The sequence below is a fragment of the Hominimerdicola intestinalis genome, from assembly GCF_054655215.1.
Window position 1 is genome coordinate 1 of sequence record NZ_BAAHNZ010000004.1, and the last position, 57,671, is coordinate 57,671.

At 42.6% G+C, this 57,671-nt stretch carries 52 protein-coding genes, 3 tRNA genes and 1 pseudogene (1 of these 56 running past the window's edge); 10 read left to right on the forward strand and 46 right to left on the reverse strand.

Annotated features, from left to right (window positions below; genetic code table 11):
• The 7 genes from ACYQ0H_RS05460 to ACYQ0H_RS05490 all read right to left on the reverse strand — a co-directional run.
• On the reverse strand, positions 1–886 hold an 886-nt coding region (locus tag ACYQ0H_RS05460; RefSeq protein WP_459811833.1), incomplete at its 3' end, for a hypothetical protein.
• 771 nt (positions 887–1,657) lie between these two features.
• A complete protein-coding gene (locus ACYQ0H_RS05465) occupies positions 1,658–2,536 on the reverse strand; it encodes a hypothetical protein (protein ID WP_459811834.1) in 879 nt (292 codons plus the stop codon).
• Between the two features lie 101 nt (positions 2,537–2,637).
• Positions 2,638–2,934 (reverse strand): hypothetical protein, encoded by a 297-nt coding sequence (locus ACYQ0H_RS05470; RefSeq protein WP_459811835.1) that lies wholly within the window; start codon positions 2,932–2,934, stop codon positions 2,638–2,640.
• Between the two features lie 311 nt (positions 2,935–3,245).
• A complete protein-coding gene (locus ACYQ0H_RS05475; protein ID WP_459811836.1) occupies positions 3,246–3,419 on the reverse strand; it encodes a hypothetical protein in 174 nt (57 codons plus the stop codon).
• 45 nt (positions 3,420–3,464) lie between these two features.
• Complete coding sequence (locus ACYQ0H_RS05480; RefSeq protein ID WP_459811837.1) at positions 3,465–3,716, reverse strand: hypothetical protein; 252 nt, start codon at positions 3,714–3,716, stop codon at positions 3,465–3,467.
• The gene (locus ACYQ0H_RS05485; protein ID WP_459811838.1) at positions 3,706–4,017 is read right to left on the reverse strand and encodes a hypothetical protein; all 312 of its coding nucleotides are present in this window, start codon (positions 4,015–4,017) and stop codon (positions 3,706–3,708) included. The genes ACYQ0H_RS05480 and ACYQ0H_RS05485 overlap by 11 nt, the downstream gene beginning before the upstream one ends.
• Before the next feature lie 103 nt (positions 4,018–4,120).
• Positions 4,121–4,205 (reverse strand) — tRNA-Leu (locus ACYQ0H_RS05490).
• 235 nt (positions 4,206–4,440) lie between these two features.
• Here ACYQ0H_RS05490 and ACYQ0H_RS05495 point away from each other — a divergent pair.
• Both ACYQ0H_RS05495 and ACYQ0H_RS05500 read left to right on the forward strand, forming a co-directional pair.
• Positions 4,441–4,531, forward strand: a tRNA-Ser gene (locus tag ACYQ0H_RS05495).
• A gap of 95 nt (positions 4,532–4,626) precedes the next feature.
• Positions 4,627–4,702 (forward strand) — tRNA-Ala (locus ACYQ0H_RS05500).
• Positions 4,703–4,844: 142 nt separating this feature from the next.
• On the opposite strand, the gene ftsH is transcribed toward ACYQ0H_RS05500, so the two are convergent.
• From ftsH to ACYQ0H_RS05540, 8 genes are all read right to left on the reverse strand, one after another.
• On the reverse strand, positions 4,845–6,800 hold the full coding sequence (ftsH, locus tag ACYQ0H_RS05505) for an ATP-dependent zinc metalloprotease FtsH (RefSeq protein WP_459811839.1): 1,956 nt from the start codon (positions 6,798–6,800) through the stop codon (positions 4,845–4,847).
• A gap of 90 nt (positions 6,801–6,890) precedes the next feature.
• Positions 6,891–7,418: a hypoxanthine phosphoribosyltransferase gene (gene hpt / locus ACYQ0H_RS05510; protein WP_459811840.1), complete on the reverse strand. Its 528-nt coding sequence runs from the start codon at positions 7,416–7,418 to the stop codon at positions 6,891–6,893.
• Positions 7,419–7,470: 52 nt separating this feature from the next.
• Positions 7,471–8,787, reverse strand: a complete 1,317-nt coding sequence (tilS, locus tag ACYQ0H_RS05515) for a tRNA lysidine(34) synthetase TilS (RefSeq protein WP_459811841.1) — start codon at positions 8,785–8,787, stop codon at positions 7,471–7,473.
• Between the two features lie 11 nt (positions 8,788–8,798).
• Positions 8,799–10,160, reverse strand: coding sequence for a replicative DNA helicase (dnaB, locus tag ACYQ0H_RS05520; RefSeq protein ID WP_459811842.1), 1,362 nt, complete (start codon positions 10,158–10,160; stop codon positions 8,799–8,801).
• A gap of 2 nt (positions 10,161–10,162) precedes the next feature.
• Positions 10,163–10,609 carry a 50S ribosomal protein L9 gene (gene rplI, locus ACYQ0H_RS05525; RefSeq protein ID WP_459811843.1) on the reverse strand — a complete coding sequence of 149 codons (447 nt, stop codon included), beginning with the start codon at positions 10,607–10,609 and terminating at the stop codon, positions 10,163–10,165.
• Between the two features lie 16 nt (positions 10,610–10,625).
• Positions 10,626–12,596, reverse strand: coding sequence for a DHH family phosphoesterase (locus tag ACYQ0H_RS05530; RefSeq protein WP_459811844.1), 1,971 nt, complete (start codon positions 12,594–12,596; stop codon positions 10,626–10,628).
• Between the two features lie 52 nt (positions 12,597–12,648).
• On the reverse strand, positions 12,649–14,571 hold the full coding sequence (locus ACYQ0H_RS05535; protein ID WP_459811845.1) for a ribonuclease J: 1,923 nt from the start codon (positions 14,569–14,571) through the stop codon (positions 12,649–12,651).
• A 307-nt stretch (positions 14,572–14,878) separates the two neighbouring features.
• Entirely contained in the window at positions 14,879–17,200 is a 2,322-nt protein-coding gene (locus tag ACYQ0H_RS05540) for a sugar phosphate nucleotidyltransferase (protein ID WP_459811846.1), read from the reverse strand.
• A gap of 232 nt (positions 17,201–17,432) precedes the next feature.
• Here ACYQ0H_RS05540 and ACYQ0H_RS05545 point away from each other — a divergent pair, with 232 nt between their 5' ends.
• Positions 17,433–19,796: an ATP-dependent helicase gene (locus ACYQ0H_RS05545; protein WP_459811847.1), complete on the forward strand. Its 2,364-nt coding sequence runs from the start codon at positions 17,433–17,435 to the stop codon at positions 19,794–19,796.
• Positions 19,797–20,321: 525 nt separating this feature from the next.
• On the opposite strand, the gene ACYQ0H_RS05550 is transcribed toward ACYQ0H_RS05545, so the two are convergent.
• Positions 20,322–21,203 carry a fibronectin type III domain-containing protein gene (locus tag ACYQ0H_RS05550; RefSeq protein ID WP_459811848.1) on the reverse strand — a complete coding sequence of 294 codons (882 nt, stop codon included), beginning with the start codon at positions 21,201–21,203 and terminating at the stop codon, positions 20,322–20,324.
• A 464-nt stretch (positions 21,204–21,667) separates the two neighbouring features.
• Between ACYQ0H_RS05550 and ACYQ0H_RS05555 the strand changes: the two genes are divergently transcribed.
• Entirely contained in the window at positions 21,668–22,588 is a 921-nt protein-coding gene (locus ACYQ0H_RS05555) for a S1 RNA-binding domain-containing protein (protein ID WP_459811849.1), read from the forward strand.
• A gap of 519 nt (positions 22,589–23,107) precedes the next feature.
• On the opposite strand, the gene ACYQ0H_RS05560 is transcribed toward ACYQ0H_RS05555, so the two are convergent.
• The 3 genes from ACYQ0H_RS05560 to ACYQ0H_RS05570 form a co-directional block, all read right to left on the reverse strand.
• Positions 23,108–23,257 carry a hypothetical protein gene (locus ACYQ0H_RS05560; protein ID WP_459811850.1) on the reverse strand — a complete coding sequence of 50 codons (150 nt, stop codon included), beginning with the start codon at positions 23,255–23,257 and terminating at the stop codon, positions 23,108–23,110.
• Positions 23,258–23,328: 71 nt separating this feature from the next.
• Positions 23,329–24,591, reverse strand: a complete 1,263-nt coding sequence (locus tag ACYQ0H_RS05565; protein WP_459811851.1) for a replication-associated recombination protein A — start codon at positions 24,589–24,591, stop codon at positions 23,329–23,331.
• 18 nt (positions 24,592–24,609) lie between these two features.
• Entirely contained in the window at positions 24,610–24,900 is a 291-nt protein-coding gene (locus tag ACYQ0H_RS05570; RefSeq protein ID WP_459811852.1) for a hypothetical protein, read from the reverse strand.
• A 107-nt stretch (positions 24,901–25,007) separates the two neighbouring features.
• Between ACYQ0H_RS05570 and ACYQ0H_RS05575 the strand changes: the two are divergent.
• Positions 25,008–25,109, forward strand: a pseudogene (locus ACYQ0H_RS05575) (helix-turn-helix domain-containing protein); the annotation flags it as partial.
• 65 nt (positions 25,110–25,174) lie between these two features.
• On the opposite strand, the gene gap reads toward ACYQ0H_RS05575, so the two are convergent.
• Positions 25,175–26,212: a type I glyceraldehyde-3-phosphate dehydrogenase gene (gap, locus tag ACYQ0H_RS05580; protein ID WP_459811853.1), complete on the reverse strand. Its 1,038-nt coding sequence runs from the start codon at positions 26,210–26,212 to the stop codon at positions 25,175–25,177.
• A 367-nt stretch (positions 26,213–26,579) separates the two neighbouring features.
• Here gap and ACYQ0H_RS05585 point away from each other — a divergent pair, with 367 nt between their 5' ends.
• Positions 26,580–27,641, forward strand: a complete 1,062-nt coding sequence (locus ACYQ0H_RS05585; protein ID WP_459811854.1) for a sensor histidine kinase — start codon at positions 26,580–26,582, stop codon at positions 27,639–27,641.
• 55 nt (positions 27,642–27,696) lie between these two features.
• Here ACYQ0H_RS05585 and gpmI read toward each other — a convergent pair whose 3' ends face one another.
• The 5 genes from gpmI to ACYQ0H_RS05610 all read right to left on the reverse strand — a co-directional run bounded on the left by gpmI (position 27,697) and on the right by ACYQ0H_RS05610 (position 32,879).
• A complete protein-coding gene (gene gpmI, locus ACYQ0H_RS05590) occupies positions 27,697–29,283 on the reverse strand; it encodes a 2,3-bisphosphoglycerate-independent phosphoglycerate mutase (protein WP_459811855.1) in 1,587 nt (528 codons plus the stop codon).
• Between the two features lie 88 nt (positions 29,284–29,371).
• Positions 29,372–30,073, reverse strand: coding sequence for a hypothetical protein (locus ACYQ0H_RS05595; protein WP_459811856.1), 702 nt, complete (start codon positions 30,071–30,073; stop codon positions 29,372–29,374).
• 71 nt (positions 30,074–30,144) lie between these two features.
• Positions 30,145–30,921 (reverse strand): triose-phosphate isomerase, encoded by a 777-nt coding sequence (tpiA, locus tag ACYQ0H_RS05600; protein ID WP_459811857.1) that lies wholly within the window; start codon positions 30,919–30,921, stop codon positions 30,145–30,147.
• A 39-nt stretch (positions 30,922–30,960) separates the two neighbouring features.
• Positions 30,961–31,575 carry a hypothetical protein gene (locus ACYQ0H_RS05605; RefSeq protein WP_459811858.1) on the reverse strand — a complete coding sequence of 205 codons (615 nt, stop codon included), beginning with the start codon at positions 31,573–31,575 and terminating at the stop codon, positions 30,961–30,963.
• Positions 31,576–31,661: 86 nt separating this feature from the next.
• On the reverse strand, positions 31,662–32,879 hold the full coding sequence (locus ACYQ0H_RS05610; RefSeq protein WP_459811859.1) for a phosphoglycerate kinase: 1,218 nt from the start codon (positions 32,877–32,879) through the stop codon (positions 31,662–31,664).
• Between the two features lie 343 nt (positions 32,880–33,222).
• On the opposite strand from ACYQ0H_RS05610, the gene ACYQ0H_RS05615 reads away from it, so the two are divergent.
• Positions 33,223–33,474 carry a hypothetical protein gene (locus tag ACYQ0H_RS05615; protein WP_459811860.1) on the forward strand — a complete coding sequence of 84 codons (252 nt, stop codon included), beginning with the start codon at positions 33,223–33,225 and terminating at the stop codon, positions 33,472–33,474.
• 61 nt (positions 33,475–33,535) lie between these two features.
• On the opposite strand, the gene ACYQ0H_RS05620 is transcribed toward ACYQ0H_RS05615, so the two are convergent.
• Positions 33,536–34,495, reverse strand: coding sequence for a hypothetical protein (locus ACYQ0H_RS05620; protein ID WP_459811861.1), 960 nt, complete (start codon positions 34,493–34,495; stop codon positions 33,536–33,538).
• Positions 34,496–34,659: 164 nt separating this feature from the next.
• Entirely contained in the window at positions 34,660–35,388 is a 729-nt protein-coding gene (gene ymfI / locus ACYQ0H_RS05625; protein ID WP_459811862.1) for an elongation factor P 5-aminopentanone reductase, read from the reverse strand.
• A 165-nt stretch (positions 35,389–35,553) separates the two neighbouring features.
• Here ymfI and ACYQ0H_RS05630 point away from each other — a divergent pair, with 165 nt between their 5' ends.
• Positions 35,554–36,105, forward strand: a complete 552-nt coding sequence (locus tag ACYQ0H_RS05630; protein WP_459811863.1) for a hypothetical protein — start codon at positions 35,554–35,556, stop codon at positions 36,103–36,105.
• Between the two features lie 39 nt (positions 36,106–36,144).
• Here the strand turns inward: ACYQ0H_RS05630 and ACYQ0H_RS05635 are convergent, their stop codons facing one another.
• The 17 genes from ACYQ0H_RS05635 to ACYQ0H_RS05715 form a co-directional block, all read right to left on the reverse strand.
• The gene (locus tag ACYQ0H_RS05635) at positions 36,145–36,351 is read right to left on the reverse strand and encodes a hypothetical protein (RefSeq protein WP_459811864.1); all 207 of its coding nucleotides are present in this window, start codon (positions 36,349–36,351) and stop codon (positions 36,145–36,147) included.
• 40 nt (positions 36,352–36,391) lie between these two features.
• Positions 36,392–36,961 (reverse strand): flavodoxin family protein, encoded by a 570-nt coding sequence (locus tag ACYQ0H_RS05640; RefSeq protein WP_459811865.1) that lies wholly within the window; start codon positions 36,959–36,961, stop codon positions 36,392–36,394.
• Between the two features lie 28 nt (positions 36,962–36,989).
• A complete protein-coding gene (ispF, locus tag ACYQ0H_RS05645; RefSeq protein ID WP_459811866.1) occupies positions 36,990–37,487 on the reverse strand; it encodes a 2-C-methyl-D-erythritol 2,4-cyclodiphosphate synthase in 498 nt (165 codons plus the stop codon).
• A 52-nt stretch (positions 37,488–37,539) separates the two neighbouring features.
• The gene (locus ACYQ0H_RS05650) at positions 37,540–38,655 is read right to left on the reverse strand and encodes a bifunctional chorismate mutase/prephenate dehydratase (protein ID WP_459811867.1); all 1,116 of its coding nucleotides are present in this window, start codon (positions 38,653–38,655) and stop codon (positions 37,540–37,542) included.
• A 14-nt stretch (positions 38,656–38,669) separates the two neighbouring features.
• Positions 38,670–39,413, reverse strand: a complete 744-nt coding sequence (locus tag ACYQ0H_RS05655; RefSeq protein ID WP_459811868.1) for an HAD family hydrolase — start codon at positions 39,411–39,413, stop codon at positions 38,670–38,672.
• A gap of 47 nt (positions 39,414–39,460) precedes the next feature.
• Entirely contained in the window at positions 39,461–40,633 is a 1,173-nt protein-coding gene (locus tag ACYQ0H_RS05660; RefSeq protein WP_459811869.1) for an NAD(P)-dependent malic enzyme, read from the reverse strand.
• A 29-nt stretch (positions 40,634–40,662) separates the two neighbouring features.
• Positions 40,663–41,619 carry an L-lactate dehydrogenase gene (locus ACYQ0H_RS05665; protein WP_459811870.1) on the reverse strand — a complete coding sequence of 319 codons (957 nt, stop codon included), beginning with the start codon at positions 41,617–41,619 and terminating at the stop codon, positions 40,663–40,665.
• A gap of 164 nt (positions 41,620–41,783) precedes the next feature.
• On the reverse strand, positions 41,784–42,467 hold the full coding sequence (locus ACYQ0H_RS05670; RefSeq protein ID WP_459811871.1) for a response regulator: 684 nt from the start codon (positions 42,465–42,467) through the stop codon (positions 41,784–41,786).
• Positions 42,442–43,914 carry a sensor histidine kinase gene (locus ACYQ0H_RS05675; protein WP_459811872.1) on the reverse strand — a complete coding sequence of 491 codons (1,473 nt, stop codon included), beginning with the start codon at positions 43,912–43,914 and terminating at the stop codon, positions 42,442–42,444. Before ACYQ0H_RS05675 ends, ACYQ0H_RS05670 begins: the two co-directional genes overlap by 26 nt.
• A 190-nt stretch (positions 43,915–44,104) precedes the next feature.
• Positions 44,105–44,773, reverse strand: a complete 669-nt coding sequence (locus ACYQ0H_RS05680) for a manganese catalase family protein (protein WP_459811873.1) — start codon at positions 44,771–44,773, stop codon at positions 44,105–44,107.
• 93 nt (positions 44,774–44,866) lie between these two features.
• Positions 44,867–46,189, reverse strand: coding sequence for a family 43 glycosylhydrolase (locus tag ACYQ0H_RS05685; protein WP_459811874.1), 1,323 nt, complete (start codon positions 46,187–46,189; stop codon positions 44,867–44,869).
• Between the two features lie 32 nt (positions 46,190–46,221).
• Positions 46,222–48,150, reverse strand: a complete 1,929-nt coding sequence (locus ACYQ0H_RS05690; RefSeq protein WP_459811875.1) for a glycoside hydrolase family 127 protein — start codon at positions 48,148–48,150, stop codon at positions 46,222–46,224.
• A gap of 167 nt (positions 48,151–48,317) precedes the next feature.
• Entirely contained in the window at positions 48,318–49,175 is an 858-nt protein-coding gene (locus ACYQ0H_RS05695; RefSeq protein ID WP_459811876.1) for an AraC family transcriptional regulator, read from the reverse strand.
• 83 nt (positions 49,176–49,258) lie between these two features.
• A complete protein-coding gene (locus ACYQ0H_RS05700; RefSeq protein WP_459811877.1) occupies positions 49,259–49,450 on the reverse strand; it encodes a hypothetical protein in 192 nt (63 codons plus the stop codon).
• Positions 49,451–49,583: 133 nt separating this feature from the next.
• Complete coding sequence (locus ACYQ0H_RS05705; RefSeq protein ID WP_459811962.1) at positions 49,584–51,488, reverse strand: ABC transporter ATP-binding protein; 1,905 nt, start codon at positions 51,486–51,488, stop codon at positions 49,584–49,586.
• Positions 51,489–51,511: 23 nt separating this feature from the next.
• A complete protein-coding gene (locus ACYQ0H_RS05710; RefSeq protein WP_459811878.1) occupies positions 51,512–53,248 on the reverse strand; it encodes an ABC transporter ATP-binding protein in 1,737 nt (578 codons plus the stop codon).
• On the reverse strand, positions 53,214–53,702 hold the full coding sequence (locus tag ACYQ0H_RS05715; RefSeq protein WP_459811879.1) for a MarR family winged helix-turn-helix transcriptional regulator: 489 nt from the start codon (positions 53,700–53,702) through the stop codon (positions 53,214–53,216). Before ACYQ0H_RS05715 ends, ACYQ0H_RS05710 begins: the two co-directional genes overlap by 35 nt.
• 170 nt (positions 53,703–53,872) lie before the next feature.
• Here ACYQ0H_RS05715 and ACYQ0H_RS05720 point away from each other — a divergent pair, with 170 nt between their 5' ends.
• Both ACYQ0H_RS05720 and ACYQ0H_RS05725 read left to right on the forward strand, forming a co-directional pair.
• Positions 53,873–54,760: a LysR family transcriptional regulator gene (locus tag ACYQ0H_RS05720; RefSeq protein WP_459811880.1), complete on the forward strand. Its 888-nt coding sequence runs from the start codon at positions 53,873–53,875 to the stop codon at positions 54,758–54,760.
• 122 nt (positions 54,761–54,882) lie between these two features.
• Positions 54,883–55,272, forward strand: coding sequence for an NINE protein (locus ACYQ0H_RS05725; RefSeq protein ID WP_459811881.1), 390 nt, complete (start codon positions 54,883–54,885; stop codon positions 55,270–55,272).
• 57 nt (positions 55,273–55,329) lie between these two features.
• Here ACYQ0H_RS05725 and hydF read toward each other — a convergent pair whose 3' ends face one another.
• Both hydF and hydG read right to left on the reverse strand, forming a co-directional pair.
• The gene (gene hydF / locus ACYQ0H_RS05730) at positions 55,330–56,538 is read right to left on the reverse strand and encodes a [FeFe] hydrogenase H-cluster maturation GTPase HydF (protein ID WP_459811882.1); all 1,209 of its coding nucleotides are present in this window, start codon (positions 56,536–56,538) and stop codon (positions 55,330–55,332) included.
• Positions 56,539–56,586: 48 nt separating this feature from the next.
• Positions 56,587–57,671, reverse strand: the 3' portion of a protein-coding gene (hydG, locus tag ACYQ0H_RS05735; RefSeq protein ID WP_459811883.1) for a [FeFe] hydrogenase H-cluster radical SAM maturase HydG. 364 nt of this gene lie beyond the right edge of the window; only the last 1,085 of its 1,449 coding nucleotides appear in the window; the start codon falls outside the window, past its right edge; its stop codon occupies positions 56,587–56,589.

Here is a 57,671-nt window from a genome sequence, read left to right on the forward strand (position 1 = left end):
CGATCTTGCTTGCGTACTTTGCTTTGGTCTTAGTCAGCGAAAGCACCTTATTTTCAACATTCTTTCTTCCTGCTTCGGTTGCGGAAACCTTAAGCTTTGAACCGCTTTTTGTAAAGGTCACTCCGCTGACAGACGGCAGCTTGAATTGTGATATTGAGCTGTCCATGCTGATCGTTGTTTCCCAGCGGCAGGTGGATTTGTTGTATTTGAGTGCATACGTTGTATTTTTACCTACAAAAAACTTATTGTTTACCGTTCCCTTTGGATAATTACCATGCTGTAAAACATCGGCTTTCATTTTCTTGTAGCAGTCAACCATATTTTGATGAGCTGCAGAATTCGGAGCCTTGATACAGTTAAGCAGCGTTTTCTCATTGCCTGACAAGCTTGTCGTTGAACTGTCGAAGTATTTTCCGCTTATTGACCACACAAGAGCCTGGGAAGCGACCAGCTCGACCTCTTTGCTGTAGCCGTATTTACATGTGCCTTTGTAGCCATAAATGGTAGCGTATCTTAGATAAGCACGTTGATTTTCATCAGGATAGTATTTTTCGGATTTCTCTAATTTAAGGCTTTCCATAGTAGTACCGTCAACATTAACCGTACCCAGCTGAACGCAGTAGCAATACTTTCCCTCGGCGTTCTTGAAGTAATAGAACTCGTTTGCCCACTGATACCTGAACTGATTATTGCTGTTTGATTGCGTTAACGGATCGTATGCGTTTGGAAGTCCTGAATTTCGGAAATCGTACCCCCAGCCTGACAGCGTATACGTTTTGTCCGTTGTCGCTGCCGCTAAGGCTGTTATTCCCTCCGACAGCATACATACCGTCATCACGATAGTTACTATCAGTATCCCCAGTCTTTTTAGATTTTTTGTCTGCATTTTTTCACTTTTCCTTTCGTCTTTGATTTTATCTATGTCAACCCCGAAGGGATAATTTTCATAAAAAAAACACCTTAACAGTAATAGTTAAAGTGTTTTCTCATTTTATTCGATCGTTTTCGACACTGTTCATACAGTTGAAGCTTGACATTGTTTTTTCGTATTCAGTTCTAATTTCATAATATATCTGCTTCTTTTTCAATTTTATACCCCTTTTTCTATGTCTTATGCCGTAGCTCTATTTTTTTCATAGCAATTTTAATTATTATACCATATCATTGACTTATTTGTCAACACCATACGACAATATTTTTCTTGTTTATCTTTTTTATTACAAATGTTCAGCAGCTGCAAAGGATTTAACACATATCTTGGCATTTGCTAGTTTTGTTATATAAGTATAAAAAAGCAGAGTAAAAAATTTATTCCGCTTGTTGACAAATATTTTATTGTGATGTATAATGTATATAGAAAAAGGTAAATCGTATAGACGGTTGCCCTTAAGTTTTAGTTAAAAAATAACCGCTGCTTTTGGACGAGGGCGGTTATTTTTTTATGCGTTTTATTAACTCTGTTAGAGCAATAATCAGCACGATAGTCAAGACGAAGTATACTAAGTCCATTCTATCACCTCCGTTTCCATATCCTATTTTGCCTGAGCCTTTCGACCGACAATATTCAGATTATGTACGTTTGGAGGACAACCGCCTACCGTATAGATTTACCTTTTCCGACATTAATTATATCATGTTAGTTTGAGTTTGTCAAATTTTATCTTAACATATATATTTTCCAGCAAAACTCTCCATTATAGTCAGTTGACTTTTCAGCATAGACTACTATATGAACATCGCCATGACGAGAGTATTGCCCGTCTAACGTATTGATAATAAACCCTTTTGCTTCTGAATAAGTATAGTCTGGATATAATTTTTCTGGACTATCCCACGAACTGTTGTTGGGCGTCATTTCTCTCTCCATTATAGACATTAATTCTTCAGCTGAAGAATATCCGCAATCAGCGTAAATACTGTCTATAAAGGGCTTTGACTTTTGTCGGGAATACTCCTGCATTTCCTTCACAAGCCTGTCAACATCCGACTGAGTAAGCTTAGCTTGCGCAGCTGTGGTTGTGGTCTGCTTCTTTGTGGTTGTCTTTTTCGCTGTAGTGGTTTTCTTTGCAGTTGTAGTTTTTCTGGCTGTTGTAGTATTTACATAACCGCCGTTGCCGCTGTTGCCATTATTACCGTTATTATCGCCGTTATTGTCCTGTCCGGGATCATAATCGTTATTGCCGTTATTATCTCCGCCGAAGTTGCCGTTATCTGTATTGCTGTTACCTCCGCTGTTCTGTTCCTTAGAAACGGTGGTTTTCTTTGTTGTGGTAGTCTTATCAGACTTGTTACTGTTTTTAGTTGTTGTAGTCTTTTTAGTAGTGCCGGAAGTCGTTGAAGCCGATGTTGCCGCAGAAGTCTGAGCAGAAGTTATAAGCTCAGGCCGCCATGTTCCTGCTGCCGATGTAGCAGCAGCTGTGGTTTTCTCGGCCGTTACCTTTACGTCTGAGGTATCGTCAACTGCTCCGCAGGCAGTAAGAGATGTAAGTATTGCCGCCGATAGCATTATTGCTGTCAGTCTTGATGTCATTTTCATTGGATTTCCTCCTATAATTTGTTTTCTTTTTCAACTTTATTATACTATATATTCTATTTGCTGTCAACATATATTTTCCAAATTGAGTACGATTTGACGGACTATAGTTTAACCTCTCTCCCTTCCTCCTCCATCATTGCCGCCCTCATGATCCTTTTGCGGTCAAAGGTCACAAGCTTCCTGTCATACAGCTTGTAATGGTGGATCCGATCAGTGTTTTTCCTGATAAAAGCCAGAGCTTTCATAAGGTTATCGGTCTGAAGCGCCACAGTATGGTCTGCCGCGTACCAGAAGTCGTGTTTTCTGTTCTCACAAGGATAAACGATATACCTTCCTGTATTCCATGTATCAGCTTCGTCAAAGGAGCGTATATCCGACTTAAATTCACTGCTGTTCAATGTAAAGCCTCCGTATCTGCAATATACATATATTGTATAATACAGAAGCAAACTTGTCAAAAAGTAGATAATTTTCAGCCGAAACAAATTATTAAAACGGCATTATTAATTTGTTGCTTATGGATAAAAGAGGAATGCGTTAATTGTATAATTTGACATGATTTTGATATTTTATCTGAAAGTCAAACGGCGCTTTTAATCTATTTACCGAAAATTTACAAAATAAAGCTCTTATTTCGTCTTCGTTTGTTGCTTAAAAATTTGTCAAAAGGGCGGTTCATTTTTAAGAATTTCGGGTTCTTTCATAGGACTTACATCACCGTTATAGTCACAATCGTCAAAAAACGTAATAAGACTATAACGTTTTTCAACAGTTTTTCCGGCTCGACGATAAGGGTAATATTAAATTCGTCGATTTGCAGATTAGCTCTGCTGCCTAATAAAAACAAATGCTTTTCAAGTTGTTGCCACTCATCATTTGTCATTGCAATCCTCCTTTACGCAAAATTAAAAGCCCCAAAATCGAGAGCTTAAATTTGAATTTGATTGTAAATTGTATCATATAGTGCTTCGAGTTGTCTACCAAAGTCTGTGATTTCTCCATTTGAACCAAAGCCATAGATATCCAACGCTGTACTTACCAACAATTGAAATAAATTCAGTTCCTTATTATTTATAAGAATAGTATGATCATTATCATTTACAAGAATATACTTCATATCTGAAATATCAATATACTTTTTAAACAAGTAATATTCCTTTGTGTTGAAATTAAATTTCATTATTTTTCCTCCTATTTGGATTGCATTGTATAAGGATACCAGTGCTTGGATTAATAGAAACCTCACATCTGCTTATATATAATTGCTGAGATATTTTATTCTGGCTTACTTTGGGCTTCAGATCTTTACCTTTATACAACGCTTCTTTTAGGTCTTCAAAAGATATTCCGCTTCGTGGTTTATGGTTTTTATCGCTTGGATTTGCCATCGTTCCGAAAAAACGTTCAAGAAAATGCTTTGACTGACCTTTTATTTCTATTCCGTTTACAGTTTTAGTTCCGACAATTTCCCTTTGAATCAAGTTATATATCCTTATACAAGCTGTATTTTACTTGTGGTGACATATACCGCCTTTGCACTTCATTGATAAAAAAAGAAAGCCCTTAATAAAGAACTTTCCGCTTTGGTGCGGGTGACAGGACTTGAACCTGCACACCTCTCGGCATTAGAACCTAAATCTAACGTGTCTGCCAGTTTCACCACACCCGCATATTTAATTGAATTGATCGCTTAAAATATATTATAGCATAATTCAGATATAATGTCAATATATCTGAACAAAAATTATATTATCTTTAATTGACATAACAGTTTATCAGAAGCGGAAGTATAATGCATTAGAATAGTATATGAATCTATGAAGATTAAAAATTTGATGTTTTTTTGAAAAAGTACTTGCTTTTTTTGAAATTCTGTTGTATAATATTATAGTAATTTTAAGTACGGAGATGTATCGAAGTGGTCATAACGAGAACGACTCGAAATCGTTTGAACGGTAACACGTTCCGTGGGTTCGAATCCCACCATCTCCGCCATACTTAGCGCATACAGTGCAGTATCCGTATTATCTATAAACAGCGGATACTGTATGCTTTTGCGTTGACGCATCATATTTTACTATATTTATTATGGGCCTGTAGCTCAGCTGGGAGAGCGCCGCGTTCGCAATGCGGAGGTCAAGGGTTCGATCCCCTCCAGGTCCACCAGTCTTAGCGCAGACGGCGCAACATCCGCTATCACCTTTGTGACAGCGGATATTTTTATTTTCTGCCTTATGCCCTTAAACAGAAAAAAGCCATCTGCCGTTTACACAGATGGCTTTTATAATTAAGTTTCAAAAAACAGAAATCATTCTTCAGCGTTCGATGTGCTGTCATCAGCTCCGGTAGTATCTGTACTGTCAGATACGTCTGAATTTTCCGTATCAGAGCTGTTTCCGACAAACTCAGCCTCAGTAAGCTCGCCCTTCATCAGCTTCTCAAAATCAACTCCGTCGATCTTCTCATGTATCATAAGATATTTAGCGATAAGATGAAGCTTATCCATATGCTCCTTAAGAAGATTCTCAGCTCTTTCAAACGCACCCTCAACTATGCTTCTGATCTCGTTATCGATCTCAGCGGCAACATTTTCGGAATAGCTTGGAGTATTTCCGTAATCCCTGCCGAGGAATACCTCATGCTCTCCCCGTCCGTAAACTACAGGACCGAGATTATCGCTGAATCCGTAGCGTGTGACCATATTTCTTGCAGTAGCCGTTGCACGTTCTAGGTCGTTTGAAGCTCCGGTGGAAATATCGTCGAGAATAAGCTTTTCGGCAACACGTCCTCCCAGCAGTACAACAATATTTTCAGCCATTTCGTTCTTGCTGACAAACGATTTATCCTTTTCCGGCAAACTCATGGTATAACCGCCCGCCTGACCTCTCGGAATAATAGATACCTGATGTACCTTATCCTGAGTCCTACAGTAGTATGTGCAGACTGCGTGACCGCCCTCGTGATATGCGGTAAGGCGCTTTTCCGCTTCGGTAACTACCTTGGATTTCTTTTCAGGGCCTGCAATAACCTTTATCGAAGCTTCCTCAAGATCCTCCTTGGTTATAGCCTTGCGGTTTTTCCTTGCGGCAAGCAGCGATGCCTCGTTTACAAGGTTTTCAAGATCCGCTCCCGTAAAGCCTACTGTAGATTTAGCAATAGTTTCAAGGTTAACGTCCGGAGCAAGAGGTTTATTTCTGGTATGAACCTTCAATATCTCCTCTCTGCCCTTAACATCCGGATAGCTAACAAGTATCTGCCTGTCGAAACGTCCCGGACGAAGCAAAGCAGGGTCAAGAATGTCGCGGCGGTTTGTCGCAGCCATTACGATTACCGATTCGTTATCCTCAAATCCGTCCATTTCAACAAGAAGCTGGTTAAGCGTCTGCTCGCGCTCGTCGTGACCTCCGCCTAAACCTGCTCCCCTCTGACGTCCTACAGCGTCGATCTCATCAATAAAAATGATCGACGGAGCATTTTTCTTTGCCTGATCAAACAGATCTCTTACCCTTGAAGCTCCGACACCGACAAACATTTCTACGAAATCAGAACCGGAAATAGAAAAGAACGGTACGTTGGCTTCTCCTGCAACCGCTCTTGCAAGCAGAGTCTTACCTGTACCCGGAGGGCCTAAAAGCAGCACTCCCTTAGGGATCCTTGCTCCTATCTCACTGTATTTTTTACTGTCTCTGAGAAAATCAACGATCTCTTTAAGCTCTTCCTTTTCCTCATCAGCTCCCGCAACGTCCGCAAACGTTGCCTTTTTACTGCTTGGCGCCTGTTTTGCATTGGTCTTTCCGAAAGAACTCATCTTGCCGCCGCCGGCGCTCTTCATCATAAATACGAAGAAGAAAATCATAACCCCCAGCATAAGCAGCGTAGGGATAAGATTAAGCCAAAAGCTGTTGTCGGAAATAGGGATCAGATTATATTTAAGCGGTTCGTCAGGATACTTGTCATTGTAATTCTTACGGTAATTCTCCGCTTCCTCTCCGCCCAAAACCTCCTGAGCAAAAAGCGAAACATTCGGAACCGTATAATTGTATTTTTCATCCGAGCCCCTAAGCTTGTATATAAGCTTTCCCGAGCCGAGATCAAGCTCAAATTCAGATACCTCAAGCTTATCAAAGCTCTGCATTACTTCCGAATACTGCTTATCCGACTTATTTGAACTCATAGATGTAAGCATATAAACAAGTCCAGAGATAACTGCAATTGAAATCAGCAGATAAATAATCAGAGATTTTCCGTTACTGTTATTCTTCAATTAATCACAACCTTCTGTTTATTATATATCTTTTATCGGTATCAGCCTGTAATTCCGGCAAAGTAAACCGATATAAATCAGATAATAGAGTTACTCAATAACTCCCAAATATGGCAGCTGACGGTATTTTTCATTATAATCCAGTCCGTAGCCGACAACGAATCTGTCGGGAATTTCAAAACAGCAGAAATCCGGATCAACATCAGCCGTTCTTCTCGACGGCTTATCGAGGAAAGCCGCTATTTTCAGACTTGCAGGCTTCTGCAGCAATATCTTTTCCTTAAGCTTTGCCAGCGTATTTCCCGTATCTACAATATCCTCCACAATAAGCACGTTTCTGTCGCTGAGATCTATACTGCCGCAGGAAAATATATTTACCTCCCCGCCTGACTGCGCGCCTATGTAGCTTTTGGCTGTTATAAACCTGATCTCTGCATCCTCAAGCTTCACTGCTCTTACAAGATCCGCAGCAAAAACAAAAGAACCGTTAAGTATTCCCAGCATTAAAACATTTTTGTCCTTATAAAAATCCGTAAGCTCCCGTCCGAGAGCGCATACCTTTTTGCTGATCTCCTCGGCTGTAAGCAAAACCTTTACATTTTCCATCTTCCTGTTCACTCCATCACATCTCTGCGGACATAAAATATAATATACTATATTTGTGACAGTTTTATGATATTTCACAGATCAATATTCTTTTTGTCGAAGCGGTAATTTTTACACGCTCCGCAGTAGAAAAGCCTTCAATAAAGAAAAGACCCTCGTCATCTGCCAGCATTACTGTCGTACTGCGTTTTTCAGCAGGGAGCTTCTCGTTGAACAGCTTTTTTACCGACGATGTAAATTCTCTGCCCTCAAGCTTAATCCGATCGCCGTTTCTTCTGTTCCTGAGCAAAACCTTACCTTTTATTTTATCATAATCGGCAGTACAATTTGCAAACTTTTTATTAACATTAAAGCTGTCACTGCTTATATCCATAATTTTCACCGTGACCCTCCTGCCGAAAAAGTCGTATACATTATCAGGATGTACAAATATGCTCAATTCTTTTTTATCAAGCTCCACAGACCTTACAAGCCTTAAAGTATCCCTGCTGCAAAGTGCAGTTATTCCTCTGCCTATATCCGCCCTGCCGCCCTTTTCCGAAAGCTCGGCAAGCTCGTTTACCCTTTTGCGTGAAGCAGAAATTCCGCTGTCGGATAATATCCTGATGATAACCCTGCTTTTCAAAGCATCATCAAGCGAATTTATCCCGCTGCGGCTGTAGGAATTATCCTTGCAGCATACAGAAGAATACGCCTTTTCTGCCTGAGCCTCAAGATATTCCATATCCTTTCTCAAAGAAGCCGCCATTGCACCGAAAGCCTGTTCAGCCGAGCTGTTGATCTCACCCATGACCGGAATTACCATATGCCTTATTTTATTTCTCGAATAATTATCGGAAAGATTTGTAGAATCGGTAACAAACGTCTGAGATCTCAGCTTTAAAAAATCCTCAATCTCCGCTCTTGTACAGCTTATAAGTGGGCGAATTATATTTTCTCTTACAGAGGGGATACCGCATATGCCTTTTATTCCGCTTCCCCTAGCCATATTGAAAAGTGCGGTTTCCATACTGTCGGAAAGAGTGTGCGCGGTAGCGATCTTATCGGCTTTGCATTTTGCGAAGATACGGTATCTTATTTCCCTTGCACCCTCCTCAACTGAAACTCCGTTTTTTTCACAGTATTCTATAACGTTTTCTCTGTAAACGCTGAGAGGAACGTTCAGTCTTTGGCACAGACCTATGCAGAACTGCTCATCACGATCGCTTTCATCTCCTCTCAGAAGATGATTTACATGACAGGCTCTGACACTGTAACCAAGTTCCAGCAAGCACAAAAGGAGGGTTACGCTGTCTGCGCCGCCCGAAAGACAGCACAGAACAGTCTCGCCCTCTGAGATCATATTGAATTCGGCTATGGTTTTCCTTACCTTATCAAGCATAACGTTATTTCTTACTCTTTCCTGAAATCAAGACTTCTGAACAATGTATATTCGCCTATCCATGCAAGCTTTACCGTATCGGTAGTTCCGTGACGGTTCTTTGCGACGATACATTCGGCAACGCTCTGGTCGGCGCTTTCCTTATCATAATAAGCATCCCTGTAAAGAAACATTATAATATCTGCGTCCTGCTCAATAGAACCCGATTCACGCAGATCCGAAAGCATAGGCCGCTTATCGTCACGCTTTTCAGAGCTTCTCGAAAGCTGAGAAAGCGCTATTACCGGAACATTAAGCTCCTTTGCCATAAGCTTCAGCTGTCTTGTTATTTCCGATACCTCGTTAACACGGCTGGTGTGCTTATTAGGCGACGACATAAGCTGAAGATAGTCTATTATTACCAAACCCAGATTTCTCATGCGCCTCAGCTTTGCTTTCATCTGCGGAACGTTGATTCCTGCTCCGTCGTCTAGATAGATAGGAAGCCTTGCTAAAGCCTCTGTTCCGTTGGCAAGCTTTATCCAGTCGTCCGGCTCGATCTTTCCAGAACGCAGACAAGTATTATTTACCAGAGATTCAGACGCAAGCATACGCGTAACCATCTGCTCCTTACCCATTTCAAGAGAAAATATAACTACCTCTTTCATTGTACGCTTGCAGGTGTTTACCGCAATATTCAAGGCAAAAGCCGATTTTCCCATTGCAGGACGCGCCGCAAGTATTATAAGGTCGGATTTGTTCAGACCGGTTGTTATTGCGTCCAGCTGAGCAAAGCCGGTCTTTGCGCCGAGGTGCTTTTCAGCGTCCGGCCCGCTTATCTCCTGAAGATGTGAATAAGCGTCAATAATAACGCTGTCGATTCTGGTAAGACCCTGAACCTCGTTGCCCTGCCTTATATCAAAAATCTTCTGCTCTGCGCTGTCAAGCATAGTTTTGGCATCAGCCGAGCCTTCGTTAGCCGTTTCGATAATTTCATTAGCAACGTTTACCAACGCTCTTATATGATACTTTTCCTCAATGATCCTGCAATAGCTTTCAATATTGGCAGTAGACGGAACTCCCTCCATCATGCCCGTAAGATAAGCCTTTGCCATGGCGGAGGTTTCAAAAACCCCCATAGTTACCGATTCGTCGATAACGGTAATAATATCCTCGGTCTGAGAAGCCGTAAACATTCTCATCATAATAGAAAAAAGCTGCTGGTGCTGAGGTCTGTAAAAGTAATCGGGTCTTAAAATTTCAATAACCTTGGGCAGAACAGAAGGATCAAGCAGAACTCCTCCGAGAACAGCCTGCTCCGCCTCCAGCGAATAAGGAAGCTCCCGCCCCAGAATATCGCCGGCCTTCAGCTGCGATACGTTATCCAATGCCATTTTTAATCTTCAACCACCTTAATTTTCAGTGAGAATGAAACGCCCTGAGTCATCTTTACCGCAGCGGAAAAATCTCCGAAGCTTTTTATCTCGCTTCCCAGGACGATCTTCTTCTTATCAATTATCTGCGAATACTGTGCCTTTACAGCGTCGGCAATAACCGAACCAGTAACAGCGCCGAAAAGCTTACCGCCCTGCCCTGCCTTTGCCTTGATCAGTACCTCTTTGCCGTTGAGTGCGGCGGCGACTTTCTCGTTCTCCGCCTTTTCAACGTCCAGCTTATGCTGAGCGGAAGCTTTTTTCCCCTCCAGGTCGTTTATATTCTTAGCTGTAGCCTCTACCGCAAGTCCCTTGGCAAGCAGATAATTTCTGGCGTAACCGTCGGCAACGTTAAGCATATCTCCCGCCTTGCCTGAGCCTTTTACATCTTTAAGCAGTATTACCTTCATTAAAACACGTCCTTTTCTATGTATTATTTCTAATATATTCGTCTATCGCTTCAAAAAGCTGTTTCTTCGCTTTATCTATCGTAGTTTCCAGCTGCGTTGCCGCCATTGTAAGATGTCCGCCGCCGCCCATGCTCTCCATAACTATCTGTACGTTAAACGCTCCCATGCTTCTGGCGGAGATATTTACTGTTCCGCCGTCCTCGTAAAGCACAAAAGAAGCATTTACGCCTACTATTCCAAGCATTTCATCGGCAGCCTGCGAAGCCGCTATCCTGATATTGTCAAATGTTTCCTCAGTCGATGCAACGGCACATTTTCTGTAGATCTCTGCGGAATTGATAAGAAGAGATTTTTGACGGTAGGTTTCAATACTGTTTGCAAAAAGCTTCTTTACTGCTACCGTATCTGCTCCCATTTTTCTCAGGAACGCCGCCGCCTCAAAAGTCCTTACTCCGGTTTTCATAACGAAATTTTTTGTATCCAGCATAATACCTGACAAAAGCGCTTCGGCGATCGGAGCAGGTATCTTAGCCTCGTTCCCGAAATATTCTATCAGCTCCGCAACCATTTCAGCAGCAGAGGAAGCCATTGGTTCATGATAGAACATAACGCTGTTTTCTATAGACTTTACCATAAGCCTGTGATGGTCAATAACAACGATCTGCTCGGCTCTTGCAAGCAGCTCCCTTGATTCCACAAGATCAGGATTGTGAGTATCGACAACAATAAGAAGCGTATTTCCGTCAAGCTTTTCGATACCTGATTCCGAACTGATATAATAATTTGAAATATCGTTATCCCTGACGTAATTAATAAGACTTTTGGCAAGGTTCTGGTTTTCATTAACAACTACATAGGCTTCCCTGCCCATTTTTCTTACAGCCGAACACATTCCGGTAGCCGAACCTATACTGTCAAGATCGCCGAATCTGTGACCCATAATAAGAACCTTGTCATGAGTAGCTATAAGTTCGAGAAGCGCTTTTGCGACCATTCTGGTTTTTACCTTGGTATGCTTCTCTATTCCCTTGGAAACTCCTCCGAAAAACTCATAGCCGCTGTCGGTTTTAACTGCCGCCTGATCTCCGCCCCTGCCCAGACACATTTCAAGCGCCTGTTTTGCGTAGGTCTCGCTTTCCGCTAGATCTGAAGCGTTATGGCCGACGCCTATCGAAAGAGTAATGTTCTGTCTTTCACCTACGGTAATTGTCCTCGCCTGCTCAAGGATCTTAAAGCGGTTCTCAATTATCGGAGCAAGATGGCGTTCTTCCATTATTACATAAAACTTATCGCTGCTTATCTTCTTTGAAAACGCAGTCGTTCCTTCGACAAAATTTTCAATCAGCTTTTCTATTTTGACAAGAGCGTGAGCCTTTTCGCTCTCTCTTATATTGGACATCAGATCCTCAAAGTTATCTATAAAAATTATAATAACCGATTTATGCGACTGCCTATGCTCGTATTCAAGCTCTACATAGTCGGTAGTATCGCTAAAATAGATCATTGAAAGCGAACCGCTTACATCGGTATGTATGCCCTTGGCGCTGTAGAAGCGCCTGTTCAGGCAGATAAGGTCGCCGCCCGGCTCAAATATCTTTTCCATATCTATATTTACGATCTCTGTAATATCGTGGCCGTATGCTTCCTCCTCGGTATAGACCTGCCTGCCGAACAGACGGTTATACCAGACTATAGTATTTTCTTCGTCAACTATTATAGCGGGAGCGGGAAAGTTAAGAAGCGAGTCCTTTTCGGTTTTTGTTATCTGCGTTGCAAGCTTTGCAATATACTTTTTCGTACTGTTCCTGAACAGCACCGATTCAAGCGCCAGCAGAACTGCCGCCGCTGCCGATACACAGAGCAGCACTCCGCCCATATCACGTTTCGACGGAGTATCATAAACGGAATACGACGCTGTCAAAGCCGCTAATACCGCAACTGCGGTAGTTATTTTCAGCAGTATCTGAAAACCGTTATTTCCCTTCATTTCTAAAACCTTTCCTCTCTTTGCTTACACATAGCCTGATAATTCGGATCTGCTATATCTCCATAATTATCGGAAGGATCATCGGGCTTCTCTTTGTCTTTAAATAGATATAATCCGAAAGACTGTCTCTCATTTTTCCCTTGATCGCATTCCATTCTCTCATATCGTGGTCAAGGCAGCTCTGAAGCGTCTGGGCAAGCAGTCTTTTAGCCTCGTCCATAAGCTCTTCGCTTTCACGGACATATACAAAGCCTCTGGAAACCACGTCGGGTCCTGCAAGAACATCTCCGGATACCCTGTCTATAGTCGCTACAGCTATAATAAGACCGTCCTGCGCAAGATGCTTACGATCTCTAAGAACGATAGCTCCGACATCTCCTACGCCGAGACCGTCCACAAGTATTTTTCCGGCAGGAACCTGTCCGGTTATTTTCATATCAACACCGTCAGTTTCAATAACGTTTCCTATTTCGCCGATAATAATATTGCTTTCGGGTATCCCTACGGACATAGCCGTCGCCTTATGCTTTACAAGGTGCTTATATTCGCCGTGGACCGGAATAAAATACTTTGGCTTTGTGATCGACAGGATAAGCTTCTGCTCCTCCTGGCAGGCGTGTCCCGAAACGTGAACGTCGTACATAGCCTCATAAACTACCTCTGAGCCTAGCTTCATAAGCTCATTTACGACCTTTGTTACATACTTCTCGTTTCCCGGTATAGGATTCGCTGAAATTATAATGAAATCCTGAGGAGTTATAGAAACCTGCCTGTGCTCTCCCATAGCCATTCTGGTAAGCGCCGACATAGGCTCTCCCTGACTTCCCGTAGTTACGATACACATTTTATCGGCGGGGTATCTTGAGATCATGTCAATATCCACAAGAACTCCCTCGGGAACTTTCAGGTATCCCAGCTCTATTCCCTTGCCCATTACGTTTACCATGCTTCTTCCGGAAACGGCTACCTTTCTTCCGGTAGCTGCGGCGCGGTTTACTATCTGCTGCACCCTGTGGATATTTGAAGCAAAGGTCGCAATTATTATCCTCTTTCCGTCAGCCTGTGAAAACAGCTTTTCAAAGCTTTCTCCGACCTTACGCTCGCTCATGGTAAATCCGGGACGCTCAGAATTGGTGGAATCCGACATAAGCGCCAGAACTCCCTTATTTCCCAGTTCAGCAAACCTTGCAAGATCAATTATGCCGCCCTCTATAGGAGTATAATCGACCTTGAAGTCGCCTGTGTGGATAATTACTCCGGCAGGCGTATGAACTGCCATTCCTACAGCGTCCGGGATCGAATGGTTAACTCTTATGAACTCAACCGCCATGCAGCCAAGCTTGACGGTCTGACGCGGAGAAACAGTATTAAGACTTACAGAACCGAGCAGACCGTGCTCCTTCAGCTTTCCCTCCAGCAGTCCAAGCGTAAGCCTTGTGCCGTAAACGGGTACGCTGAACTTTTTAAGAAAATACGGAAGTCCTCCGATATGATCCTCATGTCCGTGAGTAATAACTACTCCTCTGAGCTTTTCAATATTTTTCTCGATATATGTGAAATCTGGAATAACTATATCCACGCCCAGCATTTCGCTGTCAGGAAAGGCCAGTCCGCAGTCGATAATAAACATATCGTTTGCGCATTCAATACAGGTGAAATTTTTTCCGATCTCATTAAGACCGCCGAGAGGAATGATCTTGACCGGAGTTTTTCTCTGAGGCTCTCTCAGCTGACGCTTTGACTCAGATCTTGATTTAAGCGTTCCCGAAGCCGCCTTTGCAGTTTCGCTTCTTCTGTTGGTGTTTAGATTAGGCAGGCTTTTTACTGCCTTTGCTTCTCTGTTTTTAGATTTAAGCTCCGCAGACGCCTGCTCGGCAGTCAATATTCCGGCGTCCTCCTGATTTTTAACGCTGTTGGTTCTTCTTACAAATCTTTTTGCAGTATTCTTTGCACCGTTACTGTTCTGAATATTCATGTACACAATTCTCAAGACCTGACCGAATGTCTGAATTAAGGCAACGCAAACAAACGGCAGGCCGTGATGAAACTCCTTCCTTTTCGAGCTTTCAGCTCAATATTATTCGATTTTTCCGTTGCATTACAGTCGGAATATCCAAAGGGGGCGCGTTTTGCCTCCTTATTTCAAAGATGAATTAGTATGACCTGGAAATCCCGACGCAGGTGATTGTAAAAGCTACAATACGTCCGAACAAAAATATCTAGTATTATTGTACTCTCTTTTCATGATATTGTCAAGTGATTTTTTTATGAAGCCTTTACAGCTATTTCCTTATCTGTTCCTCAGCCTGCTTTATCTTCCGCTGTATTTCGTCGCAGAGCGAACCCGCTGTTTCAGACTTGGAGCTTTCCGCAAAGATCATTATACCGCTGCCGCTTTTAAGCGGTCTTACAACGGCTCTTGAATCTCCGCTCTGATATACTACCCCTTCTGGTCCACCGGATCTTGCCAGTGTGAATTCCTTTATGAGCCTTCCTGGATTTTCACCTACGCTGACATATCTCTGGGTAGTATAGAATCTTGGTATATCCTTTACCGCTTCTGACAAAGCGATCTTTTTATCAGATAAATATGCCAGGATCATTACAGCAAGAACCATTCCGTCCCTTACGAAGAAGTTATCCGGTCTTTTCGCTATTTTTCTTGCTTCCTCGTCCTCGTCGCTGTCCGGACAGTTGAAATAACGGTAGAGCCTTCCGTTCTCCTCCTCGGCAAGATTATCGGCGCCCATTGGAAAAGAATAGGGGACAGAAACCGGGATCTTATTCATATAAGCTATCTTCATAGCAAGCAGTACGAGCCGCTCGTGAAAAATATATCCGGTTTTATCGCTGTAAGCCGAGCATGAGCTTCCGTCAGGAGAAAGATGGAATATGATACGCTCTCCGTCTATATCGTTTCTGGAATGAAAAAGAGCTTCGCTTATTGCCGCCGTTTTTGAGTCAGATGTTCTTATTTCAGCGTTTACTCCTCTGAATTTATCAGGAAGCATATCGTTCAGGAACATTTCATAAAGAACCGATACCCCTCTCATATCCAGTCTTTTGCCGTAGCTGTGATAAGAAAGCTGCCTGAAGTCCGACCTGTTGAAGGCAGCTTCTATCTTATGCTCCATATCTCTTTTAAGCGGAAGTCCTCCTCTGTCCATAAGCTTTATTTTCTCAGAATAATCCGCAGCGGCAAAACAGCCTATTTTTGCAGTAAGCCTGTTTACCGCAAACATTACCTGCTGTGCAGTACATTCACCCAGGTCGAATACGGTAACTCCGCTTGAAAGCAGTCCCGATATATAGCTTGAGCATAAAGCCTCAGCGCTTGAACCTCCGCTCCAGCCTGCTACTGCAACGTCGCCTATATCAAGAGCTGTTCCTACCGCCATACCGAACCTTGCAGTATCAGACGGAGAGGTTATTCCCGAATCAAAGCCGTAGGAGCAGTCGTCGTCTATAAACGCAGGCTTGCCCATTCCTACTCTGACGTTTTCATTTACTACCGAGCCGTGAGCTATCTCCTTACCTGCCCAGATCTTTACGCCGTCAAGTATTCTTGCGCCCTCTCCGACCCGACTTCTTTCTCCTACAACTGAATTTTCGCCGCAGCTTGACGAGCGCATAAGCTTAGCGCCTGCACATATCACACAGGGCATCAGCTCGCATCTTGAAGATATATAAGCGCCCTGACCTATATATGCTCCGCATATCCTTGACCGCTTTTCGATATAAGCTCCGTCATCAATGACGCTTCCCGGCTCTATAACCGTTCCGGCTTCGATAACTGCGTTTTTGCCGATAAAGACAGGAGGTATTATTGAAACGCCGCTGAAATTGCTGACAGTATTGCTATAGATACCGCCATCATTCTGCTGAGCTGAAAAGGCAATATCAGTTTTTCCCGAAAGTATGCTTTTCTGGCATTCAAGAAATCCCTGAGCATCTGTTATTTTGTGCCAGAAATCAACCGTTCCGTAAGTGTATATTTCGCAGCCGTCCGAGATCATCTGAGGAACAATATCCTCAATAACGTCGGTAAATGAATTGAAATCATAGTTTTCAAGCGTACCTGCCGAAACAACGTAAACGCCCGTAAAAGCATGAACAGCCGAGGTGTTTTCAGCGCTGGGATATTTCGACATAGAGGTTATCATATTCTCTCCGTCGGTAGCAAAGCAGATATGTCCGCTTGTCTGCGGCTCCTGTCTTGTTACAAAGGTAGCTGCGGATTTTTTCGCCCTGTGATAATCAGCAATACCGTTAAGATCAAAATCAAAAACACAGTTTGCCTCAGCTACGATTATATCTTCTCCCGCTTTTGCAGCATACGCTACCGCCGGAGCAGTCCCCAACTCCTCTGCGCTTGTAAAATAAAGCTTCATGCCCTTGTAGTCGCAGGATTCAAATTCCTCTATGATCTGTTCCCCTAGGTAACCCAGCGCAAGAGTAACCTCCTTGAAGCCCGCTTTCTTAAATTGGTCTAGAGTATAAGCCGCCGTTGTTTTTCCCAGTATCCTGAGCAGAGCCGCAGGAGTACAGGCGGTCATAGGCATAAGCCTTTCTCCGCGTCCGCCGCATAAAATAATAGCCTGCATAAAATATACCTCCGTAATAAATATTTGTATTTATTATTGGATCATTATTACAGTTTATACAGCGCATTATATGCAGTCATTGTTAATTTGGTAAAATAAAAAAATAAATAATATCTCTTTTCAAGAAAACTTTAATATGCTATAATGATTTATAGACTGATTTCAGACTGCGGTTTGCCTCTGAGTATCCCTTTTTTATAATAAGGCAAATACGGAAAGGAAGATTTATTGTATGGCAGAAAATTATAACCTGCTGAAAAACAAAGCTCTTGAAAAATATTTCTCTGACCTCAACAGCGAACAGCGCAAGGCTGTTTTCAAAATAAATGGTCCTCTGCTTATTCTGGCAGGTGCAGGAAGCGGCAAAACCACCGTTTTAATAAACAGGATAGCAAATATGATCTATTTCGGCAATGCCTATAACAGTGAAGAGTGCTGTGGGCTTTATTCGGACGACCTTCAGTTTCTTAAAGATTACGCCGACGGAAAAACCAATGACAGCGGAAGGCTTGCCGATATTGTTGCATACGAATGCGTAAAGCCGTGGAGTATTCTTGCGATCACCTTTACCAACAAGGCTGCGGGAGAGCTGAAAAGCCGCCTGTCAGATATGCTGGGCGAAGCCGGAAGCCAGATAACAGCCGCTACCTTCCATTCGGTCTGCGTCCGAATTCTAAGACGTGAATGTGAAAAATTAGGCTACGGGAAAAGCTTTACTATCTATGATTCGGACGATTCACAGAGAGTAATTAAATCCGCTATGCAGGATCTTGATATTTCAGATAAAATGTTTCCTCCGAAAGCTATTCTTGCGGAAATATCTCATCAGAAGGATATGATGGTTTACCCCGACGAATATCTTGCTCAGGCTGCTCAGGATTATCGGCTTATGACTATCGGAAGAGTCTATAAGCTCTATCAGCGCAAGCTGAAAGCCGCCGACGCTATGGACTTTGACGATATAATCTGCAATACCGTAAAACTGTTTGAGCAGGAGCCTGACGTACTTGACCACTACCGCAATCTTTATAAATATATAATGGTTGATGAATATCAGGATACGAATAAGGTTCAGTTCCGTCTTATTTCACTGCTTTCTGAAAAATACAAAAACCTATGCGTTGTCGGCGACGACGATCAGAGTATATATAAGTTCAGGGGAGCTACTATTGAAAATATACTCTCCTTTGAAGATACCTTCTCCTGCGACCCGGGAACCGATGTTATAAGGCTGGAACAGAATTACCGTTCAACACAGAATATCCTTACCTGCGCCAACGAGCTTATAAAAAACAACAGAGGACGAAAAGGCAAGAATCTCTGGACAGATAAGGGCGACGGCGAAAGAGTCGTGGTATATAAGTCGGCGACCGAAAAAAGTGAATCCGCATTTATTTCCGAAACTATACTGGAAAACGTCAATTCAGGAAGAAGCTTTCGGGATCATGCAGTTCTCTACCGTATGAACGCCCAGTCCAACTCGATCGAACAGGCGTTTATCAAAAGCGGTATACCCTATCGGATTTTCGGAGGACTAAAATTCTACGACAGAAAAGAAATAAAGGATATTATCGCCTATCTTTCAGTTATCAATAATCATTCCGATATGCTAAGGCTGAGAAGGATAATAAACGAGCCTAAGCGCGGTATCGGCGATGCGACCGTTGGAGTTCTGGAGCAGATAGCCTCCGATCTGAGAGAAGATCCGATAAGCGTAATGCTTAATTCTCCCGACCTGGCTCCGCTAGCTAAAAAGTCCAGACTTCTTCATTCCTTGGCTGAAATGTTTAATTATCTTACTGATATAGCCGAAACTCTGCCGCTTGAAGAGCTGCTGGACGAGCTTCTCAGCAAAAGCGGCTATGAGAAGTATCTGAAGGAGCAGGGCGAAGAAGGCCTTATGCGCCTGGAAAATATAAACGAGCTGAAATCTACAATGGCAAACTACGAGGAAAACGCCGAAGAACCGTCGCTTTCAGGATTTCTTGAAGAAATTTCGCTTTATACCGATATAGACAGCTTTGACGAAAACTCAGATTATGTTGCAATGATGACTATGCATTCAGCAAAGGGGCTGGAATTTCCTTGTGTATTTGTTGTGGGAATGGAGGAAAATATATTCCCTTCCGCCCGAAGCATAGAATCGGAAGCCGATACAGAAGAAGAACGCAGGCTTGCTTATGTTGCGCTTACCAGAGCCAAAGAACAGCTTTATCTCACTCATGCCGCAGAACGTATGCTGTACGGAAGAACGGAGCGCAACAGAATATCACGTTTTGTAAAAGAACTTCCTACCGAAAATTACGTCAAGAAGGAAGAACAGGGCCTTACCTCGGCTCTTGCTCAGTCAAGCGGCGGAGTTCAGCCTACGCACAGCATGACGCTTCAGCAGCAGCTTGCCCAGAAACGTGCGGAAAAATCTGCTGCTGTGACCGAAACCTTTGAGCCGGGCGAACGGGTACGCCATCGTATTTTCGGAGAAGGCACAGTTCTTACAGCTAAGCGTATGGCAAACGATACGCTGCTTGAGATCGCATTTGAAAGCAAAGGCACTAAAAAGATAATGGCTAACTTTGCAAAAATAAAGAAAATATAAAATATAATAGAGCCGCCGATAAACACATTAATAATGCGTTTATAAAAAATGAACTTGAGAATATTACTGTTCTTATCCTTCTGAGCCGTCTTTTTCAATAAGACAGCGCCGTATAATTCAGCGATCAGTCGGAACGTTAGCCAACTAAAGCACCAGCAGGCTATTGTATTCAAAGACAGCGGATCTTTACTTAAATATAAAACCAAACTTCATCAAAATGCGATCAGAAGCGGAGGCAGACTGAATTTATATTTCAATTTACGCCGAGAGCTCTCAATTTAATTATAGAATAAAAACCAGCCGAAAAAGAATCAGTTGCTTTTTCGGTTGGTTTTTCTTTCAGCCTGTTTTATGAGCGCTTTATGAATTTCAGCCTATAATTAAGGACAGCCTGCTGTTAAAGCGCCGAAAGCTGAGCTATGAAGTATTTTTTATACTTCGTTCACAACTTAAACTTATGTTCCACGTGGAACATTTTTAAAACCCTTCGGATCTAAGCTGTCCGAAGGGTTATATTTTTAGGTATTATCCCCAGTAGCTTCTCCAAACGTTGAAGTAGCCCCATGGGATCTTGAAGGAATATGCAATTCTTTTATCATTAGATTTATAGCTTCTGTTACACCAATAATAAACGTTATAGTCGTTCTTAATTCCGTTTAGCGTTGTTTTTCCGTAAACCGCACCGTAAACTGCGGTCTTTACTCTTGAGGTCACCTTTTTATATGTAGCCCCGTCTCTGGTAAGTCCGGCGTCTGACATGAAGCCGCCGCTCTTATAAATTATATCCTGAACGTTTTTATATCTTTTGTAATAAGGCGCCCATATCTTGCTGTTATTGTATTTAGCGCTTACATACTGATTAACAACACAGTCGGCAACATATACGATAGGTTTATCCCACATTGAACCCGACATCTGTCCTACCTCATGATAAACGATTCGGCACATTGCTTCCCAGCCGCCCTTGTCAAATGACATTCTTGCAGTTTTCAGAGTCTGTACCGACGAAAACGCACCCTTTGTGCTTCCGTTGACCGCTCTTACCTTAAACTGATACGAGGTTGTTCTCGCAAGTCCGGTTACTGTGCATTTTGAAGCGGTAACCGTTTTATATTTAGTCCATTTCGAGTACTTGCCGCCTTTGATATAAAGCTCATATTTCTTTGCGTTTTTTACGTCCTTCCAGTCTACAACAAGTGTGTTTGTCTGTTTGTTGTAAGGATGGGTCGCCTCGCTTTCATATTTCTTCTCTGCTACCATAGTTGGCTTACTAAGCTTAACATCAGCAGCCGAAGCGGATATCTCCGCAAAACCTGTAAATACCAGACAGCAGGCTATCATCGCTGTTATTGTCCTCAATACAGATCTCTTTGCAAATGTTAAGATCTTACTCTGCGTACTACTCATATAATTTGGCTGTTGTCCTCATATTTTCCTTATGTGAACCGCCATTTCACACCCTTTCATTTAATCTGTCCGCTTAACTGATGAATCCGCGGCACAATTAATGTTTATTAGTTTGGTCTGCGATTTATTACTCGAATTGTAACCTATAAGTTCGATAGGTTACAATTCTATTACAAATCACTACACTAGTGTAACACACATTTTTGAGTTTGTCAAGTATTTTTTGCAGATTTTTTTATGAAAATGCGGTTTTACGGGTTTTGGAGGACAAACTGTACTATTTTTCAGCCAGCAGTCATAGAATTAATTGAACTTCAAAAAGTAACAAAGCGTAATATTTATTGTAGCTTGCGTACTAAATCGGATTTATAAATAATAAATCCTTGTATCACTTCAACAAGGTCGGTATACCGCAGTAAAATGACCTGTCAAGAATATAAAATCTGCGGAGAAAGAGGTTTAAAATGAAAAAATATTTACCCGAAGGAAAGCTTTTTGACACGGCGGGCAACAAAAACTACCTGAAAAACGAACAGTCGCTGGCGGAGGCATACGCACACGGTGCAATTCTTGAAGCTCAGGCTGTTATATGCGACAGCGACCATAATCTTATCGTTGACCTCCCCTGCGGGCGGGGTATAATACCGAGAACCGAAGGCGCTATAGGTATTGCGGAAGGAACTACGAGGGACATTGCGCTGCTTTCAAAGGTCAACAAGCCTGTCTGCTTTAAGATAATCAGTATATCAAGAAATTCCAACGGTGAAAATATATATACGCTTTCCCGCAGGCTTGCGCAGGAGGAATGCATGGAAAGCTACATAGGGCTTCTTAAAAACGGCGACGTTATCCCTGCAAAGGTAACTCATCTTGAACCGTTCGGCTGTTTTGTAGATATAGGCTGCGGTATTCCCTCCCTTATTCCTATTGACGCCATATCCGTTTCGAGAATTTCACACCCAAATGACAGGTTCTACAACGGACAGGATATTTTCGTCGTAATAAAATCAGTAGAGGACGGAAGGATCTGTCTTTCACACAAGGAGCTTCTCGGAACTTGGGAGGAAAACGCCGAAAGATTCAAGGCAGGAGAAACAGTCGGAGGAATTGTTCGTTCTGTAGAAAGCTACGGTATTTTTATAGAGCTTGCGCCGAACCTTGCAGGACTTGCCGAACCCCGTGACAATGTTCAGGTAGGTCAGGCAGCAAGCGTTTACATAAAGGCTCTGATCCCAGAAAAAATGAAAGTAAAGCTGATCATTGTAGACGTTTTTGAAAACACAAATTTCCCTTCAAAAATGAAATACTTTATAAACGACGGTCATATATGCCGCTGGCAGTATTCCACTCCCCTTGCGGATAAAACGATTATAACGGAATTTTGATATGAAAATGCACAAAAAAACCGGAAAGACAAACAGTTTTTCCGGTTTTTACTTTTATTTTCAATTTAAATCTCTCTTTAAATAAACATGCTGAATAGGAATACATGACACTGCAAATATCTCAATTCTTACCAGAATTCCGAATATTATAAATGCTGTTCCATGTTCCGTAAACATCAGCTTATTGTACCCGTTCTGCTCAGCTACAGCAAAAACCGAACTTACAGCAAAACCTGCAACAATTCCTAAAAGCACGGAAGCATGAGGCAAAAATATCCTCGTTGATTACATACTCATCGCCTTTTACCATAAGATACTTTTCCATTAAGCAGTCCTTAGTATCGGAAAAGAAAACCTTTCCGTTATTAAGAACCGTTATATGATCTGCTACTCTCTAAATCAGCGGTAATATGAGTTAAAAAAATATGCTTCGACTGCTGTCCTCAATATATTCGGTAAGAATATCCAACAATTCGTCTCTGGCAACAGGATCTAGTCCGCTGGCAGGCTCGTCAAGAATCAGCAGCTCGGCGTTAGCGACAGCGCACAGGCAATCATAAACTTCATTTTCATACCCTTTGAAAAATCCAAAACAGGCTTTTTAAAAGGAAGTCTGAACTTATCGGTCAGTTCCTTAAATTTCTTGCTGCTCCAGTCGGAATAAAACATATTAAACTGTTAATATATCAACATATAGAGTTTGGCGCAAAAAAATCCTCTTGTCAAGAGGATTTTTAATGTTATTTTTTTATCTTCTCCCAATAGGCTTTTGCCGCCTGCTCGTTTTTATTTTCTCCGTACACATAATATTTCCTGTTCTTAAGTGCATCGGGCAGATACTGCTGCTCCACCCAGTGATTAGGGAAATCATGGGGATAGAAATAATGCTGACCCTTAATTTCAGCGTCCTCGCCGTCAAAATGTTTATTCTGAAGCTGTCTTGGAAAATCCAGTGCACCGCTTTGCCTTACGTCCTCAAGGGCTGCATCAATTGCAAGATAGGAGCTGTTGGATTTTGGCGCAGTCGCAAGCAGTACCACCGCTTCGGCAAGAGGTATTCTCGCCTCTGGCAGACCAAGCTGCATTGCGCTGTCTACACACGCCTTAGTAATTGCAGCCGCCTGAGGATAAGCCAATCCTACGTCCTCGCTTGCAATGACCAGCAGGCGGCGTGAAAGAGAAATAATATCCCCGGCTTCTATCAGTCTTGCGGCGTAATGCAAAGCGGCGTTTTCGTCTGAGCCTCGTATCGACTTCTGCAAAGCCGAAAGAATATCATAATGCTGATCTCCGCTCCTATCATATTTCATGTTGCTGCGCTGTGTAAGAAGCTTTACCGTATCAAGGTTTACAGTCATCGACTGACCGTCGTTGTCCGCCGAAAGAGTGCAAAGCTCAACGGTATTTATTGATTTTCTTACATCTCCTCCGCAGCCCCTTGCGATAAACTCACAGACGCCGCTTTCAAGCCTTAGTTTAAGGCCGAGGTCGTCAGCGCAAATCTGAAAGGCTCTTCTTATAGCCGGCATAATTTCATCAGGAGTAAGCGGCTTGAACTCAAATACGGTCGAACGGCTAATTATAGCGTTGTAAACATAAAAATAGGGATTTTCTGTTGTTGATGAAATAAGAGTTATTCTTCCGTTTTCAATATATTCCAGCAAAGACTGCTGCTGTTTTTTATTGAGGTACTGGATCTCGTCAAGATACAGAAGTATACCGCCTATACCGCTGAAGGTTTCAGTTTCGGCAACGATCTGCTTTATATCGGCGATCGAAGCGGAGGTGCCGTTTAGCTTATGCATCGTCATATGAGCGTTTTCTGCAATTATTCTCGCAACGGTAGTTTTTCCGATACCGGAAGAGCCGTAGAAGATCATATTCGGTATTTTTCCGCTCTCGATTATACGTCTTAACGGCTTATCCTTTCCCAGCAGGTGAGACTGCCCCACAACTTCATCAAGATCATGAGGACGTATTCTTTCAGCCAATGGAACCGGCATAGCTTTTTCTCCTTTTTATCAATCAAAAATATTCTGAATATCCGGAAGTCTGCGCTCATAAGCCTTGCTGTTTATTTTCTTCAGCAGATATGTCCTTGCGACCAGTACAGCCGGCTGACACTTGGTATTTTCCATTCCGATACAAATTCTATAGATAATAAACTGTGCGGAGGAAATTTTCATCACCGCATGATTAGAGCATTCAAATGTTCCGCACACAACCGAATCGGAGGATATAAAATTCCAAAGTTCGTTATAAACCGCTTCGGTTACTTCCTCGTCAAGAAAGGTCTGCAAAACGTCGTTCACAAAAATTACCCCCTAAAACATTTATTCACCTTTATTATAACACAGCCTTATTTGTTTTTCAACGGTTTTTTGATGTAAATGTATAAAAAAATCGCCAACGAGGCTACAGCAATTATGAAAGAGATGAATCAGACATTACTACGGAGATACTTATAAAGCTTACGGATCTCGATAATGTTTCAGCAGACTATATTCTAAACCGCGCTTAAATTGAACATAAATAAAAAACCTCTGACTTCAATCTGAAATCAGAGGCTTTTTAATACGCTTTTAATTAAGCAAGCTCAGCAAAATACTTGATTGTTCTTACCATCTGTGAGGTGTAAGAATTCTCGTTATCGTACCAAGAAACAACCTGAACCTCATAGAGATCGTCAGCGATCTTGGAAACCATTGTCTGAGTAGCGTCAAACAGAGAACCGTATCTCATACCGATAACATCGGAAGAAACGATAGGATCTGTATTGTAACCAAAGGATTCGGAAGAAGCAGCCTTCATGGCAGCGTTAATGCCGTCAACAGTTACATCGCTTCCCTTTACAACTGCTGTAAGAATAGTAGTTGAACCTGTAGGAACAGGAACTCTCTGGGCAGAACCGATAAGCTTGCCGTTAAGCTCAGGGATTACAAGACCGATAGCCTTAGCAGCGCCTGTTGAGTTAGGAACAATGTTAGCAGCGCCGGCTCTTGCTCTTCTCATATCGCCCTTTCTGTGAGGACCGTCGAGAATCATCTGGTCGCCGGTATAAGCATGAATAGTCGACATGATACCGCTCTGGATAGGAGCGTAGTCATTAAGAGCCTTAGCCATAGGAGCAAGGCAGTTTGTTGTACATGAAGCAGCTGAAATAATCGTATCATCAGCTGTAAGAGTATCCTCGTTTACAGAGAAAACGATTGTAGGAAGATCGTTTCCAGCAGGAGCAGAAATAACGACCTTCTTAGCACCGGCGTCAATATGAGCCTGAGCCTTTGCCTTTGAGCAGTAGAAACCTGTGCATTCGAGAACAACATCTACGCCGATCTCGCCCCAAGGAAGCTCTGCTGCATTAGCCATTGCGTAAATCTTAAGGGTCTTGCCGTCAACTGTAATTGTTCCGGCCTCATCGTCAGCCTCTACAGTGTGAAGATTCTCACCGATCCTTCCACAGTAACCGCCCTGTGCCGTATCATATTTCAGAAGATCAGCGAGCATTGAAGGCTTTGTAAGGTCGTTGATTGCAACTACCTCATATCCCTCTGCGCCGAACATCTGTCTGAATGCAAGACGTCCAATACGTCCAAAACCATTAATTGCGACTTTAACTGCCATAATTAATTTACCTCCTAAAAAAATTCTACAATTATTATACTACATTTAACTAGCTTTTGCAAGTACTTTTATAAAAATTATAACTCTTTTTTTCATACTTTTTCTTATATATCCTATTTGCTGTAAACTGAAATTTTTTTATATTTCCGCTGTTATACAAACTGTCTGTATTTAATACACAAATCGACAAATATTGTTATAATTCTGAAAATTATGATTTTCCGTAAGAAAAATTTACAATAAAGCTATATTTGTGTAATTTTTGTCGATTGATGTTTCTTGACTATTATTTTTTGATATTGTATAATATATGAAAATAAGGTATGTTAATATTATACTTTGCGTTAAAGAGAGGGGTAGGGGCGCTATGGAGCTATTGGAATGTTTGCAGCAGCTGTATTCAAATTCTGAAAATTATATTGCTGCCGCTGACAGCAGGTTTAAAATATTATGGAAAAATCACAGCCGGATACCGGACAGTATTTTTCTTTCCGACTTTACGATCGGCGGAAAAAAGCTGACTCTTCCCATTGAACATGAAGAAACGGCTGCCTACCGTTCAGGCTGTGCTGTACGGATAACTCCGTTATCCAGCAGCAGCGTTCCGGAGTTATACAAAATCGAATTTTTCACCCCAAATGAAATTCACAGGCTTTCATGCCGTTCCGAGCTTATGAGCTATAAAAATAATTTCCTGGGAAATATCAGGCTTGAGCTTTCAGAAATTCTCAATTTAATGGACGGGATAAAACAAAAACTTCCGGACAGCTCGGAAATAGACAGTCTTGACAGAAAAACTCGTTATCATATTCTCAGGACTATAGCAGCTACAGTAAACATGAACGAAATTTCCAAATATTATTCCGGCGGCATAACGACCGAGTATCTTTCCCTCTCCGAAAGACTGAGGGCTACTGCGGAATGGGTCAAGCCTATGCTTGAGCGGAATATGTGCTTTTTGAAAGCAAGCATAGCTGATTCTGTATACATCAATATAAATTATGCTAAATTTGAAACTGCGGTCCTTAATCTTATTATTAATGCATATATGTACAGCGATTCAAAACGCAAGGAAATAACTCTTACCCTTACGACTGACTCTCAGAACGCCTGTGTTACAGTTTCAGACAACGGAACTTCTGCTGATATTGACAAGCTGAGAAAATATTTGGATCTCAAAGCCGGATTTTCCGAGTTTTCTAAAAACGAATCCCTCGGACTGGCAGTAGTAAAAACAATGGCGGATACTTTCGGCGGCTCTGTTTCGCTGAGCAGATCGGCTAGCGGAGGACTTTCAGCCGAGATCACGCTGCCCAGGAATCCTGAAACAGTTCCGAAAGTTTTCAGGCTCAGAAGATTTCCGCCTATTATCTCTCAGTACGATCCGCAGTATTGTATCCTGTCAAAAGGAATAAACCCCATTAAATAAAAAAATCCCGTATGCGCTTTTAAATTACGCACACGGGATTTTTATTTGTGAACAATTATACCATTGAATCTTCCCAACAGTCCGGAGCCTCTACTCCCAGAAGCTTTGCGACAGTCGGAGCTACATTCGCAAGACCGTATTTTGTACTGTCTGCATCTATAATATCATGCGTTATTTCCTTATCCCAGATAATAAAAGGAACTCTGTTGAGCGAATGTGCGGTTCTCACTGCAATTTCACCCTTTTTATTTTTTTCAAGCATTTCATCTGCGTTTCCGTGATCGGCTGTAATAAGAACTGTGCAGTTATATTCCTCCGCAGTTTTCAGGAGTCTTGCAAGACCCAGATCCACCGATTCAACAGCTACGATAGTTGCGTCCATCGAACCAGTATGGCCTACCATATCTCCGTTAGGATAATTGCATCTTATAAAATCATATTTCTGCGATTTGATCGCTTCTATCATATCGTCGGTCACCTCAGCAGACTTCATCCACGGACGCTCGTCAAACGAAACTCTGTCTGAGGGTATCTCTTTCCATGTTTCAAGCTCCTCGGAAAACTTCTCAGACTTATTTCCGTTCCAGAAATAAGTAACATGACCGTACTTCTGAGTTTCGGAAACCGCATAGCTGCTAAGACCATTTTTAACCAGTACCTCTGAAAGAGTATTAGTGATCTCCGGAGGATTTACAAGGTAGTTTTTAGGCAGATTAAGATCGCCGTCGTACTGGAGCATTCCGGCGTACATGACCTTCGGATCGTAACCGCTCTTGTCGAATTTATCGAAATCAGGCTCATCGAACGCCATAGAAAGCTCAATAGCCCTGTCACCGCGGAAATTAAACAGAATAACGCTGTCGTTATCACAGATCTTACCGACCGGAGCGCCGTTTTCCGCAATTACGAAAGGCGGAAGATCCTGGTCTATTGCTTTTGTTTCTTCTCTCAAAACTTTATATGCATCAGCTGCAGAAGCAAAGTATCTTCCCTCGCCCCTGACATGAGTATCCCATCCTAGCTTTACCATATCCCAGTCAGCCTGATATCTGTCCATAGTTATCTTCATTCTGCCGCCGCCGGAAGCGATCCTTCCGTCAAAGCTTTCATCGTTAAGCTCAGCAAGGCAATTCTCCAGATCCTCGATATAGGTCATACCCGAGGTTGCGGGAACATCTCTTCCGTCAAGAAGAATATGACACCTTACCTTTGAAACGCCCTCCTCCTTGGCTCTTTTTATCATTATTTTCAGATGAGCTATATTGGAATGTACGTTTCCGTCGGAAAGCAATCCGATAAAATGCATAGCGGACTTGTTTTCCATTACGTTTGAAACCAGCGCTTTCCAGGTATCTGAACCAAACATTTTACCGCTTTCGATAGACTCGTTTACAAGCTTTGCACCCTGAGAATAGATCTGTCCGCAGCCAAGTGCGTTATGACCTACCTCGGAGTTGCCCATATCGTCATCTGACGGCAGACCTACCGCATCGCCGTGCGCTTTAAGAGAAGTATGAGGATACTCCTTTAAAAGCATATCAAGAGTAGGCGTATTTGCTTCCGAAACCGCGTCGCCGAGACCGGTCTTGGAAAAGCCTACACCGTCCATAACTACCAATACTACAGGTTTTTTAGTTGACATATTTTTAATCCTTTCAAAATAAACTTAACCCCTAATAACCGCTGTACATAATATAACCGGTTATATGATCCATAAATTACCTCGCACTCTAAAACCAATAAATAAAACAAAATCCGTTTGATTCGTTTATAAGATAATAGGGTGTATGGGAGTTTTGTTCCTTTGGCAGATAATATATATCTGCTTCTTCAATTTTGTTAAATCCATAAGACTTGCAGATTCCCTTGATTTTTTTAAAATCCTCGCCGTATTCACTGCATAGCCTTCCGCCTTTGCTTTCAGCAAACTCTCTAAGCTCAGAAATTCCGTTGCAGTCGGTATAAAAGCTTATCTGTATATTGCCGTTACTGCCCTGACCCAGACCGCCGCATATAAAGCGCATAGATAAATCATCAGTTTTCTTCGGAAGTCTGTCGGGGAGAAAATACAATATGCTGCTGTCGGAATAATTACCGTAAACATATACAGCTTTTCTGAACGGATAAAAGTCGTTCACGCTGCTGCCGAAATTAAAAACGATAAATATAAACACCGCCAGATAAAGACCGCCTAAAGTCCGCATTATAACAGGAATAATCCTGCCGATTCTTCCCTTAAGCGATGTGAAAATCCATTGGAGCATAAGAAAAAACGCTCCGCCAAAATAAACGCATTTCCAAAGATTAACATACGCTCCAAGGCTCATAATAGGAAAAAGCATAAGCAGTACGCCGATAATAAAATCAACTTTACGCCCTAAACTGTGCTTTTTCCGTAAACGGCGTGCCGGCTGTTCGTTTATATTTGTCATATCTTGACCCCATAATCAATGCAGTTGCAGTAACCTCTGTAAAATGATCACTGTTTTATATGCTTTAAACCTTACCCCTCAACAGCCGCCTGAACGATAGTATTGAAGTCCTCTGCCTTTAGAGAAGCTCCGCCGATAAGACCGCCGTCTACATTCTCCTTTGACAGCAGCTCAGCACAGTTCTTTGCATTCATTGAACCGCCGTACTGAATTGTAACTGCCTCAGCAGTAGCCTCGTCGTAGATCTTAGCAAGAGTTGCACGGATAAATGCGCAGACTTCCTCAGCCTGATCTGCGGTAGCGGTCTTTCCTGTACCGATAGCCCATACAGGCTCGTAAGCGATAACAGTTTTCTTAACGTCCTCAGCGGAAACGTCGAACAGATCAAGCTTGATCTGACGGGCGATAACCTCCTCAGTGATATTGCATTCACGCTCCCACAGCAGCTCGCCAACGCAGACGATAGGCTTCAGACCTGCCGCAAGCGCAGCCTTTGTTCTCTTGTTTACAGTTTCGTCAGTTTCGCCGAAATACTGTCTTCTCTCGGAGTGTCCGATAACAACATACTCTACGCCAAGCTCCGTAAGCATATCAGCGGAAATCTCGCCTGTAAAAGCGCCGCTCTTTTCAAAGTGAACGTTTTCAGCTCCGATCTTTACGTTTGAACCTGCCGTTGTGTTGATTGCAGTTTCAAGATTTGTAAAAGGTACACAGGCTATAACCTCTACCTTTCCGTCAGCGTTAGCAACCAGCGGCTTGATAGCTTCGAGAAGCTCCTTAGCCTCAGGTCTTGTCTTGTTCATTTTCCAGTTACCGGCAATAATAGCCTTTCTAACACTCTTTTTCATTTTTAAAAACTCCTTTTAATATAATTTGTCAAAAAATCCTCATCTGGTAAGAAAATCGACCAGAAATCCCACGCCCAGAACGATAATCAATCCGCCGACAATCGTCAAAACAACTCCAAGACCCTTTGAAGGGCTGTCGTCGGATTCATTGTCCTCGTTGCCGTCAAGCTCTCCGCTTTCATCGGGAATACCTTCAAAATCGCCATCGCCTTCATAAACGTAAAAGTCCTTCGGGTCATCGGGATTATACTTAACAGGCACTGTATCCTCATATCCGCCGTAATCGCTTATCCATTGGGAATACTCTTCTCCGGCTGCGGTATAAATGATCCTCATTTCCCTGAAAATGCTGTTTCCTTTTTCGGAAACCGCTCCGGAATAGTTCGGAATTTCAGTGCTGCGTCTTTCGGCTATATCGGCATTTATAAGCTTGAAATTCTCGTCCTTTTCAACCACGATCGTTTCATCGGGATGAAAAGTATAACCCTTCATAAGCTTAACAGCAAAATAAATAATCGCCAGACCGACAATGATCAGCACAATCGCGACTATATTCATATAATCGCTGAAAAGTCCCGCCTTGCCGACCCAAGTTCCCTCTTCGTCCTCAGCCTGCGAAGCAAGCATGACAATTTGATCAATCTTATTTATCATTGTTATACTCCAAAAAACGGGGCGACAATAACTACCGCCCCGAATTTATTTGCAGTTAAAGCAGGGCTAACTGTATAGTCCTGAAATTATTTATCTGCGATTACGTCGATACCCGGAAGAACCTTGCCCTCAAGATACTCAAGTGAAGCTCCGCCGCCTGTGGAAATATGGCTCATCTTGTCTGCAAAGCCAAGCTGAATAACAGCAGCAGCAGAATCACCGCCGCCTATGATCGTTGTTGCGTCGGTTTCAGCAAGAGATTTTGCAACTGCGATAGTTCCCTTAGCAAGAACAGGGTTTTCAAATACACCCATAGGTCCGTTCCATACTACTGTCTTAGCGCTCTTTACAGCTTCAGCATACATCTGAGCAGTTTTTGTTCCGATGTCAAGACCCATCATGTCAGCAGGAATCGACTCTGTGACCTCAACGCTGATCTCTGCGTCAATAGGATCAGGGAATGAAGCGGCAACCGTAGTATCCACAGGGAGAAGCAGCTTTTTACCTGCCTTTTCAGCCTTTTCGATCATTTCCCTGCAGTAATCAAGTTTTGTATCGTCTACCAGAGAAGTTCCGATCTCCTTGCCCTGAGCCTTAAGGAAAGTATAAGCCATTCCTCCGCCGATAATAAGGGTATCGCACTTTTCAATAAGGTTATTTATAACGTTGAGCTTATCAGCGACCTTTGCGCCTCCGAGAATAGCAACGAAAGGTCTTACAGGAGTTTCAACTGCGTTTCCGAGGAAGTTTATCTCCTTCTGCATAAGGTAGCCTACAGCGGTTTCCTTAACAAACTTTGTAACGCCTGCGGTAGAAGCGTGCGCTCTGTGAGCAGAACCGAAAGCGTCCATAACGAAAACTTCGCCGTCAACGAGATCAGCAAGCTCCTTAGCAAAAGCTTCACCGTTCTTAGTTTCCTCAGCGCCGCGGAATCTTGTATTCTCTAAAACAACGATTTCTCCGTCGTTCATTTCAGCTACAGCTTTCTTAGCGTTTTCACCTGCAACAGTGTCGTCCTTAGCGAACGTTACCTTAGTTTCAGGAAGAAGCTCTGCAAGTCTTGCAGCAGCCGGAGCGAGCGAGAATTTATCCTCAGGGCCGTTCTTAGGCTTTCCGAGATGAGAACAGAGTACGACCTTGCCGCCGTCCGCAACAAGCTTCTTTATTGTAGGAAGAGCCGCTGTAATTCTGTTGTCATTTGTGATAACGCCGTCCTTGAGCGGAACGTTGAAGTCAACTCTTACGAGAACCTTCTTACCCTTAACGTTAATGTCGTCGACTGTAACCTTGTTTAAACCTGCCATATTACCTGACATCCTCTCATTATAATTTTCCGGGGGAATCCCCGATTCTTAACACAGAATTTTCCGTTGTTATTATTTTAACAACTTCAAATATAATTATATATTATACTGACCAAAAAATCAAGAGGGAAAAACAACTTTTTTAATTATATACAATAAAATTGGATATTTTTGTGATGTGGATTATATACAAAACTGACTTATATTTTTGTTTAAACTAGCTGAAAAGGTAATAGCATATATATTCTGCACAATTTATACTTGAAATATAAAATAAAACTGTTATAATTAATAGTATAATCAGGCTGAAATCTGATTAATTTAATGAAAGGACATGATACAAATGAAGAAAATCAAAAAGGCGGCAGCTATAGCTCTTGCAGTTGTTCTTGCCGCACCACTGGGATTTAAGTTTTTCCACATGGATGAAGTGGTGTCTATAGGAGAAGATGAGGTTCCGCTTCTGAAAAACTTCTTTAATGATTCTGCTTCTATCCAAGAAGAAGAAACACCTCTGATAAGATCATTTATGTTCTCAGATTATACCGATCCCATTATGGAAGTATCTATTGAAGATGAAGAAACCCCGCTTTAAAACAGCTATAAATAAAAAGCAGACGGATCACGCCTGCTTTTTATTTGCTTTATACTGTTTATTACTCGATATTTCCTACGATTGAAGACAGATCAACGCCGAGATCTGCAAGGACACCCATAAGCTCATCATCTTCCAGTGCAAGAAGGTCATCATAGGTATAACCCGCCTCCTTAAGCATATCCTCGGTAACTCCGAACATTGAAAGCATGATCTTCATAGAAGCCTCATCGCTTAACTCTGAATCCTCGGTCATTTCAGTCATTTTGGAAAGATCCGGCAGTGCAATGTCCTCGGCAGTCCATTCAGCTGAATTTATTGTAGCAGTAGTTTCACCGCTTAAATCATCATGTGAAACGATCTTCTTCAGATCTCCGTTTGAATCAAAATAGTATGTAACCGTAGTTTCTACAGTGTATTCATTCTTAGAACTATCAGTACTGTCATCAGCGTTCTCCGAACCGAGGTCGTAATCGTCGGTAAAAACAGCCTTGTAAACCTCAAGCGTCAAACCGTCCTCTTCCTTTGTCTCTACATACTGATAGGAATCGTTAAGTCCAAATGTATTAACTCCGAGATCTCCAAGGTCAACATCGTCCATTACCTGATAAACATCAGCGTCTGGCATTATCGTATAGCCCTTGCCATCTATAATATAGACCTCTGCCTTTAATCCCATAGCGGTCATTTCGATATAGTAATTTCCGCCCTTTGACGTAATAACACACGGCATCTCACCGGTAAGATCAGAACTTAACGTCATATCAATTTTAAATTCACCGGCATTTAGCTTATCAGTATAAGCCTTTGCAAGAGAACCGTCCTGAACATCTGCTTTGGATTCTGCCGCAGACGAATCTGCTTTTGATTCCTCGTCTTTGGAATCCGCTGCTGCCGCAGAGGAAGTATCCTGCTTCTTTGAATCCGAATCTTTCTTGCTGTTTGAATCATTATCACCGCAGGAAGCAAGAACCGCACAGGTCATTAATAAAGATAATACTATAGCTGATATTTTCTTCATATTGTATCTCCTTTTTTACTCTTGATTTTAACTTACTATCTTGTGAAATAATATCACTTATATATTTTAACATATTGATAACAAATAGTCAATGCTATTTACTACAATATTATCGAAACCTTTGTGTGTTCTTTTGTTGTTAATGCATAAACTGCACTTGAATCTTAAAGCCATGCACCGTCTAATCGGATCGTCTGACCGTTTATATAGCTCGATTTATCCGATATAAGGAATTTAACAGCATTGGCTACTTCAACAGGCGTTCCCATTCTTCCGGCAGGTATCTGCATAACTATATCGCTTATCTCACTTTCGGAAAGACAGGCGTTCATTTTTGTATCGATCATTCCGGCACTTATACAATTTACGTTTATACCGCTGGGAGCAGCTTCCTTGGCAAGAGCCTTGGTAAAGCCGATAAGTCCTGCCTTAGCAGCGGAATATGCCGTTTCGCAGGAAGCGCCTACCTCGCCCCAGACAGAAGATATATTGATTATTTTCCCTTTCCTTCGTCTTATCATCTCAGGAAGCGCCGCCTTTGCTGCCAGCATTGCTCCCATAAGATCAACGTTAACAATCTGTATCAGCTCTTCATCACTTAAATCTGTAAATAAACCTATTTGCGAAACCGCCGCGCAGTTTACAAGAACCTCGGGATGAGCCAGCGCAGACGAGATTTCGTGTACATTTTTTTGTACTGATAATAAATCTCCGGCGTCGAAGCGGACTGCCGCAGCAATTCCTCCGCCTTGGTTTATTTCTGAGCATATATCCTCGGCCCTGGCGTACGAATTACAGTATCCGACCGCCACCGCATATCCCTGTTCAGCAAGCATAAAACAGATCTCAGAGCCTATATCCCCCGAGCCTCCGGTAACAAAAGCCGTTTTCATAGCGATCACCATTTTCCTTTAATATTATTTTATTATATCACAGTACAGTTTGCTTTGCAATAAAAAAATTAACTTTATTCAGTTGAAATATGCTGTATATTATGATATAATAAATTAAACTTATAATAATGAAAGGAGCTGCTCCTTAGGGAGATAAATATTGCTATGGAAAACGAAATAAACAAGAAGCGGCTGATACTGTTCGGGTTTGTAAAGGTCTTACAGTGCGAGCTGTTCGGTCTGATGGTATTTATATTTTTCTGGGCGGTCTCATCGGCTTTCGGTCTGCTGGGAAATATTATTTTCGGACTTGTAGGAATAATGACGGTAATCTGCATAATGGCGGACTACGGACTGAAGCAGGGTGAAAAAGCGCGCAGCAAAGTAAATCTGAGAGGGGCAAAGCCCTGCAGAAACTTCGGTCTTGTAATAGGACTTTTTGCAATGCTGCCAAGCTATCTGACGATCATTGTACTCATGCTTTCAAAAGCCGGAGCAATAGGAAACTTCCTTCCTGCATTCAAACTGCTAAATGCCTGCTTTTTCCCTGTTATAGATCTAGCAGCTCATACCGCCGATATTGATCAGATGAACTCATCGGCTTTTATCCTTTTTATCGTTCTTCCGTTGTTTTACCCGCTTTCCTCATGGCTCTCCTTTAAATGGGGGTACGATCAGGTCGACCTGAAAACAAAGGTAATGTATAAAAACAAATAACAAAAAAGCCGGAGCAGTTTTAAATGCTTCCGGCTTTTTTTAATTATTTTCGTCTTTTTCCGAATTATGACCGTCGCAGTTTTTCTGATGCTGAGTACCGAAATAAAAGGCTATAACAGTAGTAAATACTGTTAAAAACTGCTCCGATGAAATATAGCGCTTTAAGGTCATTATACAGAAAACAGCTGTCAGTAGTATCGTAACAATACTTTTGACATTAATAAGCTTTGCAAGCTTTTCTCTCAATTATACTCCCCCAGACCTGTTAAGCTGTATAACATTATATTCAGACTGTCTGTATATTGCCAGCTCCGTTCAAAAAACCAGCCAGCGCCGAAATTTCCTCATCTGCCGAATTATCGTCCTTCGCAGATATTTCATCAGTTTTAACCGACAGAACAGTTCTGAAAATATTACGGCAGTTCATTTGATGAAGTAAGCATACCGCCGTATTTTCAGCAGGCTTAAAGCTGCCGTTACCTCCTCCTGTCAGAATTATGCCGCCATTTTTACTGCCGCTTATAAGCTCTGTATCCTGAAATCTTACAGCGCTGTAAACGCACTGAATACGGCTCATTGTGCCGAGCAGAGGAGCGGATAGCTGCGAAAACCATATCGGAGAAGAGATAACGATATTATTGCTTGCTTTTATAAGCGCAAAAAGCTCCTGCCAATCGTCCTTTATAACACAGCCTGAGTTTTTGCGGCACATCCGGCAGTCGGTACAGTATGCCACCCTTTTGAAGAAGCAGTTCCAAACGCTGACATCGCCTTTAAGCCTCTGAACCAACAGTTCAGTCAAATATGCGGAATCTCCGTTTCTGCGCGGCGAGCCGCAGATAATTAAAGTTTTCATTTTTTATCCTATTCCTGTACAAATAAAGTCAGCACTGACCTTTTTCTTCAATAAGGCATATCGCAGCAGCGGAAATGCCAAGACCCTCTCCGGTAAATCCAAGACCCTCTTCCGTCGTAGCTTTGACAGAAACCTGAGAATCCCTGATCTTACATACGGCGGCTATATTTTCTCTCATCTGAGAAATATACGGAGAGAGCTTAGGTGACTGCGCAATAACAGTACAGTCTATATTAGATATAATATATCCGGAGCTGTTCAATATGCCGCAAACCGTTTCCAGCAGCTTCATACTGTCGGCGTTTTTGTACTCCGAAGCCGTATCGGGAAAAAGCTTTCCTATATCCCCGAGAGCGGCGGCTCCTAAAAGCGAATCCATAACTGCATGAATCAGAACATCTGCGTCAGAATGACCCAGAAGCCCTCTTTCATAAGGTATTTCAACTCCTCCCAAGATCAGCTTTCTTCCTTGTACCAATCTGTGAACATCATAACCCTGACCTATTCTGAACATATAGCGATACATATCCTTTCTGTACTGTTTCCTGCTCCTGCCAAAACGGCAATAAGGCATATACTTACTCAATTGCAATATAGTTTCCCAGAAACTTAAAATAAGAAAGCTCCGATTCAAGCTCGTTGAGAAGCTTTGCCACATCGGGAGAATTTACCGAGCCTTCAAAATCAAGATAAAATACGGCGTCAAAATCAGTGTTTGCCAAAGGACGGCTCTCTATCATAAGAAGATTTAATCCCGCTACCGAAAACTTTGTAAGCAGGCGGTAAAGAGCGGATGAAATATGCGGCAGGGCAAGCGAGACCGAAATTATATCCGCATTATCAGCAACAAGAGTTTTTCGTGATACCAGAATAAATCTTGTATAGTTTTCAGAAGCGTCGGCTATATTGCGGCGTTTTATTTCAAGTCCCAGTTCAACTGCGCACTGTTCCGAACATATAGCTCCGAACGGCTCGTCCGACGACTTTATATAGGCAGCGGCAAGAGCCGTATTTGAATAGGTGTTTGCTTTATAACCCATCTGCTTTATAAAGCCGGAGCACTGAGAAAGTCCCTGCTCATGTGAATATACTGTTTTAATTTCATTTATATCCGTTCCTTCTTTAGCGGCAAGACAGTGGTTGATCTTTATCTTTGAAGAAGCGCATATTTTAAGATCATATTTTTTCAAAAGCTCGTAGGTCTGACCTACAGAACCCGCTGTAGAATTAGCTATAGGCAGAACGCCGAACTCCGCAGTTCCGTCTTCAACAGCCTGAAATACCTCTTCAAAGCTTTCGTAGAATAAGGGAGAATAATCGTCAAAAAACTTACCGCAGGATATATGCGAATACGAGCCGGTCGTTCCGGGAACAGCTACGGTATGAGCTCCGGAAAGTACAAGCGGTTCGCATTCGATACTGTTCCTGTCGGCAAAAAACTTCTGATACTGCTTGCATTTTGAAATATCCATTATAGAAGTGAACAAAACCTCGGCTGAACTTTTCAGCTCGTCGGGCATATCGCTTTTTACACGCTCCAGTATCTCCTTTTCTCTGCCGCTCTGAAAAACCGGGAGATCATTCTCAATTTTATATTCTGCAACGTCAAAGCATAGCTGCATTCTCTTAATAAACAGCTCTTCTATCTGCTTGTCTACGTCATTTATCTCTTTCCTTAAAACACCAAGATCCATTTTTCAATGCTCCTTTATTTCTTTATTTCGGCTTCCAGCAATTCTATCACCTCATCAAGACTTTCACAGCAGCCGAAAAGCAGCGGTTTAATATCGTCCGACGGCTGAGTAAGATCGGGGACCATTATCGTTTTCAAGCCGGCGACCGCTGCGGAAATAACTCCGTTGGGAGAATCCTCCAGCGCCGCACATTCGCAGGGCTCAAGCCCAAGCCGGCGGCAGGAATATTCATATATATCGGGAGCAGGCTTCCCTCTTTCCACCATATTACCGCAGATAAATTCGTCGAACTTATCAAAAACGCCGACTCTCCTGAGATACATTTCAGTGCGTTCAAAATCCGTAGCGGTACATACCGCAGTTCTCAGCGGAGAAGCCTGAAGGTAATCCAAGAGCACATCAAGCCCGCGTTTCTTTTCTGCACCGCAGCTTTGTATGTATTCGTTCATAAGTTCAATTCTTTTTGCCCTGACCTTACTGTAATCAAAATCCTCGCCAAGACATTTTTTAAGGTATCGTTCTGAATAGCGTGAGGACAGAGAACGTATTCCCAGGACAATATCAGGAGTCATTGGATAACCGTAAAACTCAGCCGCCTCACACCAGAACCGCTGAAGCAGTCTTTCGGTATCAAGCATTAAACCATCCATATCAAAAATTACAGCTTTAAGCATTTGTCCAGTTCCTCCGTTTACTATCGAAATTTTCAGTTCCTGCTTATTATTATACAGCAAAAGCTGTTTTAATGCAATATGCAAAAACCGTTTCCGCCAAGCTTGCGGAAACGGTTATAATAATTTTAAATTTATATCCTTGCAACTCCGGATTCTCTTGCCGCCTGAGCTACCGCTTTAGCTACAGCCGCCGCAACGTTTCTGTCCAGCGCCGACGGAATTATATATTCCGCTGAAAGCTTGTCGTCTGTTACAAAAGATGCGATAGCCTTTGCCGCCGCTATTTTCATTTCATCATTTATATCGCTTGCTCTTACGTCAAGCGCACCTCTGAAAATTCCGGGGAAAGCAAGAACATTATTTATCTGGTTCGGGAAATCACTTCTGCCCGTTCCTACTACCGCCGCTCCGGCCTTCTTAGCAAGGTCGGGCATTATCTCGGGAGTCGGATTTGCCATCGGGAAAAGGATCGGATCCGGAGCCATGCTCTTTACCATTTCTTCAGTAACACAGCCGGGAGCGGAAACTCCGATAAATACATCTGCTCCTGCAAGAACGTCGGCAAGAGTACCCTTTCTCATTTCCTTATTAGTTATCTCAGCCATTTCAGCCTTTTCAGCGTTAAGACCCTCTCTGCCCTTGTAAATAGCGCCTGAACGGTCGCAAAGAACGACATCTTTAAGTCCCATTGAAATAAGCAGCTTGATTATCGCAATTCCGGCAGCCCCTGCGCCGCTTGTTACTACTCTTATCTCTTCAAGCTTCTTTCCTGTAAGCTTCAGAGCGTTGAGCATTGCCGCAAGAGTAACAACAGCCGTTCCGTGCTGATCGTCATGAAAAATAGGAATATCGCAGCATTCCTTCAGTTTCCTTTCGATCTCAAAGCATCTCGGAGCAGAAATATCCTCAAGATTTATTCCGCCGAAGCTTCCCGCTAAAAGTCTTACGGTATTTACGATATCGTCAACTTCCTTTGAACGGACGCAAAGCGGAACAGCGTCAACATCTCCGAATGCCTTGAACAGAGCGCACTTTCCCTCCATAACAGGCATACCGGCTTCAGGGCCTATATCACCCAGTCCCAATACAGCAGTACCGTCGGTAACAACAGCGACCAGATTTGAACGTCTTGTAAGCTCGTAGCTCTTATTTATATCCTTCTGTATTTCAAGGCAAGGCTGAGCAACTCCTGGTGTATACGCCAGCGACAGATCATCTCTTGTTTCAAGAGGAGCTCGGCATATTACCTCTATCTTTCCTTTCCAGTCATAGTGAAGCTTTAACGATTCCTTTGCGTAATCCATATCAGTTCAAGTCCTTTCAGTATATTAAGTCATATCGACAGCCGACAGATCGCCGATTTCAACGCTTCGGAGCTTTTTACCAGCATATCCTGCTCATCAGGCAGAAGCACAGGTGTAAACGCTCTTTTTATACCTCCCGCTCCTATTACATACGGAAGACTGAGACACACGTTCTGAGTTCCGTATCTTCCTTCGGTCAGGCATGAAACCGTAGCTATCGTACCGGAATCACGGATAATGCTTTCGCAGAGCTGCTTGACTGCCATTGCTATCGCATAGTAAGTCGCTCCCTTGAGGGATATTACTTTTGCTCCTGCTGTCCGCACCTCTTTTTCTATTTCGCTGCGCTTATTTTCTCCGCATATCCCTCCGGCGCTGCAAAAATCCTTTAACGGCATTCCTGCAACAGAAACAAGCGACCACGGAATAACCGACGTATCACCGTGTTCTCCTAAAACATATCCGTGAACGTTCTGAGCGCTGACGTCAATATAAGACGCAAGGCAGGTCCTCAGCCTTGATGAATCCAGCATCGTTCCCGAGCCGATTATTCTGTGAGGGTCTATAGCCGACGACTTTACTGCAGAATATGTCAGTATATCTACGGGATTGCTGACGATCACATACACGGCTCCTGGTGCGGCAGCCGCAAGCTCCGGCATTATTCCGCTTATGATCTCAACATTGGTCTTGGCGAGATCAAGTCTGCTCTGTCCCGGCTTTCTCGCAATACCGACTGTAATAACAACGATATCCGAATCCGCAGCGTCGCTTATACTGCCGCTCAGTATTTCCGTTTCAGGGCAAAAAGCTATTCCCTGCCTTATATCCATTGCCTCGCCCTCGGCTTTTTCCTTATTTATATCTACAAGCAGTATCTCAGAGCAAAGTCCCTCAAGGGCAAGAGTATAGGCAACTGTAGCGCCTACGCTTCCCGCACCCAATACAGTTATTTTCTTTCCGCGCTTTAAAACAGCATTATCCAAACCGATTCCTCCTAGTATAATAACACAAAAAAATTAAATGTTCAAGTAGCAGCAGTATTATTTTAATCTTAATATAGTATAAATATTCGCATACTTGTTTATTTACATGATATTATCTTATATTATTATAGCGTAATGAAAAATGTTCGGATATAAGAAAAGATTTATGTATCGGCAAACCTGTACCCTACGCCTATCTCGGTAATTATATATCTCGGATTTGATCCGTCATCCTCGATCTTTCTCCTGATATTTGCCATAAATACCCTTAAAGTCTGATACTCATCGTTTGTAGGCGTGTCCCAGACCTTATCCTGTATATTCTTATGAGTCATTACCTTACCTCTGTATTCGATCATAACGCAAAGCATTTTATATTCAAGGGGAGTAAAATGAACCTCTTTGCCGTGAACAAAGACCAGCCGCCTGTTAAAATCTACGGTAAGATAGTCCAGCGTAAATTCCTTTTCAGCCGCGTCCTTTGGACTGTATCTCCTCAGCGCCGCTCTTATTCTTGCAAGAACCTCGCCTACTCCGAAAGGCTTAACAATATAATCGTCTGCTCCGCTGTCAAGAGCTGAGATCTTTTCATTTTCCCTGTCCCGTGCGGATATAATTATTATAGGAATATCAGATGTTTCCCTAAGGGCTTCCAGAACCTTTGAACCATCAAAATCAGGAAGCCCCAGATCAAGAAGTATTAGATCCGGACTATAGTTATAAAAGGTAGATATTCCGTCGATCCCGTTCTCAGAGGTAAAAACCTCATATCCTTCCTTTGTAAGCGCCATGCTTAAAAACTTCTGTATACTTTTGTCGTCCTCAATAATCAGTACCGATTTGTTCATTGACCATTCCTCCCTGAAGAATTACTGTAAAATCGGCGCCTCCGCAGGAATTGTTTTCAGCCTTTATAACCCCTCCGTGCGCTTCCGTTATAGATTTACATATACTTAATCCCAGACCTGTTCCCCGGCATTTATCCGAACCTCCTGCCGTAGTATAAAACGCTTCAAATATTCTGTCAAGACTATCCTCGCTTATTCCTCCGCCGTTGTCTCTTACTCTGAATACTACGTTGGTATCGGATAAAAAACATGTAAGAATTATCTCCGAATCCGGTCTTGTATGCACAAAAGCGTTATCAATAAGATTAACCAGAGCCTGAGTAAGAAGATAAGCGTCTGCATTTACGAAAAGGATTTTATCAGGCCGCTCAGTTCTGAAGGTATGCCTCCCGATTCTGCCGCATACTCTTGAAGCAACATTTGAAAGTATATCGTCAGCAGTCTGAGGCTTCATATTTATTTTCAGACCTCCGTCCTGTATTCTGGTCATATTCAGAAGATTTTCAGTCATGTCTCTCAGCCATTCTGCATCTGCCAATATACTGTCGGTAAGCTCGTTTAAAGTTTCAGTATCAATATTTGCGGAATTTCTTTTTATAAGCTCGGCATTTCCTCTTATCACAGTAAGCGGTGTGCGCAGATCGTGAGATACGCTTCTGAGAAGATCGCTCTTGAATTTCTCCTGTTCTATCCTGAATCGGTTTATCTTCTCCTGCTCCAGAAGGTAATTTCTATCAAGAGCAATTGAAAGCTGACCAAGAACTGTATTAAAATATCTTTCCTTATCTGCGGCTATGCCCTGTTCCGGTGAATATACCGCAGCCGCACCGTATTCGCCGCCTCCCGCTTCAAAGGGAATATAAAGATTTTCACTGTCGCTTAAAAATTCAGTTCCCTTTCCGCATACCGTAAGATTATCTATGCACCACAGCGCAGCCTCATCGCTGCTGCAAAGCTTTTTTCCGGTAAGCAGTACAGTTTCCGCTCCGCAAACCTCGCTGAGTATGTTTTCAACATATTTAATGATAATATCTATACCTGCATTATTTACAAGTGTTGTACTGAGCATACTGATCTTATTGTTTATATCACGTTCTCTGTTAACATTTTCCGTGGCACGCCTGAGCCTGTACATTATTCCGCTTGAGATAAGCGCTACGGCAAGAAAAACTATAAAAGATACAATATAATCAGCATCTATTACAAGTTTGAATATCGGATCGTTATAAAAATAACCGTAGACGCTTGCGGATAATATTGAAACAGCTGCAGCGATAATACCGTTATCAGTAATAAATACCGTTGTTATTATACCCATAAGAATAACAACCAGATATGTTTGATTTGCAATACCGGCTTTTTCTAAAATATGCACCAGAATAAAGGAAACTGACATACATATCAAAGCCTGTAAGGTTTTAAATATTATTTTTTTGTCGTTTTTCATCGAACGTCCACCTGCCAGGCAACAAATATGTAAAAGATATAACTATCTTACGACTATAATAGCATATAAATAGCATTTTGTAAAGCATTTTTTTAATATTTTGTATTTATATTCTAGCTGTCTTTATAATAAAATTATACAGAATTAAAAAGTCCGGAAGCGTACATTCAACGCTTCCGGACTGATAATATCAGCTGAATGAAGGAGGATTAACATCTGTTTTCGGAAATCTGCTGTCTTCCGGAGACGGCTCCGACATACTGAAATACATTTTTGCCGCCTTTGTAGTTCCGAAATCTCGGTTTGAGCCGGTATTCTGAACTTTATTAAACGCCTCTCTGAACATTGCGTTATGAGCCTCTTCCCTGTTGAGCAGAAAATCAATAGTTTCCTTGACCTTTTTATCGTTTATCTGACGATATAAATATTCGTATACAACCTTTGCTCTCTGCTCCGACGCAATATCAGAAAGCAGATCAGCGCAAAGATCTCCGGTTACCGTTACATAATCTCCCGTCCAGGAATAACCCGAAGCATTTATCAGTCCGGGATTAAGGCCCAGCAGAACGTGAGATTCAACTTCTCCTGCAGGAACGGATTCGGCGTCAACAAAATGCCCGTTGAGCAAATTTATAGTCTGAGCCACCATTTCCATATGACAAAGCTCCTCGGCGGCTATATCCATAAATAGATCCTTTATTTCAGGATCCTTTATCCTGAAGCTCTGGGACATATACTGCATAGCCGCTTTCAGTTCTCCGTTTGCTCCGCCGAGCTGCTCCTGAAGAAGCGCCGCATACTGCGGATTGGGCTTTTCCACTGCAACAGGATGGAACAGCATTTTCTCGTGTTTAAACATAATAACAACCTCGCTTTCCTTTATACAGTAATTATTAGCATTATCTTTGCTTTTATTCGCCTGTATTGTGAAAAACGATCATTGGTAGGTATTTTACTTTCTGAAAACAAATTCGTTAAGATCGAACAGATTCCTATCGTTGAACGAATCTGCGAACCAGCCTGAATAACTGTGCTCGATCCTGAAAAATACAGCGTGTCTTCCCGTAACGCTTTTTATCCTTGCGCTGTATTCCCCGTCGTGCATTCCTATACTGCACACGCCCAGCTCCTCGCCGTTTTCATAATCGTCCAGAAGCACTTTTACGGTACTCTTGCAGCCCGCTCCCGTTACATTAAAAGAAAGCTCCATAGTTTTGCTGGAGTAGTCCTCTCCAAAGTCAAAGTACTTATAACCTATTACCGAGCCTGTCCTTATGTTGGTGACCGGTCTTGAAAAACTGCTTTTTTCCGTAATAAAACAGCCGCCCTTTAAAACGCAGGCGATCTCTGCAGGAGTGACCCTGTACGGATCAAGCGCTTCTTCAAAGCCAAGCGAAGTCATTTCTACCGGCTTTATTGTTCCGTCTGGAGATATCTCGATCTTTTCGGCGCAGGCTCTCCTCGACATTATAGTGCCGTTTGTCATTCTATGATAAAAAATATACCACTGACCTTTTATACAGCATACGGAGCCGTGATTGTTACCACCGGGATAATCTACACTGTTGTCGATTATATATCCCTTTCTTTCAAAAGGTCCGTAGGGATTGTCAGCGATCGCGTAAAAAAGCCTGCTTCCTTTTCTCGGTGAATATATAAGATAATATTTATCTCCTATCTTTCTAGGCGAACTTGCCTCGAAGAAATCATCGTCTTTTTTTCCGGCAGGTATTACGTCTGCCTTATAAGACCCTTTTTTTATTTCAAACATATTGCAAGGATCAAGCTCGTTCATATGAGATCTTTCAAAGCCGTAGTAAATATATACTCTTCCGTCGTCGTCAACAAGCACTCCCGCATCGTTGAAAATCCCCTCGTCGCCTGCGTCGCTCTCATCATATTTGTATTTGGAAAGAAGCCTGAAAGGACCTTCCGGTTTTTCGCTTATTCCTACGCAGCCCTTTGAGCCTAAAATATAAGCGTAAAGATAATACTTTCCGTCCTTGCAGATTACGTCCGGAGCGTAAAGCTCTCTATCTGTCCAGCTAACAGTATCCGAGTCATGATCGCTGTCGGGGCGGGTATGAAAGCTGTCACCGTGACACTGCCATCTGTTAAGATCATCTACTGGAGCAGACCATACCTTCAGCTTATGATCGCAGAAAGCGTCGGAGCCTGCTCTGTCGTGTGAACCGTAGATATAAACACGGTCACCGAATACTCTCGGTTCAGCGTCGGGAATATATTCCCAAAGCGGCAGAAATGGATTTGGCATAAATAGTCCTCCTTTATTTTAATTCAGTATTTTTAAACTTCTGGTATCCATACTCTCATCTGATTTTCTCCCCTGTTTCCCCATGCATAATACGGAACAAAGGTCACAGTGCATGGTTTTTTTACAGGCTCATTGTATGAATATAGGCTTTCCGATCCTATGGTTCTGAACCCCTCTGCATATATAGGAACAGTTCCCTCAAGCAATTCTTTTTCATACTCTCCGATCCTTATCTTACCGTGATTTTTAAGGCTCAGTCCTATTACCTCTCCGTTATTGTCGATTCCCTCGGCACAGTATACCAGAGGACCTCTCTGCAGACAGACTTTTCCGCTGTTACAGGCAGCTCTTTCATCGGCGTATACTCTCTTTACCGACATATCAAAGTTTACCGACAAAGTATCCTCAGCTGTAAACGCTCCGGCTATATAAGCATATCCGTCTATTACTTCCGGCAGTATTTCTTTTTCGTTTAGCCTTACAGAAGTTTTTTTGCTCCAGTCAGGTATTCTGACCGCAAGAGTAAAACTCATTTTTTCTCCGTCAGGCTTAAAGGAATATTTGAGCTGTCCTCCGTAGGGATAATCCGCCGACAGAATTATTTTTCCGCCTATTTCAGCGCTTAGCTCCAGTTCTCCTCCAATAAAGAGATCAGAATAGACCGTATCCTTCTCCTCAGACCATGCGTACTCCGCAATAGACGGAAGAAGCCGTGCAACGTTCGGAGGACAGCAGGCGCAGGCAAACCATTTGGGCCTTTGCGTCAGGGTATGACGATGTGTTTTTGCTTGTCCGGACAATCCCGGAATAACCTCGAGAGGATTCACATAAAAGAACCGTTTCCCGTCAAGCTGCATTCCGGCAAGAACGCAATTGTAAAGCGCCCTCTCCATAACATCGGCGTAAACGCTCTTTCTTTCCAGCCTGAGCATTCTTGAAGCAAAGAAAATAAGACCGATTGACGCACAGGTTTCCGAATAAGCGGTATCGTTCGGAAGATGATAATCCTTTGTAAACGCTTCTCCCTCGTACGCCGAGCCTATACCGCCGGTAATATACATTCTGCACTGAGTAATATTGCTCCATAACCTACGGCACGCATCTGCAAGCTCTTTATCTTCGGTCAGAGCCGCGGCGTCAGCCATTGCCGTATAAAGATAGACTGCCCTTACCGCATGACCCTCCGCCTTATCCTGCTGACGAACAGGGGCATGGCATTGTGTGTATTCACGGTCGTAGGGATCGCTTCCCCAGACAGTCCAGTTATTCCTTTCTCTTTCCTTTATAAAATAATCCCTGTCAGCGCCTCTGATGTCTATAAAATGCTGAGCAAGCTCCTTATATCTTTCATCGCCAGTACAGCGGTAAAGTCTGAGAAGTGCAAGCTCGATCTCGGGATGTCCCGGGAAACCCCCGGCGCCCTCGGTTATAAAATGATTATATATATGATCCGCCGTTTTTCTCATTATCTCAAGCAGCCTTGTCTTTCCAGTACATTCGGCATATGCGGCGGCAGCTTCTATCAGGTGTCCGGCACAGTAAAGCTCATGAGCCTCAGCAAGATTTGTCCACCTCTTATCAGGCTCCTTGACTGTAAAATATGTATTAAGATAACCGTCCTCATGCTGCGCGCTTCCTATAAGCTCGATCACCTCGTCACAGCTTTTCTCTAGCTTAGGGTCAGGGTACATTGACAGTGAATACGCTGCACCCTCAAGCCATTTGGCAGCATCGCTGTCCTGAAAAACCATTCCGTAAAATTCGCCGCTGCATTTGCCTGTACGAATTTTTTCAGCCGCCATTCTGAAATTTTCAATACAATGACTTTTTTCAGCGCCCTCGATCTCGTCTTTAAGAGCCTTTTCCTGGTACGGTATGACCTCGTCCTTTATCAGTCTTTCGTATCTTCCGAAAAAACTGTCGCTTATCTTGAATCTTTTTAGTATTTTCAGATCCGGCATATTATGACCTCCAACTTTCTGCAAACATCAGTCAGCGCACCAAAATACTGAATAAAAGGCGCACATACTTTGAATTTATATATGTATTATAATCCCGTAGACGCCTTTTTTCAATGGATAATATTCTATTTTTCATGTATTATTTTCCGATTTCACAGAACTGAGAACTAAATTTTCGGCAGATAAGATCTTCTGAAGCTGTCGGGAGAAATACCGTTCTCCCTGCTAAACATTCTGCTGAAATGAAACGCGTCGTAAAAACCTGTAAGAGCGGCAATATCTGATATTGTAAGATCGGTTTCAAGCAGCAGCTTTCTAGCCCGCTCCATACGCAGGAAAAGCTGATACTGCCTAATCGTCATTCCCGTTTCCTTCTTAAACACAGCTCCTGCATACTTATAAGACAAGCCGCAGCTTTTTTCAATATCTTGTGCAGAAACATATCCGCAGCAAAATTCAGAAAGATATTCCCTGATCTTCCTGACACAGCTGTTTTCCCGTTCTGCCTTTCCGCCGTTAAGTCCTGCCGCTTCAATAAAAAGCTCCCAGAGCCTTACTGAGGCAAGCGGAATATTTCCGGAGTTATGAGCCTTGACAAGCTGAACAAAAAGCGTTCTTGCCATACCGTCCGGCGGCATTTTTACAAGCTTAGGAACAGTAAGACAGCAGCTTTTTGAATCTGAGGGTAAAAAAAGCTTTTTATTATCTGAAAGCCTCAGCTCGGGAATTTCCTCTCCTGCTTCATTACAGAGAAAATGTGCGTAATACCATGCCGTACCCGGCTTAAAAGGCTTTTCTCCCCAATGATGAACGCCATTTTTCAGAAAGAACAGGCTGTCCGGAGTCAGCTCGTAGCTTTCTCCGTCCTCAGTTACCTCCATACTGCCTTTCAGCAGATATACCGCAACGCTGAAATCCGCAGTACGGTCGCAGTGAATCATAGGAATCGCCGTAAAACCGTAATCAGCCTCAATGACAAAAGGCATATCGCCGCAGGGTATCTTTATCAAATGCTTTCCGCTCAAATAAATCACCGCCCTTATGCTGTGACTCAAGTATAACACACTGCTGTCCGCTATTCAACAGATATTTATTAATACCCTGAAATTTATTTTTCCTTCTTATCAGTTCGGCGTTTAAGCTCTCTCATTATTTCATAATATTCATTTTTGCTTATTATATTTTCCGAAAGCGCATTTACTGCGTCAGACGCAGGATACAGACTGTCAAAGATATAAGCAATTATATCCTCTTTATTGGATACGCTTACTTCTTTATTGTTTCTTAGCTTTATCTTCATAATTACACCGGCTTTAACGAGCGTACGGATATTTCCGCCAAGGAAAGTATACTCTGTATATAAGACATATATTCACTTACATATAAAAAAACTCCGCATACCCTGATCTGATATGCGGAGGTTATGATGTTAATTATGCCGTTTCCTCGGAAAAATTTCCGGTATAAAGCTGATAATACCTGCCCTTTTTAGCAATAAGCTCGTCGTGAGTTCCGCGCTCGATAATTCTTCCCTGCTCAAGCACCATAATACAGTCGGAATTGCGCACAGTCGAAAGCCTGTGTGCTATTACAAAGGTCGTTCTTCCTGTCATAAGAGCGTCCATACCTGCCTGAACAAGTGATTCGGTTCTTGTATCTATCGAGGAGGTCGCCTCGTCAAGTATCAGGACTGGAGGATCTCCGACAGCTGCCCTTGCGATAGCTATAAGCTGACGCTGACCTTGACTGAGATTTCCGCCGTCGCCGGTAAGAACAGTATTGTATCCGTCCGGCAGACGTCTGATAAATCCATCGGCATTGGCAAGCTTTGCCGCGGCGATGCATTCCTCGTCTGAGGCTTCAAGATTGCCGTAGCGTATATTCTCCATTACCGTTCCTGTAAACAGATGAGTGTCCTGAAGGACTATCCCAAGAGTTTTTCTTAAAGAGGACTTTTTTATCTTGGTAATATTTATTCCATCGTAGCGTATTTTTCCGTCCTGAATATCATAGAACCGGTTAATGAGATTAGTAATAGTAGTCTTTCCCGCTCCGGTCGAACCTACAAAAGCTATTTTCTGACCGGGTTTTGCAAAAAGCCTTACGTCGTGAAGCACTATTTTTTCATCACTGTAGCCGAAATCCACTCCGTCAAATACGACTTCTCCCTCCAGCTTGGTATAGGTCACGCTTCCGTCGGACTTATGCGGGTGCTTCCATGCCCATGTTCCGGTTCTTTCCGCACATTCCTCAAGTTCTCCGTTCATGCTGTACTTGGCGTTTACAAATTCAACATAGCCGCTGTCCTCCTCCGGCTTTTCGTCCATAAGACTGAAAAGCCTCTGCGCTCCGGCCGATGCCATGACAACAAACGACATCTGCTGGCTGATCTGAGTTATAGGCTGTGAAAAATTCTTATTAAGTCCGACAAATGCTACGATTATACCCAAAGTAAGTCCGGCGTATCCGTTCAAAGCAAGTACAGCTCCGAGTATCGAGCATATTACATAGCTTATATTTCCAATATTAGCGTTTACCGGCATCATGATATTTGCAAATTTATTCGCCTCGTTCGCACTTTCACGCAGGCGGTCGTTAAGCTTTACGAATTCCTCAACCGACTTTTCCTCATGGCAGAAAACCTTTACGACCTTCTGCCCGTCCAGCATTTCTTCAATAAAGCCGTCTACCGCTCCAAGATCTCTCTGCTGCGCAGAAAAGTGCATACCGGATCTTTTGGAAAGAATATTGGTTATCCAAAGCATAACAAAAGCCATACCGACGGTCAGTATTGTCATCGGGATATTCAGGATAATCATAGACACAAACGTCATAATAAGCGTTACTGCGGAATTAATGACCTGCGGTATGCTCTGGCATATGAACTGACGAAGAGTATCAACATCGTTTGTATATACAGACATTATGTCACCGTGAGGGTGCGTATCAAAATACTTTATCGGAAGCGATTCCATATTGGAAAACAAATCATCTCTCAGATTCCTGAGAGTACCCTGTCCGATATTGACCATTATCCTGTTATATGCATAAGCAGCGATAATTCCCACAAGGTAGATCAGAGCCAGCTCGGCAAGAGCTTTGCTAAGCGGAGAAAAATCCGGTTCGCTCGATTTCAGCATAGGTTCAATATAGTCGTCAACCAGCGACTGAATAAACATCATTCCCTTTATAGTCGAAAACGCCTGAATTATAATGCATATTACGACAACGATAAAAGAGAAGGTGTAATTCGTCAGTATATTCTTCAGAACTCTTCCGAGAGTTTTCAGCTGACCCTTCTGTATAGGCGGTTTTTCCATAGCTCCGGCTTTTTTCATTTTCATTGTTCACTCCTCCTTTCCTACTGCTGATCGAAATCTCCGCCGCCCTTGATCTGGGATTCATATATCTCGCGGTAGATCTCATTTGATTCTATAAGACGGCTGTGAGTTCCGAAGCCGTTAACTCTTCCTCCGTCCAGTACGATTATCCTGTCGGCGTCCTGAACGCTTGATATGCGCTGTGCAATAATAAATTTAGTAGTTCCGGGAATCGACCTTGCAAATGCTGCTCTTATCTTAGCGTCTGTAGCGGTATCAACTGCGCTAGTAGAATCGTCAAGTATAAGCACCTTCGGCTTTTTCAGCAGAGCTCTTGCAATACAAAGCCTCTGCTTCTGTCCTCCTGAAACATTAGTGCCGCCCTGTTCTATATAAGTATTGTATCCGTCAGGAAAGCTTTCTATAAACTCGTCAGCGCAGGCTGCACGGCAGGCTTCAATACATTCCGCCTCGGAAGCATTCTCATTTCCCCACCGAAGATTTTCAAGTATTGTACCTGAGAACAGCACGTTTTTCTGGAGTACGACCGAGACCTGATTCCTGAGATACTCCATATCGTATTCCCTGACATCTGTTCCGCCGACGCATACCGAACCGCTGTCTACATCATAAAGCCTGCTGATAAGATTTACAAGACTGGTTTTTCCGCAGCCTGTAGATCCTATTATACCAATCGTTTCGCCAGACCTTATATGAAGATCTATATCCGAAAGCACCTCCTTGCCTTCGTTGTGCTTATATGAAAAGAAAACGTGATTGAAATCTACAGAGCCGTCCTTCATATCAGTAACGGGATCTTCGCAGTTATGAAGCTCCGGCTGCTCTTTCAGCACCTCGGAAATACGCTTTATGCTGGCAGTACTCATAGTGATCATAACAAATATCATAGAAAGCATCATAAGCGACATCATAGCGCTCATTACATATGTAAACAGCGAAGTAAGCTCTCCTGTTTTAAGATCTCCTGCCGTGACTAATTTTGCGCCGAACCAGCTTATTGCTATCAGACAGCCGTAAACCGCCGTCATCATTGCGGGATTATTCAGGGCGAGAATACTTTCAGCTTTAGAAAAAAGCCTATAAAGATTGCCGGAAGCCTTTCCGAATTTCTGCTTTTCATGATCTTCCCGAACATATGCCTTTACAACTCTTACCGCAGAAACGTTTTCCTGAATACTTGCATTTAGATCATCATATTTTCTGAACGCAACATTGAATACCTTCATTGCCTTCAGCATTACAGCCGCAAGAGCAGCTCCGAGAAATACTATTGCAGCAAGGAAGATAAGGCTCATTTTAAAGCTTATAAAGAAGCACATTGCCATACTGGATATAAGCATAAGCGGCGCTCGTACTGCAATTCTTATTACCATCTGATATGCATTCTGAACATTGGTAACGTCCGTGGTCATTCTTGTTACAAGACCCGCTGTGCTGTACTTGTCAATATTGGAAAACGAATACCTCTGAATTCTCCGATAAACCGCCTCTCTCAGATTGCAGGCAACGCCGGTCGAAGCCTTAGCAGCATATTTTCCGGCAAGAACTCCCGCCGTAAGACTTATCATTGCCGCTGCGATCATCAGTCCTCCGTACATATAAACGCTGCTCATATTGCTTTTTTCAATTCCCTCGTCGATTATCTTCGCCATAATAAAAGGCAGAAGAACCTCCATAAAAACCTCCAGCGCCGAGAACAGCGGAGTTAAAAGCGAAGCTTTTTTATACTGTTTTACCTGTGCAATAATCTCTTTCATTGCTTTTCCCTCCTACGTTTATTTTTGCGGTATTTTCGATCATTCTTCTCTGCAGTATGTCCATTGTTTCCAAGTCGTCCTGAGTAAAATTCTGAAAAACCATGTTTTCTATTTGTTTCATGCAGTTTCCTATGTCCTCCTCCAATGCCAGTGCTTTTTTCGTTACTGCTATATTCTTCTGACGCTCATCACCCTCACAGCTTTCATAGGTAAGATACCCGTTGAGCCTGAGCTTTTTTATAAGTCCCGATACGGTAGCCCTTGAAATATTGAATACTCTGTGTATTTCCGCAGAGCAGACGTTTTTATCCGAACGATCCAGTATATACATAAGTACATGGCTCTGAGCAGCAGTGATCCCCTTATTCGCAAGAATACCGTTAATTGCACCTTCGATTTTGAAATATATAAACTTTGAGTTTTTCAGAATCGACTCTTTTTTGTTATCATACAAATTATTAACCTCCTGACTGATATGAAGCTAACATTTTCTTTATTCAATAATACACTATTTTCTCTTGAAAGTGAAATTCAAATATGTTATAATCAATAAAAAGATTTTATAGTTTATAATTATTTAATTTTATTTGTTTAAATTCAACAATAAGAAAGGAATACTTTAAAATGAATACTGTGCAGCTTGAATGCTTTCTCGCAGTAGCCGAGCATCTGAATTTTTCAAAAGCGGCGGAGACGGTAAATATTACTCAGCCTGCGGTAAGCCATCAGATAAATTCCCTTGAAGATGAGCTTGGAGTAAAGCTTTTTTCAAGAACAAGCAAGAGCGTTAAGCTTACGCATGAAGGAGTTCAGTTTATTTCAGACGCGGAAGCTATAATGAAAATAGCGCTGACTTCAAAAGAACGGCTTGCCCGTATTACATCGGAAAAGCCGATAAGACTAGGGATAGGCTGTCATAATCAGGCAGAACTTGATGTTCTTCCTCCGATATTAAGAAATCTTACTCAGGAATATCCTCTTCTCCAGCCTTTGATTCATGTTATACCGTTCAGGTCTATTGACAATATGCTTTCCGACGGAAAGATACAGGCAATGCTCTCGCTGACAAGCCGTCCTGATAAACAGAACAGCGGTATTTATACCGAGCTTTGCCGATGTCCTTTAATGTGCATATGCTCAAAGGACTATCTGCTAGCAGAACATTCCGCTCTAAGAGAAGATCAGCTTTCCGGAAAGGCCGTTCTTATCGAACGACACAAATGCCCTGATGTTGTCTTTAAATTTCAGAGCCGTATAGTTACCAATAATTCAGCGGACAGCCTTTATTTCTGCGACAGCTACGAAACAGGTACGGCGCTTGTTAAATCAGGGGCAGGCTTTATGCTTTTTCCTAAACTTCCGAATATGAATGACCCGAACCTTTGCTATATACCTGTAACCGACACAGAACCTGTTTCACTGGGACTGTTTTATAAAACACTTCAGGGCAACCCTGTTCTTAAAAGCCTTATATCTGCCGCTTTAAATATTTATTCAAGTTTTGCCGTATAAATCCGCCTCAGTATTTATATATTTTTAAATTGACTATTGCAAAATCATAAATAATATTGTAAAATATATGTATCGAATTTAATCGAAAAATCTTTTTTATTTTAAACACGGAGGTAGAAGCTATGAAGTGTCCATACTGCGGCGCTGAAACAAAAGCCGGAAAATGCGAGTACTGCGGAAGCGAAATAGAAGCTCCGAAAACAGAAGTTCAGACTGCAACGCCGAACGGTGTTCCCAACATAATAATCAATATCAACGGCGAAGGCTTACAGCCGACCGCTGAAACAAAGTCAGAACCGCCCGTTTCCACAAAGAGCAAGGGAACTGCAATTTTTCTCTGCTGTCTTGTCTTTATCGGGTTAGGAGGAATGCATAGATTTTATGTAGGTAAAAAGGCAAGCGGACTGATCTATCTTCTGACTTTCGGACTTTTCTTCTTCGGAGCAGTAGCCGATCTTGTATCGCTCTCTCACGGAACGTTCAAAGACTCTGACGGTCTGCCGCTTAAATAATGTATATAAGAAAAACAGTATCATGCGTAAAAATGCATGATACTGTTTTCAGTTATGTCAGCTTTTTCCGAATACCGCTTCTGAAATCTCAGGAAAAATCTCCAGACTTCGCTTCAGTATACCGTTCATATAAGCTATTGCCGTACCGTAGTTTGTTATCTGAACTCCCGCATCAGCAGCGCATTTTATACGGTATTTCATTTCCCTTTCGTTAAGCATACAGCCGCCGCAGTGAATAATAAGACTGTATTCAGAAAGCTCACAGGGAAACTCAGTTCCGCTTGTAAACTCAAAGTGTATATCCTTGCCGGTATACTTCTTTATCCAGGCGGGCAATTTTACCGTTCCTATATCTCCGCACTGCCTGTGATGAGTACAGCCCTCCGAGATCAGCACAGTATCTCCGTCCCGAAGCTTTTCAAGCTGAGCCGCCCCTCTTGCCTGAACCTCCAGATCGCCTTTATGCCGTGAAAAAAGAATGGAAAATGATGTAAGACAAATGTCTTCGGGAGCGTCATTTGATACTCTTTTAAACGCCTGTGAATCTGTAATAATATAGCGGGGCTTTTTCTTCAGGCTGTCCAGAGTTTCCGTTAACTCATGCTCCCGACATACTACTGCGGTACATCCGCATTCAAGCAGCTCTCTTATTACCTGCTGCTGAGGAAGGATAAGTCTTCCCTTGGGTGCGGAAGAATCAATAGGAACAACAAGCACAGCTAGGTCGTGCTTGTCTACCTTATCCGCTATAATAGGATATTCATCGGTATCCGACGGCTTCAGCCCTGCGATACGCTCTTTAAGCATATCTATATTTTCACCGGTTTTTGCGCTTACCGCTATTTTATCATTGCTGTCACATTTGACCTTTGCTTTATCGGATTTATTGTATACTATCAGGTAGGGTATTTTTTTTGCTCTTATTTTTTCTAATATTTTATTATCCTCATCAGTTCTTCCCTCGGCAGAATCTATGACCAATAATGCAATATCTGTTTTATTCAGCACCTGATAGGTCTTTTGTATTCTCAGCTGCCCAAGTTCACCCGCATCGTCAAGACCCGGAGTATCTATCATTACAACAGGTCCCAGCGGCAGCAGCTCCATAGCCTTTGAAACCGGGTCTGTAGTCGTTCCGGCAATTTCGGAAACTATCGCCAGCTTCTGCCCTGTCAGCGCATTTATTACGCTTGATTTTCCGGCATTTCTACGACCGAAAATACCTATATGCACTCTGTCTGAGGACGGCGTTGCGTTAAGGCTCATAGTATGTTTCCTCCTGAAATAAAAGTACAATTATTCGGACTCGTAAAATCAGAATCTGAAATCCCTTTTGCCGAGATGTATATTTTGAATGTATTCCTCAGCAAGTTTTCTCGCTTTATCGTTGGGTATCTTTACAAGCTCCTGCGCTATCAGTCTTTCGCCTATTTGCTTTGTTTCCGCAGAAGCATAGTCCTCCAGATACTCCTTCAATGTCATCAGCGCATTCGGATGACAGCAGTTTTGTATCTGTCCTGTCTTGCAAAGGCTCATAAACCTATCGCCTGTTCTTCCTTCACGGTAGCAGGCGGTACAGAACGACGGAATATAACCCAGCTCCATAAGCCACTTTACGACCTCGTCAAGAGAACGCTGATCGGAAACGTCAAACTGCTCGGTATCGTGAGGCCTTTCTTCAGGAGTATAGCCTGCATAGCCTCCTACCGATGTCCTAGAACCGCCTGATATCTGGGAAATTCCCAGACCGAGAACCTTGTCACGGCAGGTTTCGTTCTCACGGGTGGAAATTATCATTCCCGTATAAGGAACGGCTATTCTTATGCATGCGATAATTTTAGCAAAGGTATCGTCGTCAATACTGTTGTCGAATACGTCAGGATCAATGTCGTCAGCGTGCTTAACCCTCGGAACGCTTATAGTATGAGGGCCTACGCCGTGAACAGCCTCAAGGTGCTCGGCATGCATAAGCAGTCCTGCAAATTCATATTTGTACAGTTCCAGACCGAACAGAACTCCCAGACCTACGTCATCAATTCCGCCGTCCATCGCCCTGTCCATAGCTTCCGTATGATAAGCATAATCATGCTTAGGTCCTGCCGGATGAAGCGCTTCGTAGCTTTCCTTATGATATGTTTCCTGAAAAAGTATGTAGGTTCCTATTCCTGCTTCTTTAAGCTTCCTGTAATTTTCCACTGTAGTAGCAGCGATATTTACATTGACTCTTCGTATCGCTCCGTTTTTGTGCTTGATCTTATAAATTGTGTCAATACATTCAAGTATATACTCCAACGGATTATTCTTAGGATCCTCTCCCGCTTCTATAGCAAGACGCTTGTGGCCCATATCCTGCAAAGCTATGACCTCCTGCTTTACCTCCTCCTGAGTAAGCTTTTTTC

What these genes read in the sequence shown, in the direction of transcription:
- gap (WP_459811853.1), bottom strand. Translation starts at nt 26,212, where the DNA reads ATGGCAGTTAAAGTCGCAATTAATGGTTTTGGACGTATTGGACGTCTT.
- ACYQ0H_RS05710 (WP_459811878.1), bottom strand. Translation starts at nt 53,248, where the DNA reads ATGAAAGAGATTATTGCACAGGTAAAACAGTATAAAAAAGCTTCGCTT.
- ACYQ0H_RS05705 (WP_459811962.1), bottom strand. Translation starts at nt 51,488, where the DNA reads ATGAAAAAAGCCGGAGCTATGGAAAAACCGCCTATACAGAAGGGTCAG.
- ACYQ0H_RS05555 (WP_459811849.1), top strand. Translation starts at nt 21,668, where the DNA reads ATGAAAAAATATTTACCCGAAGGAAAGCTTTTTGACACGGCGGGCAAC.
- ACYQ0H_RS05725 (WP_459811881.1), top strand. Translation starts at nt 54,883, where the DNA reads ATGAAGTGTCCATACTGCGGCGCTGAAACAAAAGCCGGAAAATGCGAG.
- ispF (WP_459811866.1), bottom strand. Translation starts at nt 37,487, where the DNA reads ATGTATCGCTATATGTTCAGAATAGGTCAGGGTTATGATGTTCACAGA.
- ACYQ0H_RS05630 (WP_459811863.1), top strand. Translation starts at nt 35,554, where the DNA reads ATGGAAAACGAAATAAACAAGAAGCGGCTGATACTGTTCGGGTTTGTA.
- ymfI (WP_459811862.1), bottom strand. Translation starts at nt 35,388, where the DNA reads ATGAAAACGGCTTTTGTTACCGGAGGCTCGGGGGATATAGGCTCTGAG.
- ACYQ0H_RS05610 (WP_459811859.1), bottom strand. Translation starts at nt 32,879, where the DNA reads ATGGCAGGTTTAAACAAGGTTACAGTCGACGACATTAACGTTAAGGGT.
- ACYQ0H_RS05685 (WP_459811874.1), bottom strand. Translation starts at nt 46,189, where the DNA reads ATGCCAAATCCATTTCTGCCGCTTTGGGAATATATTCCCGACGCTGAA.
- ACYQ0H_RS05535 (WP_459811845.1), bottom strand. Translation starts at nt 14,571, where the DNA reads ATGAATATTCAGAACAGTAACGGTGCAAAGAATACTGCAAAAAGATTT.
- ACYQ0H_RS05545 (WP_459811847.1), top strand. Translation starts at nt 17,433, where the DNA reads ATGGCAGAAAATTATAACCTGCTGAAAAACAAAGCTCTTGAAAAATAT.
- ACYQ0H_RS05550 (WP_459811848.1), bottom strand. Translation starts at nt 21,203, where the DNA reads ATGAGTAGTACGCAGAGTAAGATCTTAACATTTGCAAAGAGATCTGTA.
- ACYQ0H_RS05650 (WP_459811867.1), bottom strand. Translation starts at nt 38,655, where the DNA reads ATGGATCTTGGTGTTTTAAGGAAAGAGATAAATGACGTAGACAAGCAG.
- ACYQ0H_RS05480 (WP_459811837.1), bottom strand. Translation starts at nt 3,716, where the DNA reads ATGAAATTTAATTTCAACACAAAGGAATATTACTTGTTTAAAAAGTAT.
- ACYQ0H_RS05680 (WP_459811873.1), bottom strand. Translation starts at nt 44,773, where the DNA reads ATGTTTAAACACGAGAAAATGCTGTTCCATCCTGTTGCAGTGGAAAAG.
- ACYQ0H_RS05670 (WP_459811871.1), bottom strand. Translation starts at nt 42,467, where the DNA reads ATGAACAAATCGGTACTGATTATTGAGGACGACAAAAGTATACAGAAG.
- tilS (WP_459811841.1), bottom strand. Translation starts at nt 8,787, where the DNA reads ATGCTTGATAAGGTAAGGAAAACCATAGCCGAATTCAATATGATCTCA.
- ACYQ0H_RS05585 (WP_459811854.1), top strand. Translation starts at nt 26,580, where the DNA reads ATGGAGCTATTGGAATGTTTGCAGCAGCTGTATTCAAATTCTGAAAAT.
- ACYQ0H_RS05475 (WP_459811836.1), bottom strand. Translation starts at nt 3,419, where the DNA reads ATGACAAATGATGAGTGGCAACAACTTGAAAAGCATTTGTTTTTATTA.
- dnaB (WP_459811842.1), bottom strand. Translation starts at nt 10,160, where the DNA reads ATGGCATTGGATAACGTATCGCAGCTGAAGGCCGGCGATATTCTGGGG.
- ACYQ0H_RS05720 (WP_459811880.1), top strand. Translation starts at nt 53,873, where the DNA reads ATGAATACTGTGCAGCTTGAATGCTTTCTCGCAGTAGCCGAGCATCTG.
- ACYQ0H_RS05530 (WP_459811844.1), bottom strand. Translation starts at nt 12,596, where the DNA reads ATGAAGGGAAATAACGGTTTTCAGATACTGCTGAAAATAACTACCGCA.
- ACYQ0H_RS05620 (WP_459811861.1), bottom strand. Translation starts at nt 34,495, where the DNA reads ATGAAGAAAATATCAGCTATAGTATTATCTTTATTAATGACCTGTGCG.
- ACYQ0H_RS05565 (WP_459811851.1), bottom strand. Translation starts at nt 24,591, where the DNA reads ATGCCGGTTCCATTGGCTGAAAGAATACGTCCTCATGATCTTGATGAA.
- ACYQ0H_RS05540 (WP_459811846.1), bottom strand. Translation starts at nt 17,200, where the DNA reads ATGCAGGCTATTATTTTATGCGGCGGACGCGGAGAAAGGCTTATGCCT.
- ACYQ0H_RS05690 (WP_459811875.1), bottom strand. Translation starts at nt 48,150, where the DNA reads ATGCCGGATCTGAAAATACTAAAAAGATTCAAGATAAGCGACAGTTTT.
- ACYQ0H_RS05595 (WP_459811856.1), bottom strand. Translation starts at nt 30,073, where the DNA reads ATGACAAATATAAACGAACAGCCGGCACGCCGTTTACGGAAAAAGCAC.
- ACYQ0H_RS05615 (WP_459811860.1), top strand. Translation starts at nt 33,223, where the DNA reads ATGAAGAAAATCAAAAAGGCGGCAGCTATAGCTCTTGCAGTTGTTCTT.
- ACYQ0H_RS05640 (WP_459811865.1), bottom strand. Translation starts at nt 36,961, where the DNA reads ATGAAAACTTTAATTATCTGCGGCTCGCCGCGCAGAAACGGAGATTCC.
- gpmI (WP_459811855.1), bottom strand. Translation starts at nt 29,283, where the DNA reads ATGTCAACTAAAAAACCTGTAGTATTGGTAGTTATGGACGGTGTAGGC.
- ACYQ0H_RS05560 (WP_459811850.1), bottom strand. Translation starts at nt 23,257, where the DNA reads ATGTTTTATTCCGACTGGAGCAGCAAGAAATTTAAGGAACTGACCGAT.
- ACYQ0H_RS05605 (WP_459811858.1), bottom strand. Translation starts at nt 31,575, where the DNA reads ATGATAAATAAGATTGATCAAATTGTCATGCTTGCTTCGCAGGCTGAG.
- ACYQ0H_RS05700 (WP_459811877.1), bottom strand. Translation starts at nt 49,450, where the DNA reads ATGAAGATAAAGCTAAGAAACAATAAAGAAGTAAGCGTATCCAATAAA.
- rplI (WP_459811843.1), bottom strand. Translation starts at nt 10,609, where the DNA reads ATGAAGGTAATACTGCTTAAAGATGTAAAAGGCTCAGGCAAGGCGGGA.
- hydF (WP_459811882.1), bottom strand. Translation starts at nt 56,538, where the DNA reads ATGAGCCTTAACGCAACGCCGTCCTCAGACAGAGTGCATATAGGTATT.
- tpiA (WP_459811857.1), bottom strand. Translation starts at nt 30,921, where the DNA reads ATGAAAAAGAGTGTTAGAAAGGCTATTATTGCCGGTAACTGGAAAATG.
- ACYQ0H_RS05660 (WP_459811869.1), bottom strand. Translation starts at nt 40,633, where the DNA reads ATGGATTACGCAAAGGAATCGTTAAAGCTTCACTATGACTGGAAAGGA.
- ACYQ0H_RS05675 (WP_459811872.1), bottom strand. Translation starts at nt 43,914, where the DNA reads ATGAAAAACGACAAAAAAATAATATTTAAAACCTTACAGGCTTTGATA.
- ACYQ0H_RS05465 (WP_459811834.1), bottom strand. Translation starts at nt 2,536, where the DNA reads ATGAAAATGACATCAAGACTGACAGCAATAATGCTATCGGCGGCAATA.